This window comes from Cyanobium sp. ATX 6A2, from assembly GCF_024346355.1.
Classification (GTDB): Bacteria; Cyanobacteriota; Cyanobacteriia; order PCC-6307; family Cyanobiaceae; genus NIES-981.
Genome location: NZ_JAGQCU010000010.1, coordinates 1 through 56,615, shown reverse-complemented (window position 1 = coordinate 56,615; position 56,615 = coordinate 1). Strand labels below are relative to the sequence as shown.

Sequence of the window (56,615 nt, the reverse complement as noted above, 5' to 3'; positions counted from 1 at the left end):
CTAGGGACCGCGGCGATGTGACCAAAACCTGACGGGAGGGGAGATCCGGAAGGGGCCCGCAACTTTCGGGCTGTAGGTTGGGTTTTGTACACGTGCATCAGCAATCTTGATTGCCTGTGCGTGAACCTGTGCATGAAAGCGTCGGGTGCAAGTCGTTCGGTGAATTCAGGTTCGTCCCAGATGTCAGCTTCCCCCGCTCAGGATTCAGCCGGCACCGCCAGCACGACATCCACCGCAACCACCAGGAACGGCTCCGGGTCCCAAGTACCGGTGGCCCCGGTTGTGCTCACCATCCTCGATGGTTGGGGATACCGCCAGGGTGACGACCACAACGCCATCCGCGCCGCCGACACACCGGTGATGGATGCCCTCTGGCATGCCTACCCCCACACCCTGATCGAAGCCAGCGGGGCGGCGGTGGGTCTGCCCGACGACCAGATGGGCAATTCCGAGGTGGGGCACCTCACCATCGGCAGTGGCCGCGTCATCCGCCAGGAGCTGGTGCGGATCAGCAAGGCCGTGCGCGATGGCTCCCTGGCCACCAACCCTGCCCTCGATGCCCTGGCCCACCAGCTGCTCAGCAGCGGCGGCAGCCTGCACCTGCTCGGGCTCTGCTCCGACGGGGGAGTGCACAGCCACATCGACCACCTGGGCGGGTTGCTGCGCTGGGCGGCCGGCCGTGGCCTCAGCGATGTCTGCGTGCATGTGATCACCGACGGCCGCGACACGGCGCCGAACAGCGCGCCACGCTTCCTGGCCCAGGTGGAGCAGCAGATCGAGGCGGCAGGCGTTGGCCGCATCGCCACCGTCTGCGGCCGCTACTGGGCCATGGACCGCGACACCCGCTGGGATCGCACCGAGAAGGCCTTCCGGCTGCTCACGGAAGCCGAGCCGGTCTCATCCCTGAGTGCGCTGGAGGTCATCGAGGCCTCCTACAGGGGGGAGGTGGGGGATGAATTTCTGGAGCCGGTGCGACTGGCCGAGGGGGAGGTGAAGCCCGGGGACGGACTGGTGTGCTTCAACTTCCGTCCCGACCGGGTTCGGCAGTTGATCCGTGCCCTGGTGCTGCCGGAATTCAGCGGCTTCGCCCGGACGCCGATCAGTGATCTGGCGGTGGTCACCTTCACCCAGTACGAGAAGGGCCTACCGGTGGCGGTGGCCTTCCCGCCCGAATCCCTCGAGGGACTGCTCGGTCAGGTGGTGTCCGAGGCGGGGCTGCGCCAGTTCCGCACCGCCGAAACCGAGAAATACCCCCATGTCACCTACTTCATGAACGGGGGGATCGAGCAGGCGTTTCCCGGTGAGGATCGTCACCTGGTGCCGTCACCGCGGGTGGCCACCTACGATCAGGCCCCGGAGATGTCAGCTGAACAGCTCACCGACAGCTGCATCGCCGCCATTGAGAAGGGCATCTATGCCTTGGTCGTGATCAACTACGCCAACCCGGACATGGTGGGGCACACCGGCAAGATGGACGCCGCCACCACCGCCATCAGCACCGTGGATCGCTGTGTAGGCCGGCTGTTGGATGCCACCGGCCGCATGGGTGGCACCATGCTGATCACCGCCGATCACGGCAACGCTGAGGTGATGCAGGCAGCCGACGGCCGTCCGTGGACTGCCCACACCACCAATCCGGTGCCTGTGATCCTGGTGGAGGGCGAGACGCGCAAGCTGCCAGGCCATGGCAATGACATCCAGCTGCGCGAGCACGGCGGCCTGGCCGACATCGCCCCGACCCTCCTGGAGATCCTGACTCTGCCCAAGCCTCCCACCATGAGCGGGGTATCGCTGGTGAGTCCGGCCGATGTCAATGCGGTTCCCAACCGCTTACCCCAGGTTCTGGGCGTCTAGGCTGCGACCTGACGATCAGGACTCGCCATGCTGACCAGCATCCTCACCTGGATCTGGGTGGGATCTGCCGTGCTGCTGATCATCACGGTGCTGCTGCACAGCCCCAAGGGCGATGGCATGGGTGGTCTGGCCGCCAGCGGCGGCTCGATGTTCACCAGCGCCCGCAGTGCTGAACAGACCCTCAATCGCATCACCTGGACGCTGCTGCTGGTGTTCCTGTCCCTGGCGGTGGTACTCAGCGCCGGCTGGCTGGGTTGATCAGGTCATGATCAACCGCCGCAGCCTCCTCGCCGTGCTGGGCCTGGGCTCCCTGGCGCCGGTCCTGGCCGCCCTGCTGGGTCGTGCCACCACGGCTGATGCCGCCAGCCCTGCCAACGATCCGGCCTGGCAACTCAGTGACAGCCAATGGCGCGAGCGCCTCAGCCCAGAGAGCTACGCCGTGCTGCGCCGGGAGGGCACGGAACGTCCCTTCTCCAGCGCCCTCAACGCCGAAAAGCGACCGGGCACCTATCGCTGCGCCGGCTGCGAGCTGCCCCTGTTCAGCTCCGAGGCGAAATACGACAGCGGCACTGGCTGGCCTAGTTTTTTCGCCGCCCTGCCGCAGGCGATCAGCAGCAAACGGGATTTCAAGCTGATCGTTCCGCGCACCGAATACCACTGCAGCCGCTGCGGCGGACATCAGGGACACGTGTTCAACGATGGACCGCCCCCCAGCGGCAAGCGCTACTGCAACAACGGCGTGGCGCTCATCTTTGAGCCCGATTAGAAACCGCCATAAGCGCGCATGAAACGCGCATGACCATGAAAAAGGAGGGCCGAAGCCCTCCCTTGATCTGACGAAATGGTCAGGGTTGTCGCCGATCAGTAGTCGAAGTCGCCACCCATGCCGCCGCCGCCGGCGGGAGCTGCTTCCTTCTTCTCGGGCAGGTCGGCCACGATGCACTCGGTGGTGAGCACCATGCCGGCAATGGAGGCCGCATTCTGCAGACCGGAACGGGTCACCTTGGCAGGATCGACGATACCGGCTGCCAGCATGTCGACATACTCGCCGGTGGCAGCGTTATAGCCCTCGTTGAAGGACTTGTTCTTGACGTGCTCTGCCACAACCGAGCCATTGACACCGGCGTTCTCAGCGATGCGCTTGAGGGGAGCGGTGAGGGCGGAGGCCACGATCGTGGCGCCGATCAGTTCCTCACCGGAGAGATTGGCCGCAGCCCACTCCTCCAGAGCTGGAGCCAGGTGGGCCAGGGTGGTGCCACCGCCGGGCACAATGCCCTCCTCCACCGCCGCTTTGGTGGCATTGATGGCGTCCTCGAGACGCAGTTTCTTGTCCTTCATCTCGGTTTCGGTGGCGGCACCCACCTTCACCACAGCCACGCCACCGCTCAGCTTGGCCAGACGCTCCTGAAGTTTCTCCTTGTCATAGGAGGAGTCGGTTTCGTCCATCTGCTTGCGGATCTGCTCGCAGCGGGCCTTGACAGCAGCCTCGTTGCCCTCGGCAACGATGGTGGTGGTGTCCTTGGTGATCGTGATGCGGCGGGCGGTGCCCAGCATCTCGATCTTGGCGTTCTCGAGCTTGAGGCCGGCGTCCTCGGTGATCAGCTGACCATTGGTGAGAACGGCGATGTCCTCAAGCATGGCCTTGCGGCGATCGCCGAAGCCGGGAGCCTTGACAGCAGCCACATTGAGAACACCGCGCAGGCGGTTCACCACCAGGGTGGCGAGAGCTTCCTTCTCGATATCCTCGGCGATGATCAGCAGGGGCTTGCCGGTGCGGGCAATCTGCTCGAGCACAGGCACCAGATCTTGCACGAGGCCGATCTTCTTGTCGGTGAGCAGGATGTAGGGATCATCCAGCACCGCCTCCATGCGCTCGGTGTCGGTGGCGAAGTAGGGCGAGATGTAGCCCTTGTCGAAGCGCATGCCCTCGGTGACCTCCAGCTCGGTGGTCATCGACTTGCCTTCCTCGAGGGAGATCACGCCCTCCTTGCCGACCTTGTCCATGGCGTCGGCGATCATGCGACCCACCTCTTCGTCGTTGCCGGCGGAGATGGTGCCCACCTGAGCGATGGCATTGCTGTCACTGATCGGGGTGGCGTGCTCCTCGATCTTCTTGACGAGGAAGTCAGCGGCCTTGTCGATGCCCTTCTTGAGGGTGATGGCATTGGCACCGGCAGCCACGTTGCGCAGACCGGCCTTCACCATGGCGTGGGCCAGCACGGTGGCCGTGGTGGTGCCATCACCGGCGGCGTCGTTGGTCTTGGAGGCGGCCTGACGGATCAGGGCCACGCCGGTGTTCTCGATGTGGTCCTCCAGTTCGATCTCCTTAGCGATGGTGACGCCATCGTTGATGATCTGGGGAGCACCGAACTTCTTCTCGAGCACCACGTTGCGACCCTTCGGACCGAGGGTGACGGCAACGGCCTCAGCCAGGATGTCGATACCCTTTTCGAGGGCGCGACGAGCCTGCTCGTTGTAAATAATTCGTTTGGCCATGGAAGGCAGGGTAGAGAAGGACGAGTTTGAATGAAACTTGGATGCTCAGCATCAGACGCTTGTAGTCAGCTCAGCTGACCACAGGGCACCTGAGCTCAGCTGACAACAGCAAGGATGTCCTTTTCGGACAGCAGCACATACTCATCGGCGCCCAGCTTGACGTCGGTACCGGCGTACTTGCTGTAGAGAACCTTGTCACCCACACCCACTTCGGGGGCCTGGCGGGAGCCGTCATCGTTGCGCTTGCCGGGGCCCACCTGGACCACTTCACCCACCTGGGGCTTTTCCTTGGCGGTGTCGGGCAGCAGGATGCCACCGGCAGTTTTTTCTTCAGACTCGGAAACCTTGATGAAAACGCGATCTCCAAGGGGTTTGACAGTGGAGACGCTGAGAGAAACAGCAGCCATGGATAAGTGCGACAGCAACGACATGGCGTCACGGACGCCATTGCAGCGATCAGGGCCAAGCCTGGACGGATGCCCAGGTCTGGCACTCGACCACCACGAGTGCCAACCTATGCGGCCAGCCCTTCCCGGCACCAGCAGGGCGCTGTGCGGGTGACCGAACCTCGCCCCGGCATCAGCCCAGAGCGCTCCCCTGGCGACTGCGACGGGACCAGAGGTGGGAGGGCTCGGTGGTAAGGTAACCCCGCTTATCAACGGTGAGACAGCGCGATACCGCCCTCTCCCGTAAGGCACCTACCACCTCTCCTTGTTCTATGGCTGCGACTGCCACCGGCACCACCACGGGCACCAAAGGCATCATCCGGCAGGTGATCGGGCCGGTGATCGACGTTGAGTTCCCCGCCGGCAAGCTGCCCAGGATCTACAACGCCCTGCGCGTCTTGGGCCAGAACCCCGCGGGTCAGGAGGTGGCCCTGACCGCGGAGGTGCAACAGCTGCTCGGGGACCATCGGGTGAGAGCCGTTGCCATGAGCAGCACCGACGGCCTGGTGCGGGGCATGGAAGCCCTCGACACCGGATCTCCGATCATGGTGCCGGTCGGCGAAGCCACCCTGGGCCGCATCTTCAACGTGCTCGGCGAGCCGGTGGATGAGCAGGGTCCGGTGAACACCACCTCCATGGCGCCCATTCACCGCGAAGCTCCCAAGCTCACCGAGCTGGAAACCAAGCCCAAGGTCTTCGAGACGGGCATCAAGGTGATCGACCTGCTCGCTCCCTATCGCCAGGGCGGCAAGGTTGGCCTCTTCGGGGGTGCCGGAGTGGGCAAAACCGTGCTCATCCAGGAACTGATCAACAACATCGCCAAAGAGCACGGCGGTGTCTCGGTGTTTGGTGGCGTAGGTGAGCGCACTCGGGAGGGCAATGACCTCTATGAGGAATTCAAGGATTCCGGCGTGATCAACGCCGACGACCTTTCCAAGTCGAAGGTGGCACTCTGCTTCGGGCAGATGAATGAGCCCCCTGGCGCCCGTATGCGGGTGGGCCTCTCGGCCCTCACCATGGCCGAACATTTCCGCGATGTGAACAAGCAGGACGTGCTGCTGTTCATCGACAACATCTTCCGCTTTGTGCAGGCCGGCTCCGAGGTGAGCGCCCTCCTGGGACGCATGCCCTCCGCTGTGGGTTACCAGCCCACCCTGGGTACTGATGTCGGCACCCTTCAGGAGCGCATCACCTCCACCCTTGAGGGTTCCATCACCTCGATCCAGGCGGTCTACGTTCCGGCGGACGACCTCACCGACCCGGCTCCGGCCACCACCTTCGCCCACTTGGACGCCACCACCGTGCTCAGCCGCGGCCTGGCTTCCAAGGGCATTTACCCAGCTGTGGATCCCCTCGACTCCACCAGCACCATGCTGCAGCCCAACGTGGTGGGAGACGAGCACTACCGCACAGCCCGCGCCGTGCAGAGCACCCTGCAGCGCTACAAAGAACTGCAGGACATTATTGCCATCCTGGGCCTTGATGAACTCTCGGAAGATGACCGCCGGACGGTGGATCGGGCTCGCAAGATCGAAAAGTTCCTCTCCCAGCCCTTCTTCGTGGCCGAGGTGTTCACTGGAATGTCCGGTAAATACGTGAAGCTTGAGGAAACCATCCGCGGCTTCAACATGATCCTGGCCGGTGAACTCGACGCACTGCCTGAGGCGGCCTTCTACCTGGTTGGCAGCATCGATGATGTCAAGGCCAAGGCCGAAAAGCTGCTTGCTGAGTCCAAGGGTTGAGTCCCTTGCCATTGTCCTGAGGAGCACAAGCCATGACCTTGACCTTGCGCGTACTGGCCCCTGACCAGAGCGTTTTCGACGGCAGCGCCGATGAGGTGATCCTGCCTTGCACCACCGGCCAGATGGGTATTTTGCCTGGCCACATCACCTTGCTCACCGCCCTGAAAACCGGGGTGATGCGCCTCAGGGCCGGCGGTGAATGGGTCTCCATTGCCCTGTTGGGCGGTTTCGCCGAAGTTGAAGCCGACGACGTAACCGTGCTGGTGAACGGCGCCGAACTGGGCAGCATGATCGATGCCGCCGCGGCGCAAGCCGCCTTCGAGACCGCCCAGCAGGCCGCCAAGGCCTACGAAGGCCAGTCTCCCAGCACGGAAAAGATCAAGGCCGCTCAGGATCTGGCCCGCACCCGCGCTTGGCTGCAGGCCAGCAAGGCCAACTGAGCCATCCAGCCTGAGCCACTTAACCCATCCCCACCGGGATGGGTTTTTTGCTGGATGGATGAATACTGGCCGGGGATGAATACTGGCCGGAACAGCTGCCGCTGGCCTGAGCAGCTGGAGGCATGAAAAAGCGCCCCAGCTGGGGCGCGGCAACAACTGACACCATCAGGCGGTGGTGCAACGACGGCTCAAGCGGTGCCGCAGAAAGTGACATCGGGGAAGCGGACCTTGGCCTCATCGAGGCTTTTGCCCTTGCCCTCCTCCTGCCAGTAGTTGATCACTTCAGTGGCCTGGTTGAGGATCTCCACACGCTCGTTGTCTGTGATCCAGCTCTTGGCCTCCAGCTCCGACTTCAGGGTTTCCCAGGCATCCTCGCGGGGCCAGAAGAAATAGGCACTCAGGGGGCTTGGCCCGCCACCCACGATCTGGTCCACCGCCAAGGCGACGTTGTCTGGCAGCCAGAGGATCTTCAGCAGGAAACGGCCCTCATCGGCCTTCGGGGTGTAGCCGGAGGGAACCCCGTCGGCATCAATCGTGGCAGTAGCCAGGGCTGAACTGCCGGAGCGCAGCACCGGACGGCCCTCGGTGGCGCTCTCAGCAGGGGAGGCTTCCCTGGGGAGAGCTTCAGTGGCGGAAGCCACTTCGGGCGCCTCGCTCACGGCAGCGCTGGCGGCGCTCTCGGTGGCTGTCATGGGGTCTGCGATCAAGACAGAGAATCAAAGAACTAACCTACCAGCCGCTTTGCCCAGGCCCCTGCCGCACACCCCCCAGTCGCGAGCCCACCAGCCCCCTGCTCTCGCCCTGCCGCTGCCCGAATCAGCACCGAGGGCCGTGCTGCTGTTTGACATCGACGGGGTGGTGCGCGATGTGGCGGCCAGCTACCGCCGCGCCCTGGCCGAAACGGTGCACCACTACGGCGGCTGGCGCCCGGATGCCACCTGCATCGACGCCCTCAAGGGGGAGGGCCGCTGGAACAACGACTGGGAGGCGAGCCTGGAGTTGCTGCGCCGTCATGGCCTCGATCCCCTGCCGGCGTTCAGCGCCCTGGTGACGGTGTTCAGCGGCTTCTACTTCGGTGGCGACCCCGACGGTGAGCCGGCCCAGTGGCGCGGATTCATCGGCGACGAGGCCCTGCTGATCGACCGCTCCTGCTTTGAGAGCCTGAGCGCGGCAGGCATCGCCTGGGGGTTTGTGAGCGGGGCTGAACCCGCATCCGCGCGCTACGTGCTCGAGCAGCGCCTGGGCCTGAGCGACCCGCCGCTGGTGGCCATGGGCGACGCCCCGGACAAGCCCGATCCCACCGGCCTGATGCGGCTGGCCAGGATGCTGGGGGGCGAACCGGGTGCGCTGGCACCCCCGGTGGCCTACCTGGGCGACACGGTCGCCGATGTGCTCACGGTTCAGAACGCCCGTCGCCTCTATCCGAGCCAGCGCTTCTTCAGCCTGGCCGTCGCCCCCCCCCATCTGCACCACCAGCCCGAGGCCCGCCGCCGCTACGAGCGCAGCCTCCAGAGCGCCGGCGCCGATGCCGTGATCACAACCAGTGATGCGGCCCTGGGAGAGCTCGAGCAGCTGCTGGCAACGGCCTGAGCCAGCGGCATCGAGCTGGCCTGGTGGCCTAGTCGCGCTGCATCGCTGCTGGAGCCTTGAGAGCGGCGGCGGTGAGCAGTTCATGGCCATGCTCGGTTACGGCCACGTCGTCCTCGATGCGGATGCCGATGCCCTTCCAGCGCTCGTCGATGGCGGGCTGATCCTCCGGCACCGGCAGGCGATCACTCACGTACAGCCCCGGTTCCACCGTGAGCACGATGCCCGGCTCCAGCTCCTGGGGGTGCTCGCCCAGCCGGTAGGCCCCCACGTCGTGCACGTCGAGCCCGAGCCAGTGGCCGGTGCGGTGCATGTAGAGGTGCCGGTAGGCGCCGCGCTCAATGATGCCGTCCACCTCACCGCTGAGCAGGCCGAGCTCCACCAGACCCTCCACCAGCACCCGCACGGCGGTGGCATGCACGGCTTCGGCCGTCTGCCCCGGGGCCACGGTTGCCACCGCCGCCTCCTGCGCCGCGAGCACCAGCTCGTAGAGCTGCCGCTGCTCCGCTGAGAAGCGGCCATTCACCGGGAAGGTGCGCGTGATGTCGCCGTTGTAGTAATCGCCCAGCGAACAGCCGGCATCGATCAGCAGCAGATCGCCGTCGCGCAGCAGGGCGTTGTTGGCCGTGTAGTGCAGCACACAGGCGTTGTCGCCCCCGGCGACAATCGAGCCGTAGGCCGGGCCGCGGGCACCCTGCTCCAGAAAATGTTGCTCGATCACCGCCTGCACCTGCCGTTCATTGAGGCCTGGTCGCACCACCTCCCGGGCCCGTTCATGGGCCTCAGCTGAGATCCGGCAGGCCTCCCGCATCCGCTCCAGCTCCTCGGGCTGCTTGCGCAGCCTCAGCGCGTGCAGCATCGGGCAGGGGGCCACCAGCCCAAGGGCCGCCACACCGGTGCGCGGTGCCCGGTCCAGCTGCCGGGCCCAGGCCGAGAGCACCAGGGGCTCCACCTGGGGGTGTTTGCCGATGCGGAACGCGATGCCCTCCGCACCGCTCAGGTAGTCGGCCAGCCGCTCGGCCAGCTCGCTGAGGGGATGGGCGAGGTCGGCCCCGAACTGCTCCACGGCCCCTTCACTGCCCCAGCGGAAACCGGTCCACACCTCGGCGCTGGCTTCGCGCGGATGCACGAACAGCACAAAGCGCTCCCCCGGCGGGCGATGCGGCAGCAGCAGCGCCACGGCATCGGGCTCATCGAAACCGGTGAGGTACCAGAAATCGCTGTTCTGGCGGAACGGGTATTCGCAGTCAGCGTGGTGGGTCACCTGGGGCGCCGCGGGAATCACCGCCGCCACCCCCCCCAGCCGCTCCAGGAAGCGCTGGCGACGCTGGGCGTGAATCGACGTCAACGGCACCCCTCTCAGAGCTGATCTGACAGCCAGTTTGGAACAATCCTCGCCACCACCGATTAAATGGTGTGATGGCCCAGGGCCCCACCACCCCATGAACGACCTGTTGGTCCTGGCCCTGCTGGTGCTGATCGTGCTGGTCGGCTCGGCCCTCTGCTCTGGCGTGGAGGCGGCTCTGCTCACCGTCAATCCGGTGCGCGTCCACGAACTGGCGGGGCGTGCCCGGCCGGTGAAGGGGGCGCTTCGGCTGGGGCAGCTGCGTCAACGCCTGGGCCGCACCCTGGCGGTACTGGTGATTGCCAACAATGGCTTCAACATCTTCGGCAGCCTGATGCTGGGCGCCTTCGCGGCCCAGGTGTTCCAGCGCCGCGGGATTGAAGGCCTGGCCCTGCCCCTGTTCTCGATCGGGCTCACCGTGCTGGTGATCCTGCTGGGGGAAATCCTGCCCAAGGCCCTGGGCAGCCGCCTGTCGCTACCGGTGGCCCTGGCCAGCGCCCCGCCGCTTCACCTGCTGGCCATGCTGATGCGTCCCCTTGTCGTGCTGCTGGAACGGCTACTGCCGGCGATCACCGCCGAGAGCGAACTGAGCACCGACGAGAACGAGATCCGCCTGCTGGCCAGGCTGGGGTCGCAGAAGGGCCAGATCGAGGCGGATGAGGCGGCCATGATCGCCAAGGTGTTCCAGCTCAACGACCTCACCGCCAGGGATCTGATGACCCCGAGGGTGGCCGCGCCGACCCTGGCTGCGGCTGAGCGCCTGGAGCTGGCCAGACCCCAGCTGCTCGCCAATCCCGACCCCTGGTGGGTGGTGCTCGGCGACGAGGTGGATGAGATCGTGGGTGTGGTGAGCCGCGAACGGCTGCTCACCGCCCTGCTCGAGGGCCAGGGTCAGCGGACGCCGGCGGACCTGAGCGAACCGGTGGAATACGTGCCGGAGATGATCCGCGCCGATCGCCTGCTCACGGGCTTCCGGCGCAACAGCGGCGGGGTGCGGGTGGTGGTGGATGAGTTCGGCGGCTTCGTAGGCGTGATCGGCGCTGAGGCGGTGCTGGCCATGCTGGCCGGCTGGTGGCGGCCCCCACAGCCCGCCGAACAGGAGGCCGACTGATGGCCAGCCGCACCAACCCAGGCCGGGCCTCGCAGGAGCCGCCGCCGCCGCCGCTACTGCCGCCGCCGCCGCATCAGCCAGCGCATCAGCCAGCTCCTCCGACCAGCGAGCGCTGCCGGCTGCTGCTGCGGCAATGGCGCCGGGAACTGCGCCTCAACGGCCGCGAACAGAGCCTGCTGGGGGGCGCCCTGGCGGTGCTCGATCGCCAGCTGGAGCGCCTCGAGCGGCGCCACCTGCGGGTGGCGGTGTTCGGCCGCGTGGGGGTGGGGAAGTCGAGTCTGCTCAATGCCCTGCTCGGTGCGCCGGTGTTCGCCACCGATGTGGCCCATGGCTGCACCCGCCGCCAGCAGGCGGCCAGCTGGGGAGTGGCGGTGGCCGGCCTGGAGCTGGTGGAACTGGTGGATACCCCGGGGATCGATGAGATCGCCGCGCCCGGCCGGGCGCGGCTGGCGGCCCGGGTGGCCCGCGGGGTGGATCTGGTGCTGATGGTGCTGGATGGCGACCTCACCGGCATTGATCAGCAGGCCATCGTGACCCTGCTCCTGAGCGGTCAACCACTGCTGCTCGTGCTCAACCGCAGCGACTGCTGGTCCGGCGAGCAGTGCCGGGCGCTGGAGGCCAGCATTCAGGGGCGGTTGCGGGCCGTGCTGCCAGCGGCGGCTGGAGCCTTGCCGCTGCTGGCGGTGGCGGCCGCTCCCCGCCGGGCCCGGCTGCGGCCCGACGGCAAGGTGCGCAGCGACCCGGAGCCCCCCCAGGTGGAGCCCCTGCGCCGCCAGCTGATGGCACTGCTCGAGGACCAGGGGGAGCTGCTCCTGGCCCTCAACAGCCTCGGCGCCGCCGAATCGCTCCAGCGGCAGCTGCATCAGGGCCGGCTGGGGCGCGGGCGCCAAGCGGCCCAGGGACTGATCGGCCGGTACGCGGCCCTCAAGGCCACGGGCTTGGCCGCCAATCCCCTGCTGCTGCTGGATCTGGCCGGCGGCCTGGCCTGCGATGCCGCGCTGGTGGCCCAGCTCTGCCAGCTCTACGGCCTGCCGATGGACGGAAAGGCGGCCCGGGAGCTGCTCAGCCAGCTCTCCCACCAGAACGCTCTCATCGGCGGCGCCCAGATCGGCATCCAGCTGGTGCTGGGCGCCCTGCGTCAACTGCTGCTGCTGGCGGCCCCCCTGACCGGTGGCCTCAGCCTGGCCCCGGCAGCGCCGGTGGCCCTCGCCCAGGCCGCCCTGGCCGTGCACACCACCCGCCGCACCGGACGGCTGGCGGCACGGGAACTGCTGCGGCGGGGCGAACGTGGTGGCCAGCCCGGGGCCCTACGACGCCGGCTCATGGCCAGCGACCCGCTGGTGCGGCAGTGGCTGGCTGGCCGTGCCGCGGGCGACGGCAACGGCCGCACCCAGGCCCCACTGCAGGCGCTGCTGCCGTGAGAAGCATCTCCACCGTCGCCCTGCTGGGCACCAGCGCCGATCCCCCCACCCGCGGGCACCAGGCGCTGCTGGAGGGGCTGCTCGACCTCTATCCCAGGGTGGCCACCTGGGCCAGCGACAACCCGGTGAAAGATCACGGCGCCCCCCTCGCGCGGCGCGCGGCGCTGCTGGCCGCGGTGGTGGCGGCGATCGCCGATCCGCGGCTGGAGCTGGTCCAGGAGCTCAGCAGTCCCTGGGCGATCACCACCCTGCAACGGGCGGCGCGGCGCTGGCCGGCAACGGAGCTGGTGTTCGTGGTGGGCAGCGATCTGGCCGGCCAGATCCCCCGCTGGAAACAGGCCACCGCGGTGCTGCAGCTCTGCCGCCTGGCAGTGGTGCCACGGGCAGGCTGGCCCCTCGGCGAACCACAGCTGGAGGCGCTGCGCAACCTGGGGGGCGTGGTGGAGGAGCTGCCATTGCGGATTCCGCCCACCACCAGCAGCCAGGCACGCCGTCAACCAGCCCCGGATCAGGTGGCGGCGGCCGCCTGGCCGTTGCTGCTCCAGCACAATCTTTATGGCCTCACCGCCCGCCCCTGACCACCCGCCCCTGCTCCCCCGCTCCGCACCGATGCGCCTTGCTCTGGCCCAGCTCAACCCGGTGGTGGGGGACCTGGTCGGTAACGGCGAGCGCATCTTCAACAGCTGCCGGCAGGCCCACACCGAGGGGGCCAGCCTGGTGCTCACGCCTGAGCTCTCCCTGTGGGGTTACCCCCCCCGCGACCTGCTGCTGCTGCCGGCCCGCCTGCAGCAGCAGGACAGGGCCCTGGACAGACTGGCCTCCGATCTGGCTCGGGACTGCCCCGATCTGGGAGTGCTGGTGGGCATGGCCGAGCCCAGCGGCGATGCCCAGCTGCCCAACCTGCACAACGCCATCGCCCTGGTGCAGGGGGGTCAGTGGCGGGTGGTGGCCCGCAAGCAGCTGTTGCCCAGCTACGACGTCTTCGACGAGCGGCGCTACTTCCGCCCCGCCTCGACCCCGGCGGTGCTGGAGCTGACCTGGGGCGGCCGCAGCCTGCGCCTGGGGCTCACCATCTGTGAGGACCTTTGGGTCGAGGAGGAACTGCTGGGCCACCGACTGGCGGGCCCCGATCCGCTGGCGGCCCTGCAGAGCCAGCGCCTCGACGTGCTCGTGAACCACTCGGCGTCGCCCTTCGGCCAGGGCAAGCTGGCGCTGCGGCAGGAGCTGGCCGTTCGAGCGGCCCAGCGCCTGAACTGCCCGGTGGTGTATGTGAACCAGGTGGGTGGCAACGACGAGCTGGTGTTCGACGGTGCCAGTTTCGTGGTGGATGGCAACGGCGCCGTGGTGGCCAGGCTGCCCTGCTGCGCCGAAGCCCTGCTGGTGTGGCCGCTGCCCAGTGAGGCTGGCGCGTTGGCCCAGGGGCCGAGCCTCCCCCACCAGGCGGCACCATCACCCCCCCAACCGCTGGAGCAGCTGCTGCTGGCCCTGGTGCTGGGGGTGCGTGACTACGCCCGCAAGTGCGGCTTCCGGCGGGCCCTGCTGGGCCTCAGCGGCGGCATCGACTCGGCCCTGGTGGCCGTGATCGCCACGGCCGCCCTGGGCGCCGATCAGCTGCTGGCCCTGCTGATGCCCTCCCCCTGGAGCTCAGCCGGCTCGATCCACGACGCCGAGGCCCTGGCCCGGCGCCTCGGCCTGGCCACCCGCACCGTGCCGATCAGCGCCCTGATGGTCGGGTTCGACACTGCCCTCACCCCCGCCCTGAGCCAGCCGCCCGAGGGCCTGACGGCCGAGAACCTGCAGTCACGCATCCGCGGCACCCTGCTGATGGCGATGGCTAACCAGCAGGGCCGGTTGCTGCTCTCCACCGGCAACAAGTCGGAGCTGGCGGTGGGCTACTGCACCCTTTACGGCGATATGAACGGGGGCCTGTCCGTGATCGGCGACCTCTACAAAACCACCGTGTTCCGGCTCTGCGCCTGGCTGGACAGCCCCGCCTCCCAGGTCTGCCGACAAGCGCTGGGCCTGCCCCGGGAGGGGGAGCTGATCGGTGCCGCCATCCGGCTCAAACCCCCCAGCGCCGAACTGCAGCCCAACCAGCGCGACAGCGACTCCCTGCCGGACTATGCCCTGCTCGATCCGGTGCTGAAGGCACTGGTGGAGCATCGCCACAGCCCTGAGCAACTGGCGGCTGAGGGCACCGACCCCCAGCTAGCCCAGCGGGTGATGGCCCTGCTGCAGCGGGCCGAGTTCAAGCGCCGGCAGGCGGCGCCGGTACTCAAGGTGAGCAGCCAGGCCTTCGGCAGCGGCTGGCGCATGCCGATCGCCGCCGTCTGAGCCAGGCTTGGGAGCCCCTGTTCTGGCTTGATGGCCGCATCGCCCTCCCTTTCCGCCCCGATGGCCAGCATCGGCGTGCCCACGGAAATCAAGCGTGACGAGCGCCGCGTGGCCCTCACCCCTGACGGGGTGAGGGAGCTGGTGGGCCAGGGCATGGAGGTACGGGTGCAGGGCGGCGCCGGCCTGGGGGCCGGCATCGACGACCAGGACTTCGCCGAGGCCGGAGCCCGGCTGGTGACCCGCGAGGAAGCCTGGGCCGCCCATCTCGTGGTGAAAGTGAAGGAGCCCCAGCCCGAGGAGTTCACCTACCTGCGTTCCGATCTGGTGCTGTTCACCTACCTGCACCTGGCGGCCTATCCCGATGTGGGCCGGGCCCTGCTGGAGGCCGGCACCACTGCCGTGGCCTACGAGACGGTGCAACTCGAGGACGGCAGCCTGCCCCTGCTGGCACCGATGAGCGAGATCGCCGGCCGCCTGGCGGCCCAGGTGGGGGCCCATCTGCTCGAGCGCCCCCACGGCGGCCGCGGGGTGCTGATCGGAGGCTGCACCGGCGTGCGGCCGGCGCGGGTGGTGGTGCTCGGTGCTGGCACCGTGGGCTGGAACGCCGCCCGGATCGCCGCCGCCATGGACGCGGAGGTGTTCCTGCTGGACCGCTCCCCCCAGCGCCTGCGCGAGCGGGAGGCCGAGCGCCGCGGCCGGTTGGTGAGCCTGGTGAGTAGCCGCAGCCTGGTGGAGCGGCTGGTGCCGGCGGCCGATCTGGTGATCGGCGCGGTGCTCACCCCAGGCGGCCGGGCCCCAACCCTGGTGGAGGAATCCCTGGTGGAGCGCATGAAACCCGGTTCGGTAATTGTGGATGTGGCCATCGACCAGGGGGGCTGCATCGCCACCAGCCGCGAAACCACCCACACCGATCCGGTGCACACGCTCCATGGGGTGCTGCACTACGCGGTGGGCAACATGCCCGGCGCAGTGCCCTTCACCTCCACCGAAGCATTGGTGAGCGTCACCCTCCCTTACATCCTCGTGATGGCGGGCCGGGGGCTGGCGGAGGCGGTCACCGATCGGCCCGAATTGCTCTCCGGCCTCAACACCGCCGCCGGGGCGGTGTGCCACCCCGGGGTCGCCCGGGCTCTTGGAGTGGCCACCCGCCATCCGATGGCCTGCCTGCGCTGAGCTCGGCTGGGTCCAGAGACGATGCTGAACCCCGCCCGCATCCGCATCCTGGCCGTGGGCAGGGTGCGCAAGGGCTGGATCCGCGAGGGGCTGGAGCTCTACGGCCGGCGGCTGCCGGGCCTGTCGATCGTGGAGATCCGCGACTCCACCCCGGCCAGGGAAGCTGCCGCGATCGCAGCCGAGCTGCGCTCCGATGAGCAGCTGGTGGCACTGGCCGAGGAGGGCGGCGAACTGGGTTCGCTGGCCTTCGCCGATCGCCTGAGCCAGGGAGGCTCCACACGGCTGGCCTTCGCCATCGGTGGCGCCGATGGCCTGGCAGCGGAGCTGAAGGCCCGCGCCAGCTGGACACTCAGCCTCTCGCCGATGACCTTTCCCCACGAACTGGCGCGCCTGCTGCTGGTGGAGCAGCTCTACCGAGCCCAGGCGATCCTGCAGGGCAGCCCCTACCACCGGGCCTGAGGCCTGCCACCCGGGGGCTCACCCATCCAGCGGTTCGATCGGGCGGCGCAGGGCCGCCGGAGCGATTCCCTCCCTCAACGCCAGCACCAGCCCAGCGGCCTCGGCGTAGCCGACCGCGGACAGCACCGTGGCGCCGGCGTCCTCCAGGGCCAGGGCCTGGGCGCTGACCTGAAGCAGGCAGGGATTGTCCACGGCGATCAAGGGCACCCCCCGCTCCACGCAGGCCAGCACCGCCTCTCCCCCGAGGGCACCCGCCGGAGCCACCACCGCCCCGAGCTGCTGGCTGTGGAGCAGGGGCCCGGCAGCCGCGACTGCCGGGCCCGCGCCGGACAGGGGCAGCAGATCGGGCGCCCGGCTGAGGCCCACCAGCACGCAGGGCAGGAAGGTGGTGCCCAGCTCCTCGCCCGCAGCGCGGGGATCGAGGCCGCGCTGCAGCGGCAGCGGCCGCAGGGCTGGGGCGTGGGCGCAGGGCAGCAGCAGGTGACGGCTGAGCAGGTGGCTGATCACCGCCTCGGCCCCTGCCAGCGCGTCCACACCCGCCCCGCTGCGGTAGGCGGCCAGCGCTTCACTGTGCGGATCCTCGGGGAAGCGGGCCACCACTGCAATCGCCGTGGCGCCGGCGTCGCGCAGCTGTTCACCGGCCCGCAGCAGGGCATCGGGCCGCGCCAGGGTGCCCCAGCTGGCACCACTGGGCCCCAGTTCCACACCCACGCCCAGAGGCACATCCGTGGTCAGCACCGGACCGATCTCAAGACCGAGGGTGGCGCGGCAGCCATCAGCCACCTGCAGGTGGCGCAGCCGCAGCTCCTCCTCGATGCCGGCATCAAGGAGGAGGCCCACGCGGCGGCTGCGCACCGGCCGCAGGGCCAGGTGCCCTGCCGCAAAACGGCCCAGGGCCCAACCCTCCACGTAGAGGACACGGGGATCGCTCCAGTAGAGCGCCGCACCGTTGATGACGTTGGGATGGGTGATCAGACAACCGCTGGCGGCGGCCAGCAGGCGCGCCGCGGGCAGGGCGTCGCCGGCATAGCCGCCGGTGGCACAGCCCACACCGGAGGGCACCACCATCAGGGTGGGGAGGGGGCAGCCCTCGGCAGGCGGGGGGAGGGCCGTCATCGCCCGGGCGACCGCCCTGCCGCTGGGGCAGGAACCAGCACCACCGCCTCGAGGAAGAGCACATCACCCTCGGCGGCGGTGATCGCCCAGCGCAGGGGCTCCCCGTGGGCTGCCAGCAGAGCATGGATCTGGGGTCTCAGCGCCCCAGGCCCACGCCTCAGCTGCAACGCCAGGGGGCGAAGCAGCACTGCCGTGGAGCTGCTCACTGGAGCTGGCTCATTTCTGGAACTGACCGAACTGGATCTCGTAGAGGGCATCCTCCATGCCCCCCTGGAGCTTCAGATCACTGCGCGGATAGGCCACACACAGCAGGGCATAGCCCTGTTGCTGAAGCTCCGCCTTCACACCCATGGCATCGGGCTGGTGCACCGTTCCCTCGCTGAGCAGGGCCGCGCAAGTGGTGCACACCCCCGAGCAACAGGAGCTGGGCAAGGGCACTCCGGCCTCCTCAGCAGCCGCCAGCACCGTCTGGTCGTCGCGGCAGGGAAACGTGTGGGTGGTGCCGCCGAGCGTGGCCACGACGGTGAAGCTGGCACTCATGGATCGTTATCGGTGGGTTCAGGGCTGTGCCGGGCGGCTTCAGGCCGGCGGGTATCCATCCTCAGGGATCGCCAGCCAGTGGCTGGGGTGGGGAGCGAGATATTCCGGCGAGGCTTGTCCCTCGCCCATGGGCGGAGCGGTGAGCACGAAGTCGAGGCTCAGTGAGCAGCGCAGCGCATCGGGGTCGTCGTTGGGAAGCACGGCGTGGTCGATGCAGGACGGGAACACCACCAGCAGCCCCGTGCGGGGAGCCACATCCAGCCAGGGCCGGGTCCAGGGCGTGGGGGTCAGCGGCCCGCCATGGCCGACACCGAGGCCAGCCACCAACTCATTGACCTGGCGGAGCGGCCACAGGCGCAGGCAGCCTGAGCGGCCGCTGCCATCGCCGCTGAGGTAGTAGATCGCACTGAGGTGGGCATTGGGATGATGGTGGCGGCCCACCACCTGAGTCGGTTCGCTCAGCACCGGCCAGCAACGCTGCAGGTGCAGGGTCAGCTTCCGGGGATCGAAACCGAGCTGGTCGAGATAGCTGCGCACATGATTCGTGAGCTCGGCGATCAACGGACTGAACGTGGCATGGTGGTGCAGCTGCCATACCCCGTTCAGATCACCGGTCCAGGCGCAGCCGGGATCCGGATTGGACTCAGCCTCACCGCGCAGAGCAAGCAGGGCCTGCAGCTGGCCGGCGAGTTCGAGGGGATCAGGATGGAGCTGCACCTGCCCCAGCGCCACGGGGAACAGGGGCTCGATCGTCAGCGCTCCCGGGGAGGGCAGGGGCAGGAACACGGACCGACTCCCGGTGGGGCAGTGCGCTCAAGCATCCCAGCGCGGCAACCGGTAGGGGGCTGATGCTGATGGCCCAGACGAAGCAGGGTCGCAACCTGCCCGGACTGGGCAGGCAGCTCCTGGAGGCCGACACTGACAGCACAAACACCGCATGTCCCATGGAAGACCCTGGGACTCGACTTGAGCTGGCCGTGCCGTGCTGCGCAGGGGCAGAGGGTCAGACCGTCGCGGTGGACCCGCCCACCACTTCCAGGATCTCCTGGGTGATGGCCGCCTGGCGAGCTTTGTTGTAGTCGAGGGTGAGGCTCTTGGCCAACGACTTGGCGTTGTCGCTGGCGTTGTTCATGGCCGTCATGCGGCTGGCCAGCTCTGACGCCGCGGCTTCCTGAAGCGAGCGCAGAAGCTGATTCTGCACATAGAGCGGCAGCAACGCATCCAGCAGCTGTTCCGGGCTCTGCTCGAAGACGATGTCCGAGGGCAGGCTGGGCACAGGATTGGGCTCCGTACCCGGTTCAACCACCAGACGACCCTCGCGGGTGGTGAGACGGAAAATCTCATCCTCCGGGGTTGCGATGCCCTGAGGGTCGAGGGGCAGCAGGGTCTGGATGACCGGCTGGGAACTCACCAGGTTGATGAACTTGGTAAAAATCAGCTCCACCCGATCACAGGATCTCGAGAGAAACTCAGCCAGAACTTCGTTGGCAATCGCACCCGCTTCTTCAGCATTGGGTACCTGCTCGAGACCGGTGAAAGTGGCACGCACCGAATAGGTATCGGCACGGTTCTGGAAGTAGGTGATGGCCTTGCGACCGATCAGCACGAGGTCAACCTTGAAGCCCTGGCCGGTGAGTTCGGCATGGCGCTGTTCGGTGCGCTTGATGATGTTGGCGTTGTAACCACCGCACAATCCGCGGTCGCCGGTGACCGCCAGCAGAGTGATGCACTCCACGGGTCGATCGGTGAGCAGGGGGACATCCGCATCGGCAAAGCCAATGCGGGACTGCAGGTTCTCGAGCACACGCGCCAGACGATCGGCAAACGGTCGGCTGCGCAACACCTGCTCCTGGGCGCGGCGCACCTTGGCAGCGGCAACGAGACGCATGGCCTCGGTGATTTTGCGGGTGTTCTTGACCGAACTGATGCGGTCACGGATTTCCTTGAGATTGGCCATCGGTTTGGCTCCCTCAGGCGGTGGCGAGCATGGTTGACTTCACTTCCTTGATGGCCTCTTTGAGCATGGCCTCAGTCTCCTCACTGAGCACCTTCTCGGCCATCACCTTGGCGATGAAGTCAGCCTTGTTGGTCTTGATGTAATCACGCAGCTCACGGCAGAACTGGGTAACGGACTCGACGGGAACCTCGTCAATCAGGCCCTTCACACCGGCGTAGACAACAGCAACCTGCTCAGCGAGGTTCAGGGGACTGAACTGGGGCTGCTTGAGGATCTCCCGCAACCGCTTGCCACGGGCCAGCTGGGCCTGGGTCGAGGCATCCAGGTCGGAGGCAAACTGGGAAAAAGCCGCCAGTTCGTCGAACTGGGCCAGCTCCAGCTTGAGGGTGCCGGCGATCTTCTTGATGGCCTTGGTCTGGGCCGCACCGCCCACCCGGCTCACCGAGATGCCCACGTTGATGGCGGGTCGCAAGCCGGAGTTGAACAGGTCGGAGCTGAGGAACACCTGTCCGTCGGTGATCGAGATCACATTGGTGGGGATGTAGGCGGAAACGTCACCGGCCTGGGTCTCGATGATCGGCAGGGCGGTCATCGAGCCCTTGCCCATGGCGTCGCTGAGCTTGGCGGCCCGCTCCAGCAAGCGGCTGTGGAGGTAGAACACGTCGCCGGGATAGGCCTCACGGCCGGGCGGACGCCGGAGCAGCAGGGACATCTGGCGGTAGGCCTGGGCCTGCTTGGTGAGGTCGTCGTAGATGACCAGAGTTGCCTTGCCCCTGTACATGAACGACTCCGCCAGAGCCGCTCCGGTGTAGGGAGCCAGGAACTGCAGGGCCGCCGGTTCGGAGGCGCTGGCCGCCACCACGATGGTGTAGTCGAGGGCTCCCTTCTCACGCAGCACGTCCACCACGTTGGCCACCGAGGCCGACTTCTGACCCACGGCGACGTAGACGCAGACAACGTCCTCACCCTTCTGGTTGATGATCGTGTCGATGGCGATGGCGGTCTTGCCCGTCTGGCGGTCGCCGATGATCAATTCCCGCTGGCCGCGGCCAATGGGGATCATGGCGTCGATGGCCGTGATGCCGGTCTGCATGGGCTCATGCACCGACTTGCGCTGGATGATGCCAGGGGCCATCGACTCGATCAGCCGAGTTTCACTGGAGGCGATCTCACCCTTGCCGTCAATGGGCTGACCGAGGGAGTTGACCACCCGGCCCAGCATGGCGTCACCCACCGGCACCGAAGCGATCTTGCCGGTGGCCTTGACCGTGCTGCCTTCCTGAATGCCGAGGCCTTCCCCCATCAGCACCACACCGACGTTGTCATCCTCAAGGTTGAGGGCAATGCCTTCGGTGCCATCCTCGAACTCCACCAATTCTCCGGCCATCACCTGCTGCAGGCCGTAGACACGGGCGATGCCGTCACCGATCTGCAGCACGGTGCCGACGTTGCTGACAGAGATCGACTTGTCGTAGTCCTCAATTTGCTGCTTGAGGATGGCGCTGATCTCGTCGGGACGGATGGAAACCATGGCGGAAAGTTGCGGCGGGAAGCGGCGTCGGAAAAGTGGTGGAGAAGGAGTGGGCGGGTGGGAATCGGAGCCGCCGGGGCGGCCGTCCTGGACTAGCTGACCTTGGCCAGGGCCAGACCCAGACGCCTGACCTGGCCGGACAGGCTGGCATCGATGACCTCGGAACCCATACTGACGATGAAGCCGCCGATCAGGGATGGATCGACGCAGAGGTCGAATTCCACAGACTTGCTTCCGGCTATCGCGCGAACCCTCTCGTGGAGGGCACGCTGCTGGTCCTCACTCAGGGGGGTGGCGGAGGTGACACGGGCCAGGGTGATGTGGCGCAACTGCCTGTAGAGCTCCAGGAAGCGGTGGAGCACTGGCTCAATCACGGCAGTGCGCTGCCGATCGGCCAGCAGCTTGAGCAGATTCTGAAGGGAGGGAGTGAGCTGCTCGGCAAACAGGGCCATCAGAGCCTTTTTCTTGGCCTCCGGTTCGAGCACCGGTGAAGCCATGGCCGCTCGCAACTGGGGGGTGATCTCCCAGATCGCCAGGAGGTCCCTGGCCTGCTGGGCCACGGTGTCTGTTTCGTTGCGGGCTTCGGTGACCTGCAGCAGGGCCTCGGCGTAGGGGGTGGCGATCGTGTTGAGCAGAGGCATCAGGAGTTACCCAACGTCTGGATGGACTGGTCGATCAGACGACCCTGAGCTGCCTCGTCGAGCTTGCCGGGCAGGGTGCTGAGGGCCTTCTCGATAGCCTGGCGGGCAGCTTCGCGGCGCAGCAGAGCGGTGACGCGGGAGGCCTCAGCCTGGAGGTCGGCACTGGCATCCTCCCTCATCCGGGCCATCTCCTCGATCGTGCGCTGCTCACTGTCGGAGCGCACCGCCTGGGCACGGGCCTGGCCATCCAGACGGATCTGATCCGCCTTCTGCTGGGCGGCCGCCAGGTCCTGCTGGGCCTGGGCGAGGGCGGTGGTAGCGGCCTGCAGCCGTTGCTCGGCGTCGCCCAGCTCGGCCAGGATGGCCTGCCGGCGGCGCTCCAGGATGCCGCCCAGGAATCCTTTGAGGAACCAGACCAGAACGCCGATCACAATGACCAGGTTGATCAGGTTGGTCTCAAAGAGGTTGAGATTGAGGCCGAAGCCACCCTGGTTGGCGAACAGGATGGGGGACACGATGAATACGCTCATCAGGCTGCAAGCAGGCGGTCGACGATGAGGCTGCCAAGACGATCGGCATCCTCACGGAGCGCGGCAAGAGCTGTGCTCTTTTCCGCTTCAATCAGGCTGCGAGCCTGCTCACGCACGGCAATCGACTCGGCCTGGGCGGCGGCCAGCGCTTCGCGGTAGAGCTGGTCGGACTCCTGTTCGGCCTGCACGATCAGGCCCTGGGCTGCCTGACGGGCTTCGCGCAGCTGCTCGCTGAGGTCAGAGGCAAGCCGTTCGGCCTGAGCCAGCTTCTGCTTGGCGTCAGCCTTGCTGGTGGCGATGTAGCCCTCACGCTCCTCCACAGCTCGACCGACAGGGCGGAAGAACAGGGCATTGAGAATGAAGGTGAGGAGAACCACTTGCACCGCCATCAGCGGCAGGGTGGCGTCAAGGTCGAAAAGACCACCCTCCGAGGCGCCAGCCGCTGCGCCGGTAGCGGCATCAGCGGTGGCGAGCAGAAGCCAGCTGGTCATGGGGAAGGGAGCGCCGGGATGAATGATGAGCAGTCACAGAGGGAGCGGACTTGGCCGCCCCCGGGGTGAGTGATCAACCGACGAAGGGATTGGCGAACAGCAGCACCAGAGCCACCACAAGGCCGTAGATGGTGAGAGCTTCCATGAAGGCCAGGGAGAGCAGCAGGGTGCCGCGGATCTTGCCTTCAGCTTCAGGCTGGCGGGCGATGCCCTCAACAGCCTGACCGGCTGCGGTGCCCTGGCCGATGCCAGGACCGATGGCGGCGAGACCCACGGCCAGGGCGGCGGCCAGAACGGAAGCGGCGGAGGTCAGATCACTCATTGGTGGAAAAGGGATAGGAGAGCGCAGGGGCGCGGGATGGGCTGAAGCGCGGCCGGGACACTCCCCTCGGGGAGTGGGCCCGGTTGCAACCGGACCTGCGCGCTTTGAGTTTGCCAGACGGTCCGACCGGGATCGTGACGGTCAGAGGTGGCCGGCGAGGGGGGCGGTCAGTGTGACTCCTCGTGCACCGCCTCACCGATGTAGTTGGCCGCAAGGGTGGCGAAGATGAGGGCCTGGATCGCACTGGTGAACAGACCCAGGAACATCGCCGGAAGAGGAACAAAAAGCGGCACCAGAAAGGCCAGCACGGCTACCACCAGTTCATCGGCGAGGATGTTTCCGAAGAGACGGAAAGAGAGGGAGAGAGGCTTCGTGAAGTCTTCAATGATCTTGAACGGGAGCATAATCGGCGTGGGCTCCACGTAGTACTCGAAGTAGCGCAGGCCCTTGCGGCTCAGGCCGGCATAGAAATAGGAGAGGGACACCAACAGGGCCATCGCCACTGTGGTGTTGATATCAGCCGTGGGCGCACCGAGCTCGCCGTTAGGAAGTTCAATGATCTTCCACGGGATCAGTGCACCACCCCAGTTGCAGACAAAGATGAACAGAAAGAGGGTGCCGATGAAAGGAAGCCAGTCGCGGTAGGCCTTTTCGCCAATCTGCTCACGGGCCAGATCACGGATGTAGGTCCACAGGTACTCCAGCAGGTTCTGCAAACCGCGGGGTTCGCGTTGCATCTTGCGGCTACCCAGCACCACTAGGGTCAACAGGGCGCCGATCACCACCCAGGAGCTCAGGAACACCTGGCCGTGGACACGGAGATTGCCGAGCTGCCAGTACAGCTGCTGACCCACCTCCAGTTCGGCGAAAGGAAGCGTGAGGGGCATGGGAACCATGGGAAGCGGTTGGTTCAGGGAGCGATGAAGGCCTGCAGCAGCAGGGCCGGTTTGTAGAGCACGAAGCCAGCCAGAGCCGGCAGGATTGCGATGCCGGGAAGCTTTGCTGCGGCCACCACAAGAAGGGCGGGCACCAGGATCTGAAAACGACCGAGTGAGCGTGACTCAGGACCGATCCTGCCCACACTCCGCGCCAGCAGGCGCAGATAGAGCAGACCACAAGAGCCGCCCAGAAACAGGCTGCGGGCAGCCAGGGGGCCGAACAGCAACCAGCAGATCACTGAAGCCACCAGAGTCACCAGGAGCGTGGCCAGCAGCAGCCGTCGTTGCAGCCTGGCGTAGTCGTCCAATGCATCGCCCGCGGCCATGGCGGACCCTTTGCCCGCCACCAGATCACCGATGGCATCAGGATTGATGCAGTCGGTGTCATTGGCAGGGATGCCAATGGCGTCAGGGGTGGCGGCGTCAGTAGTGGCGGCGGTGGAGGCCTGCAAGCGCCGGGCGCGGAAGCTCGCGCAACTTATCACGCAGCATTAAGCCACCAGTTGCAGCACCCCCACCTCCACCAGCTTTCGCGCCCGCCGGCAGCGCTCGCCTGGCTCCAGCAGCAACGGCAGCTCCCCCAATGGGCACCGCGGAGCCGCTTCAGCGGCCCGCACCAGCTCCAGATCCCGCTCGTCGAGGGTCAGGGGCATGAGGTCGGGGCCCAGCAGAGCCGTGGAGGGCCAGCCCCAGAGGCAGCGGTTGCGCTCGCCGCGGGCGGCCAGCAGCACGGCATCGTCATCCCAGCACTGACGGCGCAGCGGCCCCTTGGTGAGAAAGAACTCGAAGTGGCTGATGTCGGGATCGAGGTCCTCCACCAGGCTCCAGCGCTCCAGCTCCGGCAGCTCCAGGGCCCGCTCGAGCAATTCGCCGCTCAACAGGCGGGCCGGGTCCCACACCTGGGGATTGGAGAAGCCGGCAAACTCCAGATCGACAGTGGCCACGAAGGCCATCAGCCGCCTGAGGTTGTAACTGCTCTCCTGGGGATGCAGATACATGTCGGCGAAATTGGCGTCCGCCGCGGTGTCCAGGGCCCAGCGCTGCTCGTGGTGACGGCGCAGACGGTTGCTGTCCGGCAGCTCGCTGAACAGCTGCCGGCCGAGACGCAGCCCCTCCTGATCGCAGCCCACCCCCAGACGGCTGAGGCTGCGCTGGATGCGATGGATCTCCCAGCGCCCCCCGTCGGCATACAGGAACAGATGCAGGAGCCCCCCGGGCGCCAGCCGATCGGCGAGGGCCCGCAACCCGGCCTGCGGTTCGTGCAGGTGGTGCAGGACCCCCACGGAATTGATGTAGTCGAAGGGACCCTCCGCGGCCAGATCCAGCAGGCTGCGCTGCTCGATCCGCAGCTGGGCCACCTGGTCAGCGGCCGCGGAGCGACGGCTGCGTTCGCGCGCCACCTCGAGGGCCCCGCCGCTGATGTCCACCGCCAGCACCGTGGCGCCTGGGTTGAGATGGCAGAGGTAGTCGGTGCTCACCCCCGTGCCGCAGCCGGCATCGAGGATCCGCCAGGGGCGAGGTCCGTCCTCCGGGAGCGGCGGCAGCACCCCGGCACAGAACGACCTGACGCTGTCCACGCACCAGCGCCAGTTGTACCCCGGAGGCGGCCCGTCCTGCAGGGGGTCGGCCGGATAGGGGAAGCGGTCGTAGAAGGCGCTCACCACCGGGGTGGCGGCATCACTGGCTGACACGGCTGTGGGATCACTGCAGGGAGCATTTCACGCCGGCCGCGCCAACGCTGCAAATATTTGTTCATGGGCTCCCAGGGCCCCGAGGAGGCAGCCGTAGGTTGACCCAGCCCTGTTCGCTCTCGTCCATGACCGTGACCGCCAGCAGCGGCAGCACCAGGGTTGCTCCCCAGCGCTACGACACACTGCCGCTGTCCAGCGTCCGTCAGGCCGAGCAGGCGGATCGCTTCCCCGACGGGGGGGAACTGGACAGCCTGATCACCTTTTTCCAGAGCGGTCAGCGGCGCGTGGAAGCAGCCCGGCGGATCACGGCCAACGCCGAAGCCATCGTGGCCAAGGCCGCCAACCGCATCTTCGCCGGCGGCACACCGCTCTCCTATCTCGATGCGCCGCTGACTCCGGCCACCGCCGCCGAGGCCACCCCTCTGGCTGCCGACCAGGTGGCCTTCCGCCGCTCCGTGCAGACATTCGTGGGCGAGGCGACCACCAGTGAGGGCCGGGGGAACCTGATCCGCCGGCTGCTGGATGGTGCCGGTGGCGACGCCGACGTGCGCGTGATCCTGCCCCCGGGGTTCAGCCCCATCGCCGTGGGCCGGTACGGCACGGCGCGGATGAAGAAGTCGATCCGCGACCTGGCCTGGTTCCTGCGCTATGTGAGCTACGCGCTGGTGGCCGGCGACCCCAGCATCCTGGCGGTGAACACCCGCGGCCTGCGGGACGTGCTGGAGAAAGCCTGCTCCCTGGCCGCCACCAATGTGGCCCTGCAGGAAATGCGCGCAGCTGCCGCCGGCCTGTTCAAGGACGAGCCAGAGACGCGCGCTCTGGTGATCCAGTACTTCAACGTGCTGATCGCCGAGCTGGCAGTGCCCACGCCCTCAGCGCGCCAGCGGCTCGGCAGCCCGGTGAATCAGGGCCTGCAGCTGCCGGCCACCTATGCCCTCGGAGCCCAGGGCAAGGCCCAGCGGTTCAACATGCGGCCAGCCATGAGCGGGGCCCAGAAGGCTGAGGTGATGCGTGCCGCCTACCGGCAGGTGTTCGAACGCGACATCGTCAAGGGTTACAGCCTGGAGGTGTGCCCGGTGGAAGCCACCCAGGTGCGCCAGGGCCAGATCTCCATGCGCGAGTTCATCCGCGCCCTGGGCCGCAGCAAGGAGTATCAGAGGCAGTTCTATGGCCGCTTCTCCAACAGCCGCGCCGTTGAGCTGGCCTTCCGCCACTTTCTCGGGCGGGGAATCAGCTCCCGCGAGGAATTCACGCGCTACTTCGACATCGTCAGCGCCCAGGGACTGCCGGGCCTGGTGGACTCCCTGTTGAACTCCATGGAATACGCCCGGGTGTTCGGCGAGGAAACCGTGCCCTTCCTGCGCGACCTCGGCGAGGAGGCCCAGGAGAGTGCCGGCTGGGGCAGCAACCGCAAGTTGTTCCGCTTCAGCGCTCCCTTTGAGGGGGCGCCCCAGTACGTGACGCTGTACGCGTCCTATCGCCAGCCATTGGCCGACCAGCACGCCTACGGCGGCGGCAACGATCCCCTCGCCCTCACCTACGGCGCCATCTTCCCCTCCTCCACGGCCATGGTGGCCACGCGGCCGGCGCCGTTCAGCTACGACTCTCGGCGGATCCTGATCGGCAACGGCCTGGCCCAGCCCGGCCAGATGGACAGCCCCCAGTTCCGCCAGGCCACCCCCCGCAGGGTCGGGCCCCGCGTGGTGCGGCTGCGGCAGATCGCCACCGGTGGCAGTTCCGTGCCCCGGCGAGGCGGCCAGCCCAGCGTGCGCAACACCGAGAGCAGCACCCAGGCCGTGATCAACGCGGTGTATGTGCAGGTGCTGGGCACCTCCGGCTACGCCGGCGAGCGCAACAAGGTGGAAGAGATCAAGCTCGAGAACGGCGACATCAGCCTGCGGGAATTCGTGCGGCAGGTGGCTCGCAGCAAGGCCTTCCGCCGTCGCTACTGGAGTGCCCTGTACATCACCAAGGCGATCGAGGTGATGCACCGTCGCCTGCTCGGCCGACCCACCTTCGGGCGCTGGGAGATCGACGCCTACTTCGACACCGCCGCCCGCAAGGGCTTCTACGGCGTCGTCGACCGGATGCTGGACAGCCAGGACTACAACGACTGCTTCGGCGAAGACACGGTCCCCTTCGAGCGCTTCATCACGCCGGCCGACCGCAATGCGCGTCAGGTACCCGGCCTCAACCAGGGCTTCGATGCCAGCCGCTACTCCGATCCGGTGGGGCGTCAGCGCCCCGAAATCCGGGCCGACCAGCGCCTGCGCACCACCGGCGACATCACGCGGCGCAACCTTCCCGATCAACGCACCGTGGTGCGGGGTGTGTGGAGCGCCAAGGTCGCCGGCGGCGAAACTCCAGCTGCCACAACCCCCACCAGGAGCAGCGGTCCCGGCAGCATCCGCACCAGCCCCCTGCCCAGTCGCCGCTGGCGCGCCGAGGATGGGACAGGGTTCTGACGCACCCCCGGGGGAAGCGGTTTCAGGCCAACCCCCGCAGGTCCCTCCACGGTTGGGGGCTGGACAAAAGCGATTGGCTCCAACCTGGCAGCCACTCCGGCCCGGCAACCGGGAGCGGCCATGGCGCAGGCGCTGCGGCCGGGGCAGCCCCAGGGCTTCGGACGGCGCCAGAGCCTGGGCCAACCGATCCAGCTCGGCCGCACCACCAGCGAAACCGACATCCAGACAGCCATTGAGGCGGTCTACCGGCAATTGCTCAACCGGGTGCCGCTGGCTGCCGAGCGGCTCAGCGACAGCGAGTCCCAGTTCCGCAACGGCCAACTCACCGTGGCTGAATTCGTTGCCGTGGTGGCCGCAAGCGATCTATTCCAGCAACGGCTGAACCGCCTGGCCCCCCTGCGCACGGCGGCCGCCGCCCACCTCGCCCTGCTGGGCAGGGCTGCCCAACCGGCTGAATCGAGTCGCTTCCTGGCCCTGCGCACCAGCCGCGGATTGGCGGCGGCGATTGAGGATCTGCTCAACGGCGCCGACTACGCCGCCGCCTTCGGACAGGACACGGTGCCCTACGTGCGCGGCCTCGCCACCAGTGATGGCGTGCCTCTGGTCACAGTGAATCGCACGGCCGCCCTCTATGGCGGCAACGCCGGCCTCACGCCCTCTCCCAAGGGCGCGATCTGAATCGTCCGCGCAAGCGCGGAGACACAGGCGCCCGCTAATCGGCGGGCGCATTTTTTTGCATCAAAATTGCATAGCGATCCGGCGCAATCAAAAGCACCCAATGGTTAACTTGCGGGAGTTGCGGAGGAGATCAGCGATGCAGCCGAAACTGACTGCGCCGCAAGGGATCTAGCGAAAACTGTAGCCGTGAAGAACTGTTACCGGCGGCGAGAGGGGGTCGGGGCGCTGGCGCAGAATGCTTGGGCGATCGACGCGAGTCGGTCACACCCAATCACTCACCGGATACCGGTCTCCGTTAAGGCGACCGCTTGTTTCGAGGCAGAACTGCATGAGCATCGTCTCCAACTCGATCATCAACGCGGACGCTGAAGCCCGCTATCTCAGCCCTGGCGAACTCGACCAGATCAAATCCTTTGTGGCCGCTGGCCAGCGCCGGGTACGCGTCGCCCAGGTGCTGAGCGAGAGCCGTGAGCGCATCGTCAAGAGCGCTGGCGCCGCGCTGTTCCAGCGTCGTCCCGACGTCATCTCCCCCGGCGGCAATGCCTATGGCGAGGAGATGACCGCCACCTGCCTGCGCGACATGGATTACTACCTGCGCCTGGTCACCTACGGAGTCGTGGCCGGCGACGTCACTCCCATCGAGGAGATCGGCGTGATCGGCGCCAAGGAGATGTACCGCGCCCTGGGTACCCCCCTCGATGCCATGGCCGAGGCGGTCCGGGAAATGAAGAACGCCGCCATGGGGCTGCTCACCGGTGCCGACGCTGAAGAAGCCGGTTTCTACTTCGACTACATCGTCGGCGCCCTCTCCTGAGGTCGCACCCACACCCCATCCCCTCCGCCCCCACTGCAGGATTCATGCAAGACGCCATCACCAACGTCATCAATCAGGCCGACGTTCAGGGGCTGTACCTGGACGGCTCCGCCATGGGCCGGCTGGAGCAGTACTTCGCCAGCGGTGAGCTGCGGGTTCGGGCTGCTGCCACCATCAGCGCCAACGCCTCGGCCATCATCAAGGAAGCCGTGGCCAAGTCGCTGCTGTATTCGGACATCACCCGTCCGGGCGGCAACATGTACACCACCCGTCGCTACGCCGCCTGCATCCGCGACCTCGACTACTACCTGCGCTACGCCACCTACGCCATGCTCGCGGGTGACACCTCGATCCTCGATGAGCGCGTCCTCAACGGCCTCAAGGAGACCTACAACTCCCTGGGTGTGCCCATCGGTGCCACCGTGCAGTCGATCCAGGCCATGAAGGAGGTCACTGCATCCCTGGTGGGTCCCGATGCCGGCCGTGAAATGGCGGTGTATTTCGACTACATCTGCTCCGGCCTGGGCAACTGATCCGGCCTCAGCCTCACCCACGGATCCTCCCCATGCGCCTGTTCAAGATCACAGCCTGCATTCCCTCTCCGGAGAAAACCCGCACTCAGCGGGAGTTGCAGAACACCTTCTTCACGAAGTGGGTTCCCTACGACAGCTGGTTCGCTGAACAGCAGCGGATCATGAAACAGGGCGGCAAGATCCTCAAGGTGGAACTGGTCACCGGGCGCCCCCAGGTGAACGTGGGCAACTGAGCCCGGACGACCTAACCGGTTCAACCCTGCCCGCATCAACTGCCCTCAGCCCGGCCCATGGCCGGGCTTTTTCGTGATCAGCCCGCGGACAATGCCGCGGCGGGACTCGACAAGCCCACCCCTGGCGCGGCTGAATAGGGGCCCATTCCTGCCCCTCGGCGAACGGCACCTTGAGCATCACTGTTCTGCGCCCCACGGATCGGAAAGCCCCGCCGAGGCCTTCGAACGAGGGCCGGTTTGCGGCTTCGATGCGGGCTGTGCTGCCCTGGCCCTGGGAGGCCTGGCCCAGCGAAGCCCGACTGCTGATCGGCCTGGTGGGCGTGTGGTGCGTGCTCGGGCTGCTGGTGCTCGCCTCAGCCAGCTGGTGGGTGGCCGAACGGGAGATGGGCGACGGCGCCTTCTACCTGAAGCGCCAGCTGATCTGGATGGTGGCGAGCTGGGGGCTGCTCCTGCTTGGCGTGCGCATTCCTCTGCGCCGCTGGCTGCATCTGGCGCCCTTGGCACTGCTGGTGGGTTGCATGCTGGTGGCTGCCACCCTGGTGGTGGGGAGCACGGTGAATGGGGCCAGCCGCTGGCTGGTGCTCGGGCCGCTACAGCTGCAGCCCTCTGAGCTCGTGAAACCCTTCGTGGTGCTGCAGGGTGCCGCTCTGTTCGCCCACTGGCGGCGCATCGGCCTCGACCAGAAGCTGCTCTGGCTGGGAGTGTTCGGGGTGTTGATCCTGATGATCCTCAAGCAGCCCAACCTCAGCACTGCCGCCCTCACCGGGCTGCTCCTCTGGCTGATGGCCCTGGCCGCAGGGGTGGGGCTGCCCCTGCTGCTGGGAGCCGCCACGGCCGGTGGAATGCTGGGAGCGGCGAGCATCTTGCTCAACACCTATCAGCGGCTGCGGGTGGTGTCGTTCCTGAATCCCTGGCGCGATGCCCAGGGTGATGGCTACCAGCTGGTGCAGAGCCTGCTGGCCATCGGCTCCGGGGGGCTGTTCGGCGAAGGCTTCGGCCTCTCCACCCAGAAACTGCAGTATCTGCCGATCCAGAGCACCGACTTCATCTTTGCGGTGTTTGCCGAGGAGTTCGGCTACGTGGGATCGCTGGTGCTGTTGCTGTTCCTGCTGCTGTTCGGGTTCATGGGACTGAGGGTGGCCCTGAGCTGCCGCAGCAATCAGCAGCGGCTGGTGGCCATGGGCTGCACCACCCTGCTGGTGGGCCAGTCGATCCTCAACATCGCCGTGGCCAGTGGCGCCATGCCCACCACAGGGCTGCCGTTGCCGATGATCAGCTACGGCGGCAACTCGCTGATGGCCAGCCTGCTCATCTGCGGCCTGCTGATCCGTTGCGCCCTGGAATCCGGCGGGCTGGCGCCCATCAGCCGCGCCAGCCGGCGGCGCCGGCCTGCTTCAGCCCGATAGGGTGAGGACATGAGCACAATCGGGCTGGCACTCTCCGACTGGTCCCTGTTACTGAGCGATCTGGCCCAGCACAGCGAATCCCTGCTGCAACGATCGCTCACCGCACCGGGTCCGGGAACCCTGGCCCTGGTGTTCGGGGGTGGTCTGCTCACCAGCCTCGGGCCCTGCTCGCTGTCGCTGCTGCCGGTGACCCTGGCCTACCTGGCCGGCTTCGGGGGTGCAGAAGGCGAGTGCGGCGACAACAGCGTCCTCAGCCCGGCCACCACCCCCTGGCTACGCAGCCTCTGTTTCGCGGGCGGGATCGTGGGCTCCCTGGTGCTGCTGGGACTGGCCAGCGGGCTGCTCGGCCGCCTCTACGGCCAGATCCCCGGGTTGATCCCCACCCTGGTGGCGGTGCTGGCCCTGGTGATGGGGCTGAACCTGCTGGGATTGCTGCGGCTGCCCCTGCCGGCCGGACCGGATCCCGAGCGCTGGCGCCAGCGGGTGCCGGCGCCTCTGGCACCCCTGGCGGCCGGCCTGGCCTTCGGCCTGGCGGCCACGCCCTGCACAACGCCGGTGCTGGCGGTGCTGCTGGGCTGGATGGCCCAGACCGGCAGGCCCCTGGCGGGCATGCTGCTGCTCACCTGCTTCGGAGCTGGCCAGGTGGTGCCACTGCTGCTGGCCGGCACCGCCGCCGCCAGCCTGCCCAACCTGCTGAGCCTGCGTCAGGCAGGGCAGTGGGTGCCGCCCATCAGTGGGGCGGTGCTGGTGGGCACGGGCGTCCTAACCCTGGTGGCCAGCTGGTCGTGAATCGGCTCCGCAAACGCCAACAGCCATGAGCTCGACCCCCTCCGCTTCCAGGTCTTTCATCCGACTGGCGGCCTGGATCTCTGATCTGCGGGTGGCCATCGGCCTGCTGGTGGTGATCGCCATCGCCAGCGGGGTGGGCACGGCCATCCCCCAGAAGGAACCGGAAGGCCTCTACCACCAGCTCTACGACGACCAACCCTGGCTGGGGCTGCTGAACGCCGATCGGCTGCTGGACCTGCAGCTCGATCACGTGTATTCGAGCACCTGGTTTCTGGGGTTGCTGGCCTGGCTGGGGCTGGCGCTGGTGCTGTGCAGCTGGCGGCGACAGTGGCCCGCCCTGCAGGCGGCGCTGCGCTGGATCGATTACCGCTCCCCGCGTCAGCTCAGCAAGCTGAGCGTGGCCCAGTCGCTGCCGGCCGAGGACGCCGGCGCCTGCCTGTCCCGCCTGGAGCTGCTGCTGCGCCAGCGGGGCTGGCAGGTGCAGCGCCACTCCGACCGCCTGGCGGCCCGCCGGGGAGTGCTGGGTCGCGTGGGGCCGCTGCTGGTGCACGCCGGGCTGGTGGTGCTGCTGGTGGGTGCCGCCTGGGGGGTGCTGGGAGGGCAGCGGGCAGAGCAGTTTCTCGCCCCCGGCCGCAGCCTCGACCTGATCGACAGCCGCGGCCACAGCCAGTTCATGCTGGCCCTGGACGCCTTCAACGTGGAGCGGGACCCGGCCGGCCGGCCGGAGCAGTTTCGCTCCCAGCTGCGGCTGCTGGACAACTCCGAAACCGGTGATCCGTCTCTCCTGCGCCAGGCGGAGATCAGCGTCAACCACCCCCTGCGCTTCCACGGGGTCACCTTTTACCAGGCCGACTGGAGCCTGGCGGCCATCAGCGTGCAGCTGGGCCGCAGCCCGGTGCTGCAGCTGCCGCTGCAGACCTTTCCGCAGCTCGGTGAGCAGGTGTGGGGCCTGGTGCTGCCCACCCGTCCCGACGGCAGTGATCCGGTGCTGCTGAGCCTGAGCAGCGAGCAGGGACCCGTGGACGTCTACGGCGCCGATGGTCGCCTGATCGGCTCGCTGGCTGTGGGTGGCGAGCCCTTGGAGGTGAATGCCCTGCCGCTGCGGGTCTCAGGGGTGTTGCCGGCCAGCGGCATCCTGCTCAAGCGCGACCCCGGGGTGCCGCTGGTGTATTCGGGCTTTGCCATCGCCATGGTGGGGGGAGCCCTGAGCCTGCTGGCCACCCGCCAGCTCTGGGCGATCGCCGAAGACACCCCCGCCAGCGGCCGGCTGCACGTGGCCGGGCTGTGCAACCGCAATCTCACCGCCTTCGCCACCGAGCTGCCGCTGCTGCTCAGCAGGGTTGACGCTGGCCGTGACTGACCCGCACCACGGTGTGCACATTGCCTCGGGGGTTGAAGTCGGCCTCCAGCTGCATCCACTGCGGCTCACAGGCGGCCACAAAGTCGTCGAGGATGCGGTTGGCGGCCTCCTCGTGGGAGATGGCGCGGTTGCGATAGCTGTTCACGTACAGCTTGATTGCCTTGAGCTCCATGACCCGGGGACCGGGCTGATAGAGAAGCTTGAGGCTGGCGAAATCTGGATAGCCAGAAAAGGGACACAGGCAGGTGAACTCAGGCAGGGTAATGGCGATCTCGTAGCTGCGGCCTGGCCGGGGGTTGTCAAAGCAGATCAATTCGGCTTCGGCGATCGCCCGCTCCCCATAGCGGGGAGTGCGGGTCTGATCGGGGGAGGACATGGCGGCAGGCCGGCGTTGATGGCGATCCTATGGAGGGTCCCGGACAGCCGTAGCAACCGCTACGACAACCCCCGATCAGCTCAGGTCTGATGGTCGCCGTTCCGGCCCGCGGCCGGAACCTTCTGAGAGACTCTGTCCCGAGCCCATCCACCCCAGCCCAGCTGCTTCCATGAAAAAAGTCGAGGCCATCATTCGTCCCTTCAAGCTTGAAGACGTCAAGATCGCGCTGGTGAATGCGGGCATCGTGGGCATGACCGTGAGCGAGGTTCGCGGCTTCGGCCGGCAGAAGGGCCAGGTGGAGCGCTACCGCGGCTCGGAGTTCACCGTGGAGTTCCTGCAGAAGCTGAAACTGGAGATCGTCGTAGATGACGACAAGGTGGACACCGTGGTGGAAGCCATCCAGGGCGCAGCCCGCACCGGCGAGATCGGCGACGGCAAGATCTTCGTGAACACGATCGACGCGGTGATCCGCATCCGCACGGGCGATCGCGACAGCGGCGCCATCTGAGTGCCTGTTGTCCTGGCGGAGTCCAGGCCCCTCAGGGCCCTGCCAGGGTGGATGCCACCAGCCGCTCGATCGCCTCGGAGTCTGGGGGAGGCGCGCCTCCCCCCATGGGGCCTGCCAGATCCTGCTCCAGGGAGCGCAGCCACAGCAGGTACTCGTGGTTCCCAGCCGGGCCGGTGATCGGCGAGGCGATCAGCCCCGCAGGCCGCAACCCGAGCTGGGCCGCAGCGCCGATCACCCCGGCGATCGCATCGCCATGGGCCGCGGGGTCACGCACCACGCCTCCCTTTCCCACGCGGGCCCTGCCCACCTCGAACTGGGGCTTCACCAGCACCACCAGATCCACCCCGGCTTCAGTGGTTGCGGGCTGGAGCAGCCCCAGCAGGGCGGGCAGCACCAGGGCCAGGGAGATGAAGGACACATCGGCCACGGCCAGATCCGGCCGCGGATCGTTCGGGGCGTAGAGCTCGGCCGGGGTGAGGTGGCGCAGGTTGGTGCGCTCCCGCAGCACGACGCGCGCGTCAGTGCGCAGGCTCCAGGCCGTCTGGCCGTAGCCCACATCGACGCCATAAATTCTGGCCGCCCCGTGCTGAAGCAGGCAGTCGCTGAAGCCACCCGTGGAGATGCCGCCATCGAGGCACACCCGGCCCCACACCGGCAGAGCGAACGCCTGCAGCGCAGCCTCCAGCTTCTCGCCGCCGCGGGAGACGAAGCGCGGTGGCTGGCGCACCTGCAGGGGCAGATCGGAGGGCACATCGGTGCCGGGCTTGTCGAGCAGCCGATCACCACTGCGCACCCTGCCGGCCCGGATCAGCTGCTGGGCCTGCTGTCGGCTGGTGGCCAGCCCCCTGGCGACCAGCTCCAGATCCAGGCGTTGCTTGCGGGGGCTGGGGGCCATGGCGCCGGGGGACGGGCCGGTGGAGATCGTGTGATCAAACCACAATCGAAACGAAACAGATTTCCCGCAGGCTCCGGGTTGTCCGGTAGTTCGCGGGAAGATGGCGGCAGCCCAGCCTTGCCGTCATGGCCCCGCGCCCTGCCAGCTCCTCTCCCCCGGTCAGCTCCTCTCCCCCTATCAGCGGCCTGCCCGCCTGCCGGAGCAGCGCCACGGTGCTGGACCTGCTCCAGCCCGGCAGCTTCGTGAAACTGCGCAACCAACCCAGGGATCTGCCGCCCTTCGAGCTGATCCGCTGCCGCGGAGGTCGCTGCTGGGTACGGCAGCAGGCCTGGGGGAGTGCAGTGCAGTGGGAGGTGTCCCACCGCCAGCTCACCACCGCCGCCTGAACCCGGCGTTCGCCGCCCCTGCCTGCCTGCAGCCCTGCCCTTCCTGCCCGCAGCCATACATTGGGTGGCTGTGATGGCGGGCGTGGACGCCCCCTGCGGCAGTGATCGAGCGCTACACCCTGCCCGAAATGGGCAACCTCTGGAGCGAAGAGGCCAAGTTCCAGAGCTGGCTGGATGTGGAGATCGCCGCCACCGAGGCCAACTGTGAGCTGGGCAGAGTGCCGGCCGAGGCCGTGGCCACCATCAAGGAGAAGGCCCGCTTCTCGGTGGAGCGCATCCTCGAGATCGAGGCGGAGGTGCGCCACGACGTGATCGCCTTCCTCACCAACGTCAACGAGCACGTGGGGGATGCCGGGCGCCACATCCACGTGGGCATGACCAGTTCGGATGTGCTCGACACCGGCCTGGCCCTGCAGATGAAGGCGTCGGTGCGGCTGCTGCGCAGCGAGCTCGACCGGCTGGCCGAGGCCATCCGCACCCTGGCGCGGGAGCACAAGACCACTGTGATGATCGGCCGCAGCCATGCCATCCACGGCGAACCGATCACCTTCGGCTTCAAAGTGGCCGGCTGGCTGGCGGAGGTGGAGCGCAACCGCGAGCGGCTGGAGCGCCTGGAAACCCTGGTGAGCGTGGGCCAGATCTCCGGTGCCATGGGCACCTACGCCAACACCGATCCCCAGGTGGAGGCGATCGCCTGCGCCAAGCTGGGCCTGGTGCCCGACACCGCCAGCACCCAGGTGATCGCCCGGGACCGCCACGCCGAATACGTGCAGACCCTGGCGCTCGTGGGGGCGGCCCTGGAGCGCTTCTCCACCGAGATCCGCAACTTGCAGCGCACCGATGTGCTGGAGGTGGAGGAGAACTTCGCCAAGGGCCAGAAGGGCAGCTCGGCCATGCCCCACAAGCGCAACCCGATCCGCAGCGAACGCATCAGCGGCCTGGCCCGGGTGCTGCGCAGCTACGTGGTGGCCGCCCTGGAAAACTGCGCCCTCTGGCACGAGCGCGACATCAGCCACAGCTCGGTGGAGCGCATGATGCTGCCCGACTGCTCCGCCACGCTGCACTTCATGCTGCGGGAGATGACCGCTGTGATCCAGGGCCTGGGGGTGTATCCCGAGAACATGGCCCGCAACCTGAATGTGTATGGCGGCGTGGTGTTCAGCCAGCGGGTGCTGCTGGCCCTGGTGGAGAGCGGCATCAGCCGCGAAGACGCCTACCGGATTGTGCAGCGCCACGCCCACAGCGCCTGGAACACCGAGGGCGGCAACTTCCGCGCCAACCTCGAGGCCGATGCCGAGGTGAGCGGCCAGCTCAGCCCCGCTCAGCTGGAGGCGTGCTTCAGCACCGACCTGCACCAGGCCAACCTCGCGGTGATCTGGGAGCGGCTGGAGATCTGAGCGGGCTGAATCCCCGGCTCTCCCTCAGTTATCAAAGATGCGGTAGAGCGAGGCGGCGTTCAGCACAGGCCCGAAGGGCGTGACGGCCTGGAGGAGAAAGTCGTTGAAGCGGGTCCAGCCATTGCGGGGCACCACCACCATGTCGCCGTTGTGCAACGAGGGGTTGGCCGGTGAATCGAGGGCAGCGGAGGGGTCGAAGGCAATGGTGCGCACCTCCACCTCGCCGGTGGGCTGCACCCGGATCAGGCGGATCTCGCGGGCATTGGCCCGGCTCGGATCCACGTCGCCGGCGGCGATCACCGCCGCGGCCAGGGGGCTGTTGGAGCGCACCTGCTTCAGGCCGGGCACGCGCACCTCGCCCACCACGGTCACGCCGATGGTGTCGGGGGCGAAGTTGGAGGCGGCGGTGCGGATCAGCACGTCGCTGGGCTTGGGCACCTCCGCCCTGGCCACCCGCACCATGTCCCCGTCGTAGAGGAGGGGGTTGACGGTGCGGCGGTTGTTCATCAGCAATTGCTGATAGTCAAAGCGATACTCCACCGAACGCCCCCCCCCGGGCACGGGGCTGGGGCGGGTGAGGACCACATCGGCCAGATCCGCCACCGCCGTGATGCCGCCCGCCCGTTGCACCGCATCCACCAGGGTGGGCCAGCCGGCCGTGGCGATCGTGGTGCCGCTGGCGGCCGGTCCGGCCGCCGCCAGGGTGGCCGCCTGCCCACCCTGGGTGAGGGTGTAGAAGCCGGGCTTCTGCACCTCCCCCAGCAGAGTCACACGCACCGGGCGGGGGGCCAGCAGGTCGAGGTACACGAGGGGGTTGCGCAGAAAGCGGTCGTAGCCCTCAGTGATGCGCTGACGCGCCTCGTCGAGCGTCAGCCCCCAGACGGGAACGGAGCCAAGGCGCGGCAGGTTGACCGTACCGTCGGCGAGAACCTCCACATCGGCGGCGTAGCCCTCCACCATGAACACCGACATGCGCAGACGATCTCCCGGGCCGAGGCGGTAGCGGAAAGTGCCGATGCCCGGATCGGTGGCGATGGCGGGAGCCGGCACGGCCTCCGCCGACCGACCGTGCAGCAGTGGCGCAGGAACCCTGCTCCCCGGCATGCGGTTACTTGAAGGTGCCCGATCCCGCAGGGCGGGCTGGCCTTCACGGCCATCGACCTCTGGAAGCGGGAAGGCCTCCCGTTCCATGCCCGCCTGGGCCAGAGAGCGGGGCGGGGCTGTGGCGGACAGGCCAGTCTGCATCGCCAGCAGCGGCACCGGGGTGAGCAGCAAAGAGACGGCCCGCTGGCGAAGGGCGCGGCCGGCCCTGCGACCTGCAGTATTGAGTCGGGCAGATGACACTGGGCCTGTCAGCACAAAGAACCAGGACCGGCCGCAATGGCGCCAGGAGGCGCGGCGGAAGGCCGGGCTAATCTTCCCGCATCCACACCACACCGTGAAGACGACCGACGGAAATCCGTTGAATCTCTCCGCCGCGATCGCTTTTCCCCCTGATCGGATCCAAGCGGACCTGGCTCCCTTCCGCTTGCTGTGCTCCCAGGGGCTGGATCTTTACCTGCTGCCCGGACAGCGCTTTGGGCCCTACAGCGAACCCGTGGGAGAGCTGCGTGAGCTCACCTACCGCCAGCAGCTCTCAGGCTCCGGCAACAGCAGAGACCTGGACAGCAGGGACCCCCATTACGACCACTTCCTGATGGTGGAGGCCAGCAGCGGCGAGCTGGCAGGCTCAGCGCGCCTGCAGTTCGTGCCCGCCCGCGCAGAAGATCGCCACTCCCATCCTGGCTCCGCCTCCCTACCGGGGGGAGGGCAGTCCTATCTGGAGCATGTGTATCCCGGCATCAAGGCCGATCTGGCGAGCCGTGGCAACCATCTGGAAATCGGCCGCGTGGCGCTGGCTCCCCGCTTTCAGCGCCAGCCCCACACGCTCATGCTGCTGTTCCGCGGTGGCCTACAGGTGGCCGTGGGCGCGGGCTACAGCTCCATCCACGGCCTGGTGTCCTACAACCACTTCGCCTATGACGATGTGGTGAACCGGGAGTTTCTGGGCACGCTGCTGCGCCCTCCCTTCCTGGATCCCTCTTCGCCCCATCCCCAACCCCGGCATCCGCTCGACCACCTCCAACCGGACTCCCGGCCCGCGCCAGTGGCCACCATCCAGGAACTGGAACAGGACATCCGCAACCGGCTCGATCCCAGCTTCCGGCTGCCGGTTCTGCTGCGCCAGTACATCAATCTGATGGAGGCCCGGGTTCGCAACCTCTCTCTGGCCCGGGACTTCAACCAGATCACCGAGATCCTGATGGCCGCCGATCTGCGGCGGATTCCAGCCCGCAGGCTGGAGCACTTCATCGCCTTCGACCATCTCCCGATCTACCGGACCTTCAGCTGGTATCGGGGGGGATGAGCCGATGCCAGCGAACTGGTACGTTGCCATCCGATCAGGGCGGGGCCGAGGGACTTGATGCAGGCAGGCCCCGACAACGACAGCAGCGGAGCCGCTTCCCCCACCCCTGGCGGGAAGAACGTGCAAGGCCGCCTGATCGAGATCCTGCAGCGCATCTCCGGTGCCGATCCCGAGCAGATCACCCCTGATGCCCGCCTGATCGAGGACATCGGCATCGATTCCCTGGGCTTCTACGAAATCCTGATCGAGGCCGACGAGTGCCTCGGCATCAAGATCCGCGAAGAGGACCTGCTGCGCTTCCGCACCGTCGGCGATGTCCAGCGACACCTGGAATCGCTGGAGCGCGATGATGGCCCGAGCAACTGAGCGGATCGCCGTGACCGGCTGGGGGGCGATCACACCCCTGGCGGGCGATGCCGACGGCACCTGGACCGCCACCCTCGAAGGCCGCAGCGGTATCACGGCCCTCCACCAGCCCTGGGCCAGCGATCTGCCCGCCCGCATCGCCGGCTGCGTCAGCGTGGATATCGCCGGCGAGCTCGAATCCCTGCAACGCCGGCGCCTGGACCGTTGCTCCCAGTTGGGCCTGCTGGCGGCCCGCCAGGCCTGGAGCCAGGCCCGGCCCCACCTGGCGGGCGTTGAGCCGGCCAGGGTGGCGGTGGTGATCGGCACCGGCATCGGCGGCCTGGCCACCCTGGAGCGGCAGCACTGCAACCTGCTGGAGGCCGGGCCCAACCGGGTGAATCCCCTCACCGTGCCGATGCTGATCCCCAATGCCGCCGCCGGGCAGATCGCCATTGATCTGGGCCTCCACGGCGGCGCCCATACCCCGGTGTCGGCCTGCGCCTCCGGCGCCGAAGCGCTGCTGCTGGCCCAGATGCTGCTCAACGACGACCGCGCCGACGTGGTGATCGCCGGCGGCAGCGAAGCGCCCGTGAATCGGCTGGGGCTGGTGGGCTTTGCGGCCATGCGGGCCCTCTCCTGTCGCAATCAACACCCGGATCAGGCATCCCGGCCCTACGGCCGCGACCGCGACGGCTTCGTGCTCTCGGAGGGGGCGGGGGCGCTGGTGCTGCAGCGGCACGGCGACCTGAAGGCCGGAGGGCCCAGGCCCCTGGGCTGGCTGCTGGCCTGCGGCAGCAGCAGCGACGGCCACCACATCGTGGCGCCGGAACCGGAGGGGCTGCGGGCCAGTGCCGCCATGGCCGACGCCCTCAGGCGGGCCGACCTGGGCGTGGATGCGCTCAGCTTCGTGCAGGCCCATGCCACCGGCACACCAGTGGGCGATCTGGCGGAAGCCCGGGCCCTGGCGCGCACCCTGGGCTCCCGCGCCCGGGACCTGCCGGTCACCGCCCCCAAGGGCCAGCTTGGCCACCTGCTCGGGGCCGCCGGTGCCGTGGAGACGATCCTGGCCCTCCAGGCCCTGCGTCAGGGCCTGGTGCCCCGCTCTGTGAATGCCGACCCCCTCGATCCCGCCATCGAGCTGGCGGTGGTGCAGGACGGTCCCCTCAGCCTGGCGGGCGGGGCCGACTCCGGGGAGCGCTACGCCCTCAAGAACGCCTTCGGCTTCGGCGGCCACAACATCAGCGTGGTGCTGGCGGCCTGAGCGCAGCGGCAGCGTAGTGGGCCTGAACGGCCTGCACGAAGGCCTCGCGATCGCCATGGTTCTCCGCCAGCGCCAGATCCCGGGACCGCCCGCGGCGGCAGTGGATGGTGGCCAGGGGGGCGCTGAGCCTGGCGAGCAGGAGGCCCAGGGGCCGGTAGAGGTCCCGCCCGGAGGTGCTCAGGCCGTGGTAGCTGAACGTCCAGGGCACGATCAGGGCGCCATGTTTGCGGGCCAGCAGCAGGGCGCTGGCGGAGACCCGCTCACGGATGGGGGTCAGCAGGGAGCCGTTGGGAGCCAGCATCACCTCACCGCGCTCCGCCAGGGTACGCGAGGCCCGGTAGAGGGCCGAGGTACGTGAGCGGCCGTCGCGATGGTCCATCAGGCCATGGCCGGCATTGGCCGCGGAGGCGGAGAACCAGGGCATGATCCGGCTCAGGTGCAGGCTGGCCGTGGTGATGCTGGGCAGCCGGAGCACACCCTGCACCACCAGCACATCGGCGGGGTTCTCGTGGTTCCAGATGTGCACCAGGGGGATCCCCTCCGGTTCGCTGGGGTGGCTGTCATCCACCACCACGCTGATGCCCAGGGCCCGCAGGCCCACCTGAGCGGTCGCCACGAGCAACCGGGCGGCCAGCCGGCGCCGGCCCAGGCCCAGAGCCAGCAGCTGCAGGCCGTAGACCACGAAGTAGGAAACCCCCCAGAACAGGCGGGACAACACCCGCAGGGGCAGCAGCAGGGGATTGGAGCCGGCCGGTTGGCCGGGGGCGGGCAGCCGCGGCCGCGGCAACAGCCGGCGGGCCTCCGGTCCGATCGGGAAGGTGCTGCGGAAGGGGAAGTCGCCGTCGAAATTGCCGTTCACCTGGGTGGTGGTCACCAGGTGGTCGTAGAAGCGGTAGAAGAGCGGCCGATCGCTGGTGTGGGGCTCGCGCCAGAACTGATCGAGGGGCTGCTGATCGGTGAGTCCGGGAAGGTTGTAGAAGGTCTGGCCCATGACCTTGGTGGGCACAGCGTGGTACAGGGCCTGCAGACCCACGGTGCTGTTCACGGTCACCACACCGCGGCAGGTGCGCAGGAATCGACTCAGGGCGCCGTCGTGGAAGTAGTGCACCCGCCCCTCGAGCCCATGGCGACGGGCCAGCAGCTGGATCAGCCGGCCGTAATGGTTGTAGCCCCGGTCACGGGGGTGATGCTTGAAGGCCAGGTGATCGGAAGCATGGGCATGGCGGGCGAAGGACACGATCACGGCTTCGATGAAGTCGTGCATTCCCCGGTAGGGCGACCCCAGTTGCACCTGGGAGTCGCTCGACACCTGCAACACCACCAGGAAAAAAGAGAGGTGCTCCAGCAGGCGCTGCTTGAGGCCCCGTTCCTGCCAGCGATAGAGCCAGTAGCGCCAGCTGCCGCGCAACTGACACCAGAGAAAGCGCGGTGAGGGTTGCAGCTTGTGCTCGCCCTCGATGATCGGATAGCGGGTGAGGGCGTGCTGGAAGAAGGTGGGGGCCTTCCACAGCTTGCGCCAGCGCCAGCCCGGATCCAGCCGGCCCTGGGGGAGGGCATCCACCGGCGGCAGCTGGCGGTAGAACGCCACGGGCTGGTTGAGGTTGGAGCGGGCATTCACCCGCTCGCGCTCCAGGGTCACGTAGTTGGGACGGATGTAACCCAGCTCGAACACCCAGGCCTCGATGCCGGCACTGCGCGCCTCCTCGATGGCGATGCGGTGGGGAATGATGAAGTCGCCATACATGAAGATGTGGCGGATTCCGCGCTCGCTGATCTGCTGCCGCAGAAACGGTCGCCAGTCCTCCATCGGGCCATCGAAGGGCACGCGCACCTCCCGAGGGAAGCCGAACTCATGCAGGGGAAAGCTCACCTTGGTGACAGGAATGCCACAGCCGCGCAGGTAGCGGCAGAAGCGGGCGAAGAACAGCCCGATCGGCCCCATCAGCAGCAGAACCGGCCCGTCGATCTGCACCTGAACCAACTGCACCGGAGCCGGAGCGGGGGCCCGTTCTGTGGTCAACGCGGTGTCCTGCGGGGCAATGCCTGGGCCAACTTTGCCACCCCAGGCAAGACGCTCAACGCCGCCGCAGCCGACCCCAGTGCCGGAAGATGCGCTGGCGCAAGCTCAGGGGCATGGGCGGCGCCGAGCGCCAGGCCAGCAGCTCCTCGATCGCCTGCTCCGGCTCGATGAACAGACCGCTGTGGCGGCTCACGTAGCGCGGGTAGTCGATCAGGGCGGCATGCACCAGGGCATCCAGGCTGAGGCGGCGGCCGCGGCGGTCGCAGCTCAGGCGGTCGTGGCTCAGGCCCCAGCCGGCGTAGAAGGGAAGCCCCCAGGTGTGCACCTCCAGCTCCCGCAGCAGGGCCTCGAAGCCGGCGATGGACGTGATCACATGCAGGGCATCGACCTGGGTGAACAGTTGCTGGATCGAGGCATCCAGCACCACTTCGTCACACCAATCCTGGGCCGTTGCCTCCCTGGATCCCGGGCTGCACAGGCCCGCCACCACATCGGGATGGGGCTTGTAGAGCAGGTAGGCCGAGGGCTCGGCGGCCCGCACCGCCTGCAGCAGGCCGAGGTTGGTGCGCACGCCGGGAGCGCCCAGCCGGATCGAGGCATCCGCTTCCACCTGGCCCACCACCAGCACCAGCCGTCGGATCCCGGCAGGTCGCCGCCAGCTGGCCGACCGCAGGTTGTATTTGGTGATCGCCTCCTCCACCAGCCGCCGTCGCAACCGCCGCGCCCGCAGCAGCTGGGGTCCATCCCAGTTGCCGGTGGCCAGCCGGTGCTCCAGGTCACTGGGGGCACTGGCGTCGTAGTAGATGCCGCGCCGGTCGATCACCCAGGAAATCGGGTCGATGAGGTCGGCCCCCAGCCCCACCGAGCGCAGAAATCCATCCTCGGCATGCAGCAGCGGCAGCGCGCGGCGGCCGGCCGCCTCCAGCAGCTGCGGACGGGCCCGCCGCCCCCACACCGCCAGCGCCTGGGCGCGGTGGCCCGCACCCTGCCACTGGAACTTGAAGCGCAGCCGGCTGCCGGCCAGGAAGCGTCGCAGCACCCGCTGTTTCCAGGGGGTGAAGCCGAAGGCCTCAATGCGCTCGGGCATCTGGCCCCGCAGCCTCCGCTGCAGACCGATGGCCGTGATCAGCTCCTCCAGCGCACAGCGCTGGTGGCGGTGGGGGTCGACGTAGACGGCGTAGTCCACCAGGGCCGCGTGGATCAGATCACCCAGCTGACGCGGCTGGCGGCGCTCGGGCACGGGAGCGCGATCCCGGGTGAGCCCCCAGCCGGCATAGAAGGGCATGCCAAAGCAGTGCACCGGCCGCTCCCAGAGCAGGGCCTCGAAGCCCAGCTGGGAGGTGACGACGTACACCGCCGCGGCCCGCTCCAGCAGGGCCGCGGGATGGCCGCCACTGGCCTCGAGCCGGATCAGGGGGTGCTGCAGCTGCCGGGCCTGGAAATGGCCGCGCTTGCGGCCGCGCACCACATCCGGGTGGGTCTTGACGACCACCAGCCGGCCGGGATGGTCGCTCAGCGCGGTGGCGAGCATGGTCTCGAAGCTGGCCGCCGTGGCCCCGCCGAGGCCGATCGAGAGGTCTCCCGCGGTCTGATCGACCACCAGCACGAACGGCTCCGCCGGCGCCGGCGCCTCGCGACTGCCGTTGTACTTGCTCACCCGCTGCTCGCACCAGAGCCGGCGGATGGCCTCAGCCCGCTGCAGCTGCGGCTGCGTGTGGGGAGCGGCGATCAGGCGCTCCAGGCGGCAGGGGCGCCCGGCGTCGTAGTAGATGCCGGCGTCATCAAGCACCAGGCCCAGCGGAGCACTGTCGGGACCCAGCTCGAGGGAGCGCAGAAAGGCATCCTCACAGCGCCAGAGGGCCAACCGGCGCCGGCGCGCCAGCCGCTCGGCCAGGCGGGCGCTGGGCTTGCGTCCCCAGGCCAGCAGGGCATCGAGCTCGGCGCCGGCGCAGCGGGCCGCCCCCGTCACCAGCCGGTGATCGGCCAGCAGCGCGGCCAGGGTGCGGTGGCGCAGCATGCCGGCAGCCGGCAGCCCCAGGCGGGCCGCTGGGAGAGGAGAGGCCAAGGGCGGTGAGATGCCTGCAGGAGGGCGCCTGGCGGGAGCGCGGCTCAGGCTACCGGTCGCGGCGTGGCTGCTACGTTCAGCCCCAGCGCTGCCGGGGATGCTCCCCAGGGCGGACAGACGGCTTCATGGACAGCTCCATCGACCAGCTCTGCGCGGCGGTCTCCGAGGAGATCGGCATGCCGGTGGGTCGGGTGCGGCGGGTGGTGCTGGCCGTGGAGCGTCAGCGTCTCCGCGCCACCGGCGCCAACACCGACCCTGTGGTGGTGCAGCCGGCAGCCCAGCCCAAGAATTCCCTGGGCTGGTACCCGCTCGGGGCCAATGGTCGGCTGCGGCCAGCCGTGCCGGAGCAGCCATGAGGGCCCCCGGATCCGGTTTCACCATTGATCCCACCCTGCCACCCCTGGCCTTGATCCCGGCCCGGGGTGGCTCAAAGGGGGTGCCGGGGAAGAATCTGCGCCAGGTCGGCAACGTGCCCCTGCTGGCCCGGAGCGTGCGGGCCGCCGGGGCGGCCGCCAGCCTCGGCCCCGTGTGGGTGAGCAGTGACGACGCGGCCATCGGAGCCCTGGCCGAACGGGAAGGGGCCGGCTGGATGCGGCGGCCCACCGATCTGGCCGGGGATGGGGCCTCTTCGGAACAGGCCCTGCTGCACGCCTTGCAGACCCTGGCGGAGCGAGGGCCGTTGCCGGAGCTGTTTGCGTTTCTGCAGTGCACCTCACCCTTCACCCGGCCGGAGCACATCGATGCCGTGGTGATGCGCCTGCAGGCCAGTGAGGCCGCCATGGCCTTCAGCGTGACGCCCTGGCACGGCTTTCTCTGGGGCCTCGACGGCGGGGGCCATGGCGTGGGGGTGAACCACGATCCGAGCCGACCCAGGGCACGCCGCCAGGATCTCGCTCCCACCTATCTGGAAACCGGGGCGATCTACGCCATCCGCACGCTGCCCTTCCTGGCGCAGGGCACCCGCTTCGTGGCGCCCACCCTGCCGGTGCCGATCGACGCCCCGGCGGTGGAGATCGATACGCCAGCAGACTTGGCCCTGTGCCGGCAGCTGGCTCCCCTGCTCGACCAGGCAGAAGGCTCATCCAGCCTGGAGATCAGCCCTTGAGCGCCCTGCAGGGACAACACATCGCAGCCCTGGCCTGCTTCGATTCGTTCGGCAAGACGGCCATGAACCTTCTGCACGTGGCGCGGCGCGAAGGGGCCCAGACCACCCTGCACCTGATGGAGCTGCCGGGCCGCAAGCTGTCCCGCCGCCAGGTGCTGGAAATCCGCCGCATCGGCCCCCGCACCGAGGTGCGCCAGCACCTCTGGGGTGAGCTGCGCAGTTTGCGGGGCGAGCTGGCCGGGCTCGATGGCCTGGTGCTGGGCCTCGACGGACGCCGGACCCGCGAGACCCTGCTTCTGCTGCAGGCGGAGTGGGCGGGGGAGCCGCGCCGGCCGGTGCTGGTGAGCGCCTACCCCGGCATCCTCTTCCGCCACCAGCTCGAGGGGATGATGGACCGCTCGGGGGTGGATCTGCTCTGCCTGAACGCCGAGGTGGACCTTGAGCTCTATCGGCGCGGATGCCACGACCTCGGCATCGATGGCGGCAATGCCCTGTTGACGGGCCTGCCGATCCTCTGGTCGCTGCAACCCCGGCCGCAAGCGCCGGAGCAGGGAGCGATCGTGTTCTTCGAGCAGCCCTCGGTGCCCGACAACCCGATCCAGCGCCGGTATCTCTGCCGCCGGCTGGCGGATCTGGCCCGGGCCTGGCCGGACCACCCGGTGATCTTCAAGCCCCGGACCTCCAGCGTGGAGGCCACCCTGCACCGGCACCACGGGGAAATGACCCGCCGGGTGGCCAAGATGAGCCGCAAGCTCAGCAACCTGCGCATCAGCCACAAGCCCAGCCTGACCCTGCTGCAGCGCTGTGCCTGTGCCATCACCGTCTCGTCCACGGCTGCCATGGAGGCCATGGCCCTGGGGGTGAGCACCCGCATCGTGGCCGACCTGGGGGTGAACGAGACCCTTGGCAACCACTACTTCCTCGGATCCGGGGCCCTGGCCAGCTTCGACGCCATCGTGCGCGACCCCTTCACCCTCCGCCACGACCCCGACTGGCTGCACAGCCACGGCCTCTGCCGCGAGGGAGCCGCCCGCTTCGTGACAACCCTGGCCGCCAGGCTCGAGCAGCCACCATTGCCCACAAGCCAGGCCCGGCCGGGCCCCCCGGGCTGGGGCAGTGAGGCCTGGCAGGGCTATGCCCTGGCCCGGGGGGGCCGGCGGATGCTGAGTTCGGCCGGGGCCAGCTCCCGCCAGGGCGCCAGCCATCGCGGCCGGGATCTGCTGCGCCGGATCCGCCAGCAGCTGGTGGGCCTGTGGGGCATGGAACGGCTGCTCAAGGGCCGATGAAACTGGCCCTGATCAGCGACTCGGCGGCGGCCCTGCGGGCCTGCCTGCGTCTGGCCAGGCAGCTGAGGCAGGCCGGGGTCGAGGTGACCCTGATCACAGCGCCGGGCCCGCCGTCCCGGTTTCCCCACTTCCCCAGGCCTGCCGATCCCCCGGCTCGTGCCCTGGTGCTGGAGCCCCTCGCCGCCGCGGTGAGCGAGCTGATGGATCACCTGGACGGGGCGGGCGTGTTCCTCGAAGCCGACACTCTGCAACCGTTCCTGGCTGCCCACCGCCAGGCGGCCCGCCTGCGCGGCCGCGCGCCGCGGCCCCTGTTCAGCGGACCGCTGCTGCCCCTGGTGGGCGACGCCCTCAGCGCCGACCTGCTGCCACGACTGGGCTACGACCTGATCTGCCTGCACGGGTCGGCCCAGGTGGAGGAGCTGGGATGGCTGATCCGTGGCACGACCCACGCCGATCAGGCCAACGTCGCCATCGGCCTGTGGACAGTGCCCAGCGAACCGATCGGCCTGGCCCTGAGTGAGCAGCCGCAGGTGCTGGTGCTGGAGCAGCGGGACCTCCCAGCCAGTGCTCGGGAGAAGGCTCTGCTCTATCGACGCCTGCAGGATCTGGCCCTGGCCTCCCCAGGCTGGACCGTGCGCCTGCAGCCCGACTATTCGCTGCCCAGCGATCCGGAGCTGTGGGAGGAGACGACCCTCGCCTGGCATCATCGGCAGGATGAGAGCCGGCCCGCCAATTTGCAGCTGGGTGATCACGAGGACCTGCCCTTGAGCCTGATGCAGGCCTGGGCCTGCCTGGGAATCAGCTCTCCCTGGCTGCTCAGCGCCATGGTCTGGGGCAAGCCCACGGCGGTGCTGGGCGACTACGGCATCCGCACCGAGTTCGACGGACCCCTGTTCTTCGGCTCCGGACTGATGCGCCGGCTGGCGGACTGTCAGCCGCTCGACCACCTGCTCGCGGCCCCCCCGGCCAATCCCGGCTGGCTGGCGGATCTGGGCTGGGCGATCGCCGATGGGCCCTGGCGGCTGAAGCGCCAGTTGGAGGCCCTGGCCCGATGACCCTGAAGCTGCTGCTGGTGGCCGACAGCGATAGCCAGCTGCTGGCCGCTCAGGCCCTGGCCCAAGGCGCCGAGGCGGGCAGGGTGGCCGTCACCGTGAACGCGGTGCCTCGGGAGGGCACCCCCGCCGCGGTGCTGGAGGCGCTGGAGCGGATTGGTCCACTGTGGCGCCAGTCGCTGAAGCAACTGCTGCGTGATCGCCGCCTGGATCAGTTCGATGCCATCGGGGTGTATCTCACCGGCAGCAAGCTGGCGGAATTCCGCAACGTGTACCTCGCCAGCCGCCGCCAGCTGGGCCTGCCACCACGCGCCCTGTTCTGCGGCTTCAACGGGGTGGTGCTGGAGCGCTTCGAGGAGGCGATCGCCTGGCGGCTGGGCTACGACCTGATCTGCCTCAACGGCCCCCGCGATCAGGCCCGGATGGAGCTGATGCTGCGCCATACGCCCTTCGCCGGCCAACGCTGTGTGCTTACAGGCCTGAACCGCCAGCGGGCGGTGGAGCCGGCTGGGGAGCGCCTCAACCGGCTGGTATTCGCCGAGCAGGTGGTGATGCCGGCCGATGGGGCCGAGCGCCGCCGGATGGTGCGCATCCTGGCGGCTCTGGCCCGCCGCTCTCCCGACTGGGAGGTGCTGATCAAGCCTCGGGTGGCACCGCACGAAAACACCTTCCACGCCGTGGCCACCCACATCAGCCAGACCCTGACAGAGACCCTCGGCAGCCCGCCCGTCAACCTGAAGCTGAGCTACTTGCCGCTGGCGGAGCTGCTGCGCGATTGCCGCCTGCTGGCCACGGTGTCGTCCACTGCCGTCTTCGACGCCCTCGACCTGGGCTGCAGGCCCGTGGTGATGGCCGATTTCGGGCTGCGCCAGGATCTAGGCACCCCCTTTTTCGCCGGCTCCGGCCTGCTGCGCCGCTTCGAGCAGGCCGCCGACCTCGACAGCCTGACCGCAGGCCCGGGCCCCGACCCCGATTGGCTGGAGTGGGTGGGATACCACCGGCGCTTCTCCCCCGACAACCTGCTCGAAGCCCTCGAGCAGGTTGCGGGTAAGGCCGAGCGGCCCGAGCCGAAGCTGCAGCATCCGGGCTACGTGATCAATGCCTCCGAGCTGGCCACCAACCAATTGCGGCGAGCGGCGGAGGCGGCCCTGCGCCGCCGCGACTGGGAGGAGGCCGTGCGGCTGCAGGAGATCGCCCAGCTGCAGCGGCCCGATCACCGCAACATCGCCCGGCGCCTGGCGGCCATGCGCCTCGCCAACCCGATCGCGCGCCGGCTGGCCCTGCTGGTGACCCCCGGCTTTCGGGCCTAGATTCGAGTCCTCAACAAGAGGCAGGCGGAGACTTGGTGCAGGCGGTGCAGATCGAGCGCAATTTCACCCAGTTCGTTGTCTTCGCCGAAGACTCGATCCTCTCCGCCCTCAACAAGATCACGGCGAACAAATCCCGGCTGATCTTCGTGGTGTCGGAAGCGGGCATCCTGCAGGGGGTGCTCAGCGACGGTGACTTCCGGCGCTGGATCGGCGGCAGCGATGTGATCGATCTGGGCCGGCCGGTGACCGCCGCCATGAACCCCCACTGCATCGCCGCCCCCGAAGGCACAGCCGGTAGCGACCTGGCCGAGCTCTTCTCCCAGAAGATCCAGGTGATCCCGCTGCTCGACGACCACGGGCGGGTGGTGGCGGTAGCCCGCGCTGCTCGACGCCAGCTGCAGCTGGCTGGCCGGGCGATCGGCGATGGCGCTGCCGCCTTCGTGATCGCCGAGATCGGCAACAACCACAACGGCAGCCTGGAGCTGGCCCTGAGGCTCATCGATGCCGCCGCCGAGGCCGGCGCCGACTGCGCCAAGTTTCAGATGCGCGACATGGGGCGCCTCTACGCCAACGCCGGCGACAGCAACGACATGGCGTCGGACCTGGGCACCCAGTACACGCTGGATCTGCTGGAGCGCTTCCAGCTCAGCGACGACGAGCTCTACCAATGCTTCGATCACGTCCTTGGACTGGGCCTGATCCCGCTGTGCACCCCCTGGGACGAGACCAGCCTGGAGAAGCTCGATCGCTGGGGCATGGCGGGGTTCAAGGTGGCCTCAGCCGACTTCACCAACCACGACCTCCTCAGCGCCATTGCCGCCACCGGCAAACCGCTGATCGCCTCCACCGGCATGGCCACCGAACAGGAGATCGGCTCCGGCATCCGCCATCTGCGCAGGCAGGGCGCCGCCTTCGTGCTGCTGCACTGCAACTCCACCTATCCCACCCCGTTCAAAGACGTGAATCTGCGCTATCTGCAGCGGCTGGCGGAGCTGGCCGAGGCACCGGTGGGCTACTCGGGCCACGAACGGGGCTTTGCGGTGCCGATCGCCGCCGTGGCCCTCGGCGCCGCCGTGGTGGAGAAGCACATCACCCTCGACCGGGCGATGGAGGGCAACGACCACAAGGTGAGCCTGCTTCCCGAAGAGTTCAGCGCCATGGTGGCCGGCATCCGGGCCGTGGAGGAATCGCTGGGCTCGGAGGCGGCCCGCAGCCTCAGCCAGGGGGAGCTGATGAACCGGGAGGTGCTGGCCAAGAGCCTGATGGCCGCCTGCCCGATCCCCGCCGGTGTGCCCGTGACCCGCGAGATGGTGCGCATCCAGAGCCCAGGCCAAGGACTGCAGCCCTACCGGCTCAACGACCTGCTGGGCAAGGTGCTGAGCAACGCCAAGCGGGAGGGGGAGTGCTTCTTCGCCTCGGATCTGGATCAGCCAGCCGCCCAGCCCCGTTCCTACCGCTTCGCGCAGCGCTTCGGGGTGCCGGTGCGCTACCACGATCTGCAGCACTTCTCAGGCGCCAGCAACCTCGACCTGGTGGAGATCCACCTCAGCTACAAGGATGTGGAGGTGGACATCGACGCGGTGCTCCCCCCCCATGTGCCCATGGGCCTAGTGGTGCATGCCCCGGAGCTGTTCGCCGGTGACCACACCCTCGATCTCTGCAGCCGCGATCACAGCTACCGCCGCCACTCGGTGGCAGAGCTGCAGCGGGTGATCGACCTTTCAGCCCGCCTGCGCGGCCGTTTCGACTGTCCGGAGCCGGTGCTGCTGGTGACCAACGTGGGTGGCTTCTCCAGTCAGCGCCACCTCGATCCACGGGAGCGGGAGGCACTGCTGGAGCGCCTGGTGCAGAGCCTGGCGGAGCTGCGCTGCGACGGGGTGGAGATCATTCCCCAGACCATGCCGCCCTTCCCCTGGCACTTCGGCGGCCAGCGCTTCCACAACCTGTTCGTGGATGCCGACACGATCGAAACCTTCTGCCGCAGCCAGGCCATGCGGGTGTGCCTGGATGTGTCCCATTCCAAGCTCGCCTGCAACCATCTGCACGCCCCCTTCTCCCTGTTTCTGGAGCGCATCCTTCCCTTCACCGCCCACTTGCATCTGGCCGATGCCGCGGGCGTGGATGGGGAGGGCCTGCAGATCGATGAGGGCGAGGTGGACTGGGCCAGCGTGTTCCGGCTGCTGGGCAGCCTGGCGCCGCGGGCCTCGTTCATCCCCGAGATCTGGCAGGGCCACAAGAACAACGGAGAAGGTGCCTGGCTGGCGCTCGAGCGGCTGGAGAACCACCAGCTGGCCCAGCCAGCCCAGCAGCAGCACATCAAGGTTGCGGCATGATGGGTTTGACGACCTCAAAGCACAATTTGCGCGAACACTTCATCCTGTTCAAGAACGTGCCACTAATTTACGGACGTGTACCCAAGGTGGCCAACTCATCGGTGAAGGCAGCGCTCACCCGCTTGCTTCATCAACCACCAGAAGAGGGCTTGCGCTCAACAGCCGATGTATTCTGGCGCCGTGGGACTCACGATGAAACCACAATGGTCGATGCTGAAAAAGCTCTCGGCTACCGCAGCACGCACATGTGCTTCAGCTTTGTTCGCAACCCGTTTGACCGGCTGGTGTCAGCCTACAACAACAAGATCATGGAGATCGACATACTGCCCTCTGGGATGGTGACCATGGGACTTGAGCGGCACATGCCATTTGAGAGATTTCTGGATGTAGTGTGCAGCACAGAAGATAAAGATCTCGATGTACACCTACTACCACAGAGTACGATTTTGTGCTGCAATGACGTGGTCGTACCTGCTTTTATCGGAAAACTAGAAGTCATGGACGATCACTGGAAGGCTCTGCGACGACGCCTGCGCCAGCTGGGCATGCCTGCCCTGGGGAGACTTCCCAGCAAGAACGTGCGCCGATCTGGGGATATGGATCTGCGCGACCACTTCAACACCGACCATTTGATCCAGAAAGCATTTGAACGCTACCGGATGGATGTTGAGCTATTTTACCCCGAGCAACCCCTAGAATCACTTGCTTGGGGATTGCTGGAGCGAACTCCACAGATCTGGGAGAGGAATAGCGAACCCATCGGCCTGCCAGCATTGTAGGCTGGAACCAAGGACTTCAAGAGTCTCACTGCGTTAGGAGAGACATCCGCTACTCAAGCATGCACCATGGTTGCCAAACCTCTGTGAAAACTGGAGTCCTCGAGAATCGGCTGGAGCACAGATTGCAGATTGCAATCACCAAGTTAAAGGCTAAAAAGTACAGACTAGTGGTGGCAGATCGATATTCATGCGCAGATAAACACCTGGGCCAGGCTGGCACGATTAGATGCACACACGTACACAATGAAACTCACAACAAGTTCAATGTCCAACGCTGGCTTCGTGTTTGATCCCGAGTTCTACCGTGAGAGCTATCTATCGCCAGACGGACATGAGTACCAAGACCCCTTAGAAGACTACCTGGCCTCAGGAAAAGCAAACGGCAATTACTCCTGTGCGAACGAGTACGTAGCCAAGAATCTCCCAAGCATATATGGAGAATACCTGGATTTAATCGTGAGCGCATTTGACTGGCGAGCTTACCGATCGAGAAACAGAGACATCCGAACCCTGTCACCTCTGGATACAACCTACCATTTTGTGCAACATGGCATTACGGAGTGGCGACACTTCAATCAGACATCCAAGCTCCTTGACCGTAGGTTTGCCATCCTCAACGAAGGAGAAGATGCAGGCCATCTCAGAAAGCCATTCCAAGCCATAGTCCACTGCTATCATTACGACGTTTTATGCAGGCTCTTCCCCTATCTTCGGAGCATTGCACGACTCGGCGGAAAAGTTTACGTGCTAAATTCGAATTCAGAGATTTTAGGCTCTGTGATGAGTGATTTCCTGAGTTCCCTGTATACCGGAGCGGTCATACACAGCGCTTACGATGTCCCAAACTACGGCGAAGACTGGTCTTCGTTCCATTGGGCATACGAGCAGGGACTATTCGATGAAGATGGAGTAACCTTCAAGCTACAGACCAAGAAGTCAGCTAACCTCGGCATTGATGGAGGCCTAGCATGGATTGACGAAGCATTGCAGCCGATTTGCGGCTCTTATCAAGCGATCAGCCGCACATTAAGGTCAGCAGCCAAGCATGAACACGTCGGAATGGCGAGTAGGTGGGTATCGAGGTGTGGATTTGGCGCCAATCCTGAACTGATTAACGAATACATTCGTAGACTAGGAATTGCAATGCCCGAAACAACTAACTTGTTTTGGCGGGTAGAAGATGGCATATCAGTAAAGAGTGGAAAAACAGGGCATCCAATAGCCTGGTCCAATTCGTCAGAGCAGTTTCAGTGCCAAGCTAGTTCTGAGGCAAAACCAGCAGTGATAGTAGATGACTTCATACGGCAGAATCTTCAGAGACTTGATCCAAATCATCATCCCAGTTCTGGAGGCTACACGACTCTAGATTACGCACCGTTGTCCGGCCAAGAGGTAGTCGACTACTCCTGGCCATTCGCAGCAGGATCAATGTTTGCGGCCACAAATAAGACGATTAGAGCATTTTATGAGAAGCTCGGGAACATAGATTATGCCGAAAGACAAGCTGGAGGAAATGAGTTCTGCGGGCGCTTCATTGGCCACGCTCTGGAGCGCGTTTTTTTCTACTATATTCAATCAAATAATTGGAGATTGGATTTTCACTGAGAACCTGGACAGGCAATGGGGCGGAATCAATAAGAATGAAGGCTGGCAATCAGAAAGACGCAGTTGCCTGTCCCTACCACCGTACAAAGAAAGCGCGCCATTGGGGAAAAGACCCATGGCCTTCAAAAGCTGATATTAGTAACACAGGGCGGAATAATTATTGTGCTATCTTTTTGTAGAAGAAGTCAAAAATCAGGGCAAGCTCACAACCAGGTGCCCTCAGGGGCGGCAAGAACGTACCAGTCAAGAAGCGGTCTGAGCCGAAATGATGCTGCAATGGCAGCGCTAAGGCATCTGCAAACGCCATACCCACCAGGGCTCATTAGAAGTCAAGCAGAACTCAGTGACTGGGCTGGTTCTCGCCAACCAAGCAATGCCAGAAGTCCCCTGATGTCATGGGACAGGGCAGCCAAGCCCTCGGTGATCGACCAGAAGCCATCGAGACGCAGGGCGTTCATGGCCAGGCTTCTGAGCGTGGCCATGATCTGTACGCCGTTGCTCTCGCGGTAGCGGTGGGCGTCCTCCCTGAGCTGGGTGTCGCGGGGCCAGTGCCAGGAGTTTTCGATCGACCAGCGGTCGCGGACGTGCTGCAGCAGGGCCTTGGCTGTGGTGCGCAAACCCGTGTCGCACCGAGAGGTGCGCTCAGCAAAGACGTAGTAACGGATCTCATCGACGGGCTTTCCCTCACGGACGCCCTTGCAGCGCACCGCCAGGATCGTGGCGCTGCCTGGCCAGTTCTCCACCACCCACGGCGGAGCCGGCATGCCCCGCAGCGTCCAGGTGAGGTCGCGCCCGCGCTTGCGCTCACGCTTGCTGGCCTGGAATGGCACCCGGCGGCCGTACGTGAGCCGGTCGCTGATCACTTGAAATCCCCTGCGGCGACTGTGTTTGACGGCAATCAGGAAGTCGGCTCCACGCTGCTCGAGGTAGAGAAAAAACCGCGGTTCGCATGCAGCGCGTCCGCCTGCACCAACAGACCGTCCAGTTCGACGCGATCCAGGAGCTGCCGGAGGGCCGCGATCTCGCCGCCGGCGTCGGTGGC

General features: G+C 67.2%; 55 protein-coding genes and 1 pseudogene. 33 read left to right on the top strand and 23 right to left on the bottom strand.

What is annotated here, in order from left to right; genetic code table 11:
• Window positions 1–270: 270 nt before the first annotated feature.
• The 3 genes from gpmI to msrB are packed head-to-tail and all read left to right on the top strand — an operon-like array spanning window position 271 to window position 2,620.
• The gene (gpmI, locus tag KBY96_RS10355) at window positions 271–1,854 is read left to right on the top strand and encodes a 2,3-bisphosphoglycerate-independent phosphoglycerate mutase (RefSeq protein ID WP_254979291.1); all 1,584 of its coding nucleotides are present in this window, start codon (window positions 271–273) and stop codon (window positions 1,852–1,854) included.
• A 27-nt stretch (window positions 1,855–1,881) separates the two neighbouring features.
• Window positions 1,882–2,112, top strand: a complete 231-nt coding sequence (gene secG / locus KBY96_RS10350) for a preprotein translocase subunit SecG (protein ID WP_254979290.1) — start codon at window positions 1,882–1,884, stop codon at window positions 2,110–2,112.
• Between the two features lie 7 nt (window positions 2,113–2,119).
• Complete coding sequence (gene msrB, locus KBY96_RS10345; RefSeq protein ID WP_254979289.1) at window positions 2,120–2,620, top strand: peptide-methionine (R)-S-oxide reductase MsrB; 501 nt, start codon at window positions 2,120–2,122, stop codon at window positions 2,618–2,620.
• A 95-nt stretch (window positions 2,621–2,715) separates the two neighbouring features.
• Here the strand turns inward: msrB and groL are convergent, their stop codons facing one another.
• A complete protein-coding gene (groL, locus tag KBY96_RS10340; protein ID WP_254979288.1) occupies window positions 2,716–4,350 on the bottom strand; it encodes a chaperonin GroEL in 1,635 nt (544 codons plus the stop codon).
• 95 nt (window positions 4,351–4,445) lie between these two features.
• Window positions 4,446–4,757 (bottom strand): co-chaperone GroES, encoded by a 312-nt coding sequence (groES, locus tag KBY96_RS10335; protein ID WP_254979339.1) that lies wholly within the window; start codon window positions 4,755–4,757, stop codon window positions 4,446–4,448.
• A 311-nt stretch (window positions 4,758–5,068) separates the two neighbouring features.
• On the opposite strand from groES, the gene atpD reads away from it, so the two are divergent.
• The gene (atpD, locus tag KBY96_RS10330) at window positions 5,069–6,538 is read left to right on the top strand and encodes a F0F1 ATP synthase subunit beta (RefSeq protein ID WP_254979287.1); all 1,470 of its coding nucleotides are present in this window, start codon (window positions 5,069–5,071) and stop codon (window positions 6,536–6,538) included.
• A gap of 32 nt (window positions 6,539–6,570) precedes the next feature.
• Window positions 6,571–6,978 (top strand): ATP synthase F1 subunit epsilon, encoded by a 408-nt coding sequence (gene atpC / locus KBY96_RS10325; protein ID WP_254979286.1) that lies wholly within the window; start codon window positions 6,571–6,573, stop codon window positions 6,976–6,978.
• Between the two features lie 188 nt (window positions 6,979–7,166).
• Here atpC and KBY96_RS10320 read toward each other — a convergent pair whose 3' ends face one another.
• Window positions 7,167–7,670 (bottom strand): 30S ribosomal protein PSRP-3, encoded by a 504-nt coding sequence (locus KBY96_RS10320; RefSeq protein ID WP_254979285.1) that lies wholly within the window; start codon window positions 7,668–7,670, stop codon window positions 7,167–7,169.
• Window positions 7,671–7,719: 49 nt separating this feature from the next.
• On the opposite strand from KBY96_RS10320, the gene KBY96_RS10315 reads away from it, so the two are divergent.
• Window positions 7,720–8,568 carry a TIGR01548 family HAD-type hydrolase gene (locus tag KBY96_RS10315; RefSeq protein ID WP_396122314.1) on the top strand — a complete coding sequence of 283 codons (849 nt, stop codon included), beginning with the start codon at window positions 7,720–7,722 and terminating at the stop codon, window positions 8,566–8,568.
• Between the two features lie 28 nt (window positions 8,569–8,596).
• Here the strand turns inward: KBY96_RS10315 and KBY96_RS10310 are convergent, their stop codons facing one another.
• On the bottom strand, window positions 8,597–9,913 hold the full coding sequence (locus KBY96_RS10310; protein ID WP_254979284.1) for an aminopeptidase P N-terminal domain-containing protein: 1,317 nt from the start codon (window positions 9,911–9,913) through the stop codon (window positions 8,597–8,599).
• Between the two features lie 94 nt (window positions 9,914–10,007).
• On the opposite strand from KBY96_RS10310, the gene KBY96_RS10305 reads away from it, so the two are divergent.
• From KBY96_RS10305 to KBY96_RS10280, 6 genes are read left to right on the top strand one after another with little or no spacing between them, the layout of a single operon-like run.
• Window positions 10,008–11,021: a CNNM domain-containing protein gene (locus KBY96_RS10305; protein ID WP_254979283.1), complete on the top strand. Its 1,014-nt coding sequence runs from the start codon at window positions 10,008–10,010 to the stop codon at window positions 11,019–11,021.
• Complete coding sequence (locus tag KBY96_RS10300) at window positions 11,021–12,442, top strand: DUF697 domain-containing protein (RefSeq protein WP_254979282.1); 1,422 nt, start codon at window positions 11,021–11,023, stop codon at window positions 12,440–12,442. The genes KBY96_RS10305 and KBY96_RS10300 overlap by 1 nt, the downstream gene beginning before the upstream one ends.
• A complete protein-coding gene (locus KBY96_RS10295) occupies window positions 12,439–13,020 on the top strand; it encodes a nicotinate-nucleotide adenylyltransferase (RefSeq protein ID WP_254979281.1) in 582 nt (193 codons plus the stop codon). Before KBY96_RS10300 ends, KBY96_RS10295 begins: the two co-directional genes overlap by 4 nt.
• A 31-nt stretch (window positions 13,021–13,051) precedes the next feature.
• The gene (locus KBY96_RS10290; RefSeq protein ID WP_254979280.1) at window positions 13,052–14,776 is read left to right on the top strand and encodes an NAD+ synthase; all 1,725 of its coding nucleotides are present in this window, start codon (window positions 13,052–13,054) and stop codon (window positions 14,774–14,776) included.
• Window positions 14,777–14,806: 30 nt separating this feature from the next.
• Window positions 14,807–15,949, top strand: a complete 1,143-nt coding sequence (gene ald, locus KBY96_RS10285) for an alanine dehydrogenase (protein ID WP_254979279.1) — start codon at window positions 14,807–14,809, stop codon at window positions 15,947–15,949.
• Between the two features lie 24 nt (window positions 15,950–15,973).
• Window positions 15,974–16,408 carry a 23S rRNA (pseudouridine(1915)-N(3))-methyltransferase RlmH gene (locus tag KBY96_RS10280; protein ID WP_254979337.1) on the top strand — a complete coding sequence of 145 codons (435 nt, stop codon included), beginning with the start codon at window positions 15,974–15,976 and terminating at the stop codon, window positions 16,406–16,408.
• 18 nt (window positions 16,409–16,426) lie between these two features.
• Here the strand turns inward: KBY96_RS10280 and KBY96_RS10275 are convergent, their stop codons facing one another.
• The 13 genes from KBY96_RS10275 to KBY96_RS10215 all read right to left on the bottom strand — a co-directional run bounded on the left by KBY96_RS10275 (window position 16,427) and on the right by KBY96_RS10215 (window position 26,165).
• Entirely contained in the window at window positions 16,427–17,524 is a 1,098-nt protein-coding gene (locus tag KBY96_RS10275) for a DUF3326 domain-containing protein (RefSeq protein ID WP_254979278.1), read from the bottom strand.
• Entirely contained in the window at window positions 17,521–17,730 is a 210-nt protein-coding gene (locus tag KBY96_RS10270; protein ID WP_254979277.1) for a hypothetical protein, read from the bottom strand. Before KBY96_RS10270 ends, KBY96_RS10275 begins: the two co-directional genes overlap by 4 nt.
• 10 nt (window positions 17,731–17,740) lie before the next feature.
• A complete protein-coding gene (locus KBY96_RS10265) occupies window positions 17,741–18,064 on the bottom strand; it encodes a 2Fe-2S iron-sulfur cluster-binding protein (RefSeq protein WP_254979276.1) in 324 nt (107 codons plus the stop codon).
• A 39-nt stretch (window positions 18,065–18,103) separates the two neighbouring features.
• Complete coding sequence (locus KBY96_RS10260) at window positions 18,104–18,850, bottom strand: putative 2OG-Fe(II) oxygenase (RefSeq protein ID WP_254979275.1); 747 nt, start codon at window positions 18,848–18,850, stop codon at window positions 18,104–18,106.
• Between the two features lie 217 nt (window positions 18,851–19,067).
• Entirely contained in the window at window positions 19,068–20,021 is a 954-nt protein-coding gene (locus KBY96_RS10255; RefSeq protein WP_254979274.1) for a F0F1 ATP synthase subunit gamma, read from the bottom strand.
• Between the two features lie 13 nt (window positions 20,022–20,034).
• Complete coding sequence (atpA, locus tag KBY96_RS10250; RefSeq protein ID WP_254979273.1) at window positions 20,035–21,552, bottom strand: F0F1 ATP synthase subunit alpha; 1,518 nt, start codon at window positions 21,550–21,552, stop codon at window positions 20,035–20,037.
• A 92-nt stretch (window positions 21,553–21,644) separates the two neighbouring features.
• Window positions 21,645–22,193 carry an ATP synthase F1 subunit delta gene (gene atpH / locus KBY96_RS10245; protein ID WP_254979272.1) on the bottom strand — a complete coding sequence of 183 codons (549 nt, stop codon included), beginning with the start codon at window positions 22,191–22,193 and terminating at the stop codon, window positions 21,645–21,647.
• A complete protein-coding gene (locus KBY96_RS10240) occupies window positions 22,193–22,711 on the bottom strand; it encodes a F0F1 ATP synthase subunit B (protein ID WP_254979336.1) in 519 nt (172 codons plus the stop codon). The genes atpH and KBY96_RS10240 overlap by 1 nt, the downstream gene beginning before the upstream one ends.
• Before the next feature lie 11 nt (window positions 22,712–22,722).
• The gene (locus KBY96_RS10235; protein WP_254979271.1) at window positions 22,723–23,214 is read right to left on the bottom strand and encodes a F0F1 ATP synthase subunit B'; all 492 of its coding nucleotides are present in this window, start codon (window positions 23,212–23,214) and stop codon (window positions 22,723–22,725) included.
• A 73-nt stretch (window positions 23,215–23,287) separates the two neighbouring features.
• The gene (gene atpE / locus KBY96_RS10230; RefSeq protein ID WP_254979270.1) at window positions 23,288–23,536 is read right to left on the bottom strand and encodes an ATP synthase F0 subunit C; all 249 of its coding nucleotides are present in this window, start codon (window positions 23,534–23,536) and stop codon (window positions 23,288–23,290) included.
• Between the two features lie 167 nt (window positions 23,537–23,703).
• On the bottom strand, window positions 23,704–24,432 hold the full coding sequence (atpB, locus tag KBY96_RS10225) for a F0F1 ATP synthase subunit A (RefSeq protein WP_254979269.1): 729 nt from the start codon (window positions 24,430–24,432) through the stop codon (window positions 23,704–23,706).
• 14 nt (window positions 24,433–24,446) lie between these two features.
• The gene (locus tag KBY96_RS10220) at window positions 24,447–24,926 is read right to left on the bottom strand and encodes an ATP synthase subunit I (RefSeq protein WP_254979268.1); all 480 of its coding nucleotides are present in this window, start codon (window positions 24,924–24,926) and stop codon (window positions 24,447–24,449) included.
• A gap of 39 nt (window positions 24,927–24,965) precedes the next feature.
• On the bottom strand, window positions 24,966–26,165 hold the full coding sequence (locus KBY96_RS10215; RefSeq protein ID WP_254979267.1) for a class I SAM-dependent methyltransferase: 1,200 nt from the start codon (window positions 26,163–26,165) through the stop codon (window positions 24,966–24,968).
• A 125-nt stretch (window positions 26,166–26,290) separates the two neighbouring features.
• Between KBY96_RS10215 and KBY96_RS10210 the strand changes: the two are divergent.
• From KBY96_RS10210 to KBY96_RS10180, 7 genes and pseudogenes are all read left to right on the top strand, one after another.
• A pseudogene (locus KBY96_RS10210) lies at window positions 26,291–29,308 on the top strand (phycobilisome rod-core linker polypeptide).
• A 328-nt stretch (window positions 29,309–29,636) separates the two neighbouring features.
• The gene (locus KBY96_RS10205; RefSeq protein ID WP_254979266.1) at window positions 29,637–30,122 is read left to right on the top strand and encodes an allophycocyanin; all 486 of its coding nucleotides are present in this window, start codon (window positions 29,637–29,639) and stop codon (window positions 30,120–30,122) included.
• Window positions 30,123–30,166: 44 nt separating this feature from the next.
• On the top strand, window positions 30,167–30,655 hold the full coding sequence (gene apcB / locus KBY96_RS10200) for an allophycocyanin subunit beta (protein ID WP_213204308.1): 489 nt from the start codon (window positions 30,167–30,169) through the stop codon (window positions 30,653–30,655).
• Between the two features lie 32 nt (window positions 30,656–30,687).
• The gene (locus tag KBY96_RS10195) at window positions 30,688–30,888 is read left to right on the top strand and encodes a phycobilisome linker polypeptide (RefSeq protein WP_254979265.1); all 201 of its coding nucleotides are present in this window, start codon (window positions 30,688–30,690) and stop codon (window positions 30,886–30,888) included.
• Between the two features lie 248 nt (window positions 30,889–31,136).
• The gene (locus KBY96_RS10190) at window positions 31,137–32,294 is read left to right on the top strand and encodes an FtsW/RodA/SpoVE family cell cycle protein (protein WP_254979264.1); all 1,158 of its coding nucleotides are present in this window, start codon (window positions 31,137–31,139) and stop codon (window positions 32,292–32,294) included.
• Window positions 32,295–32,303: 9 nt separating this feature from the next.
• A complete protein-coding gene (locus KBY96_RS10185) occupies window positions 32,304–33,083 on the top strand; it encodes a cytochrome c biogenesis protein CcdA (RefSeq protein ID WP_254979263.1) in 780 nt (259 codons plus the stop codon).
• Window positions 33,084–33,108: 25 nt separating this feature from the next.
• Entirely contained in the window at window positions 33,109–34,443 is a 1,335-nt protein-coding gene (locus KBY96_RS10180) for a cytochrome c biogenesis protein ResB (RefSeq protein WP_254979262.1), read from the top strand.
• On the opposite strand, the gene queF is transcribed toward KBY96_RS10180, so the two are convergent.
• Window positions 34,415–34,819, bottom strand: coding sequence for a preQ(1) synthase (gene queF, locus KBY96_RS10175; protein WP_254979261.1), 405 nt, complete (start codon window positions 34,817–34,819; stop codon window positions 34,415–34,417). The genes KBY96_RS10180 and queF overlap by 29 nt on opposite strands.
• Before the next feature lie 169 nt (window positions 34,820–34,988).
• Here queF and KBY96_RS10170 point away from each other — a divergent pair, with 169 nt between their 5' ends.
• Window positions 34,989–35,327 carry a P-II family nitrogen regulator gene (locus KBY96_RS10170; RefSeq protein ID WP_254979260.1) on the top strand — a complete coding sequence of 113 codons (339 nt, stop codon included), beginning with the start codon at window positions 34,989–34,991 and terminating at the stop codon, window positions 35,325–35,327.
• A gap of 31 nt (window positions 35,328–35,358) precedes the next feature.
• Here the strand turns inward: KBY96_RS10170 and KBY96_RS10165 are convergent, their stop codons facing one another.
• Complete coding sequence (locus KBY96_RS10165; protein ID WP_254979259.1) at window positions 35,359–36,222, bottom strand: TlyA family RNA methyltransferase; 864 nt, start codon at window positions 36,220–36,222, stop codon at window positions 35,359–35,361.
• A gap of 125 nt (window positions 36,223–36,347) precedes the next feature.
• On the opposite strand from KBY96_RS10165, the gene KBY96_RS10160 reads away from it, so the two are divergent.
• A complete protein-coding gene (locus tag KBY96_RS10160) occupies window positions 36,348–36,608 on the top strand; it encodes a hypothetical protein (RefSeq protein WP_254979344.1) in 261 nt (86 codons plus the stop codon).
• Between the two features lie 101 nt (window positions 36,609–36,709).
• Window positions 36,710–38,005, top strand: coding sequence for an adenylosuccinate lyase (gene purB / locus KBY96_RS10155; RefSeq protein WP_254979258.1), 1,296 nt, complete (start codon window positions 36,710–36,712; stop codon window positions 38,003–38,005).
• A 24-nt stretch (window positions 38,006–38,029) separates the two neighbouring features.
• Here purB and KBY96_RS10150 read toward each other — a convergent pair whose 3' ends face one another.
• Entirely contained in the window at window positions 38,030–39,280 is a 1,251-nt protein-coding gene (locus KBY96_RS10150) for a polysaccharide biosynthesis/export family protein (protein WP_254979257.1), read from the bottom strand.
• A gap of 163 nt (window positions 39,281–39,443) precedes the next feature.
• Between KBY96_RS10150 and KBY96_RS10145 the strand changes: the two genes are divergently transcribed.
• The 3 genes from KBY96_RS10145 to KBY96_RS10135 are packed head-to-tail and all read left to right on the top strand — an operon-like array spanning window position 39,444 to window position 42,018.
• The gene (locus KBY96_RS10145; RefSeq protein ID WP_254979256.1) at window positions 39,444–40,412 is read left to right on the top strand and encodes a GNAT family N-acetyltransferase; all 969 of its coding nucleotides are present in this window, start codon (window positions 39,444–39,446) and stop codon (window positions 40,410–40,412) included.
• Window positions 40,413–40,469: 57 nt separating this feature from the next.
• On the top strand, window positions 40,470–40,778 hold the full coding sequence (locus KBY96_RS10140) for an acyl carrier protein (protein ID WP_254979255.1): 309 nt from the start codon (window positions 40,470–40,472) through the stop codon (window positions 40,776–40,778).
• Window positions 40,762–42,018: a beta-ketoacyl synthase gene (locus KBY96_RS10135; RefSeq protein ID WP_254979254.1), complete on the top strand. Its 1,257-nt coding sequence runs from the start codon at window positions 40,762–40,764 to the stop codon at window positions 42,016–42,018. Before KBY96_RS10140 ends, KBY96_RS10135 begins: the two co-directional genes overlap by 17 nt.
• Here KBY96_RS10135 and KBY96_RS10130 read toward each other — a convergent pair.
• Complete coding sequence (locus KBY96_RS10130) at window positions 41,996–44,038, bottom strand: 1-acyl-sn-glycerol-3-phosphate acyltransferase (protein WP_254979253.1); 2,043 nt, start codon at window positions 44,036–44,038, stop codon at window positions 41,996–41,998. The two genes, KBY96_RS10135 and KBY96_RS10130, sit on opposite strands and share 23 nt — an antisense overlap.
• A 55-nt stretch (window positions 44,039–44,093) precedes the next feature.
• Window positions 44,094–46,103 (bottom strand): capsular polysaccharide biosynthesis protein, encoded by a 2,010-nt coding sequence (locus KBY96_RS10125; protein WP_254979252.1) that lies wholly within the window; start codon window positions 46,101–46,103, stop codon window positions 44,094–44,096.
• 125 nt (window positions 46,104–46,228) lie between these two features.
• Here KBY96_RS10125 and KBY96_RS10120 point away from each other — a divergent pair, with 125 nt between their 5' ends.
• From KBY96_RS10120 to KBY96_RS10085, 8 genes are all read left to right on the top strand, one after another.
• Window positions 46,229–46,459 (top strand): hypothetical protein, encoded by a 231-nt coding sequence (locus KBY96_RS10120; protein WP_254979251.1) that lies wholly within the window; start codon window positions 46,229–46,231, stop codon window positions 46,457–46,459.
• Window positions 46,456–47,208: a cytidylyltransferase domain-containing protein gene (locus KBY96_RS10115; protein ID WP_254979250.1), complete on the top strand. Its 753-nt coding sequence runs from the start codon at window positions 46,456–46,458 to the stop codon at window positions 47,206–47,208. Before KBY96_RS10120 ends, KBY96_RS10115 begins: the two co-directional genes overlap by 4 nt.
• Window positions 47,205–48,494, top strand: coding sequence for a DUF6716 putative glycosyltransferase (locus KBY96_RS10110; protein ID WP_254979249.1), 1,290 nt, complete (start codon window positions 47,205–47,207; stop codon window positions 48,492–48,494). Before KBY96_RS10115 ends, KBY96_RS10110 begins: the two co-directional genes overlap by 4 nt.
• On the top strand, window positions 48,491–49,549 hold the full coding sequence (locus KBY96_RS10105) for a DUF6716 putative glycosyltransferase (protein ID WP_254979248.1): 1,059 nt from the start codon (window positions 48,491–48,493) through the stop codon (window positions 49,547–49,549). The genes KBY96_RS10110 and KBY96_RS10105 overlap by 4 nt, the downstream gene beginning before the upstream one ends.
• Entirely contained in the window at window positions 49,546–50,856 is a 1,311-nt protein-coding gene (locus KBY96_RS10100) for a capsular biosynthesis protein (RefSeq protein WP_254979247.1), read from the top strand. Before KBY96_RS10105 ends, KBY96_RS10100 begins: the two co-directional genes overlap by 4 nt.
• A gap of 35 nt (window positions 50,857–50,891) precedes the next feature.
• The gene (locus KBY96_RS10095) at window positions 50,892–53,189 is read left to right on the top strand and encodes an N-acetylneuraminate synthase family protein (protein ID WP_254979335.1); all 2,298 of its coding nucleotides are present in this window, start codon (window positions 50,892–50,894) and stop codon (window positions 53,187–53,189) included.
• On the top strand, window positions 53,189–53,968 hold the full coding sequence (locus KBY96_RS10090; protein ID WP_254979246.1) for a sulfotransferase family protein: 780 nt from the start codon (window positions 53,189–53,191) through the stop codon (window positions 53,966–53,968). Before KBY96_RS10095 ends, KBY96_RS10090 begins: the two co-directional genes overlap by 1 nt.
• Before the next feature lie 282 nt (window positions 53,969–54,250).
• Window positions 54,251–55,573 (top strand): hypothetical protein, encoded by a 1,323-nt coding sequence (locus tag KBY96_RS10085; RefSeq protein ID WP_254979245.1) that lies wholly within the window; start codon window positions 54,251–54,253, stop codon window positions 55,571–55,573.
• A 329-nt stretch (window positions 55,574–55,902) separates the two neighbouring features.
• On the opposite strand, the gene KBY96_RS10080 is transcribed toward KBY96_RS10085, so the two are convergent.
• Window positions 55,903–56,615, bottom strand: a 713-nt coding sequence (locus tag KBY96_RS10080; protein WP_254979244.1) for an ISAs1 family transposase, incomplete at its 5' end; no start/stop codon positions are given.

Coding starts and splice junctions, on each gene's coding strand:
- secG (WP_254979290.1), top strand. CDS start 1,882: ATGCTGACCAGCATCCTCACCTGGATCTGGGTGGGATCTGCCGTGCTG.
- msrB (WP_254979289.1), top strand. CDS start 2,120: ATGATCAACCGCCGCAGCCTCCTCGCCGTGCTGGGCCTGGGCTCCCTG.
- groL (WP_254979288.1), bottom strand. CDS start 4,350: ATGGCCAAACGAATTATTTACAACGAGCAGGCTCGTCGCGCCCTCGAA.
- groES (WP_254979339.1), bottom strand. CDS start 4,757: ATGGCTGCTGTTTCTCTCAGCGTCTCCACTGTCAAACCCCTTGGAGAT.
- atpD (WP_254979287.1), top strand. CDS start 5,069: ATGGCTGCGACTGCCACCGGCACCACCACGGGCACCAAAGGCATCATC.
- atpC (WP_254979286.1), top strand. CDS start 6,571: ATGACCTTGACCTTGCGCGTACTGGCCCCTGACCAGAGCGTTTTCGAC.
- KBY96_RS10320 (WP_254979285.1), bottom strand. CDS start 7,670: ATGACAGCCACCGAGAGCGCCGCCAGCGCTGCCGTGAGCGAGGCGCCC.
- KBY96_RS10305 (WP_254979283.1), top strand. CDS start 10,008: ATGAACGACCTGTTGGTCCTGGCCCTGCTGGTGCTGATCGTGCTGGTC.
- KBY96_RS10300 (WP_254979282.1), top strand. CDS start 11,021: ATGGCCAGCCGCACCAACCCAGGCCGGGCCTCGCAGGAGCCGCCGCCG.
- KBY96_RS10290 (WP_254979280.1), top strand. CDS start 13,052: ATGCGCCTTGCTCTGGCCCAGCTCAACCCGGTGGTGGGGGACCTGGTC.
- ald (WP_254979279.1), top strand. CDS start 14,807: ATGGCCGCATCGCCCTCCCTTTCCGCCCCGATGGCCAGCATCGGCGTG.
- KBY96_RS10275 (WP_254979278.1), bottom strand. CDS start 17,524: ATGACGGCCCTCCCCCCGCCTGCCGAGGGCTGCCCCCTCCCCACCCTG.
- KBY96_RS10265 (WP_254979276.1), bottom strand. CDS start 18,064: ATGAGTGCCAGCTTCACCGTCGTGGCCACGCTCGGCGGCACCACCCAC.
- KBY96_RS10255 (WP_254979274.1), bottom strand. CDS start 20,021: ATGGCCAATCTCAAGGAAATCCGTGACCGCATCAGTTCGGTCAAGAAC.
- atpA (WP_254979273.1), bottom strand. CDS start 21,552: ATGGTTTCCATCCGTCCCGACGAGATCAGCGCCATCCTCAAGCAGCAA.
- atpH (WP_254979272.1), bottom strand. CDS start 22,193: ATGCCTCTGCTCAACACGATCGCCACCCCCTACGCCGAGGCCCTGCTG.
- KBY96_RS10235 (WP_254979271.1), bottom strand. CDS start 23,214: ATGACCAGCTGGCTTCTGCTCGCCACCGCTGATGCCGCTACCGGCGCA.
- atpE (WP_254979270.1), bottom strand. CDS start 23,536: ATGAGTGATCTGACCTCCGCCGCTTCCGTTCTGGCCGCCGCCCTGGCC.
- atpB (WP_254979269.1), bottom strand. CDS start 24,432: ATGGTTCCCATGCCCCTCACGCTTCCTTTCGCCGAACTGGAGGTGGGT.
- KBY96_RS10205 (WP_254979266.1), top strand. CDS start 29,637: ATGAGCATCGTCTCCAACTCGATCATCAACGCGGACGCTGAAGCCCGC.
- apcB (WP_213204308.1), top strand. CDS start 30,167: ATGCAAGACGCCATCACCAACGTCATCAATCAGGCCGACGTTCAGGGG.
- KBY96_RS10195 (WP_254979265.1), top strand. CDS start 30,688: ATGCGCCTGTTCAAGATCACAGCCTGCATTCCCTCTCCGGAGAAAACC.
- KBY96_RS10190 (WP_254979264.1), top strand. CDS start 31,137: ATGCGGGCTGTGCTGCCCTGGCCCTGGGAGGCCTGGCCCAGCGAAGCC.
- KBY96_RS10185 (WP_254979263.1), top strand. CDS start 32,304: ATGAGCACAATCGGGCTGGCACTCTCCGACTGGTCCCTGTTACTGAGC.
- KBY96_RS10180 (WP_254979262.1), top strand. CDS start 33,109: ATGAGCTCGACCCCCTCCGCTTCCAGGTCTTTCATCCGACTGGCGGCC.
- queF (WP_254979261.1), bottom strand. CDS start 34,819: ATGTCCTCCCCCGATCAGACCCGCACTCCCCGCTATGGGGAGCGGGCG.
- KBY96_RS10170 (WP_254979260.1), top strand. CDS start 34,989: ATGAAAAAAGTCGAGGCCATCATTCGTCCCTTCAAGCTTGAAGACGTC.
- KBY96_RS10165 (WP_254979259.1), bottom strand. CDS start 36,222: ATGGCCCCCAGCCCCCGCAAGCAACGCCTGGATCTGGAGCTGGTCGCC.
- KBY96_RS10160 (WP_254979344.1), top strand. CDS start 36,348: ATGGCCCCGCGCCCTGCCAGCTCCTCTCCCCCGGTCAGCTCCTCTCCC.
- KBY96_RS10140 (WP_254979255.1), top strand. CDS start 40,470: ATGCAGGCAGGCCCCGACAACGACAGCAGCGGAGCCGCTTCCCCCACC.
- KBY96_RS10135 (WP_254979254.1), top strand. CDS start 40,762: ATGGCCCGAGCAACTGAGCGGATCGCCGTGACCGGCTGGGGGGCGATC.
- KBY96_RS10120 (WP_254979251.1), top strand. CDS start 46,229: ATGGACAGCTCCATCGACCAGCTCTGCGCGGCGGTCTCCGAGGAGATC.
- KBY96_RS10115 (WP_254979250.1), top strand. CDS start 46,456: ATGAGGGCCCCCGGATCCGGTTTCACCATTGATCCCACCCTGCCACCC.
- KBY96_RS10105 (WP_254979248.1), top strand. CDS start 48,491: ATGAAACTGGCCCTGATCAGCGACTCGGCGGCGGCCCTGCGGGCCTGC.
- KBY96_RS10100 (WP_254979247.1), top strand. CDS start 49,546: ATGACCCTGAAGCTGCTGCTGGTGGCCGACAGCGATAGCCAGCTGCTG.
- KBY96_RS10090 (WP_254979246.1), top strand. CDS start 53,189: ATGGGTTTGACGACCTCAAAGCACAATTTGCGCGAACACTTCATCCTG.